Source organism: Paenibacillus sp. J22R56 (genome assembly GCF_056269375.1).
In genome coordinates, this window is the sequence record NZ_JBWDNV010000001.1 from 461,372 (window position 1) to 519,042 (window position 57,671).

Here is a 57,671-nt window from a genome sequence, read left to right on the forward strand (position 1 = left end):
AAGCGTGACTTAAAGCTGATCGATGATCAGTTGCAAAAATATTTCAGCGATATTTATGAGAACGCCGTAAAAATCGCCGAGTCCTTCGATACGTATCGAGAGCTCATGGGCAACTTACGAGAAGCTTATCAGTCGAGTATCTCCGCCAGAGCGAATGAAATCATGCGCGTGTTCACCGCCATGACGACAATCTTCATGCCACTGACCTTTATTACCGGGATCTACGGGATGAACTTTGACTTCATACCAGGCATGCATGTGCACGGCGGATCGATTATCTTACTTGGTATTATGCTTGCACTCGGAGCAGGTATGTTGGTTGTGTTTAGGAAGAAAAAATGGTTGTAAGTGGGGAGCCCCCGTGGTTGGGGCGGCTTTTTTTGTGCGCTGATATGCTGGTGCGGGTGCGGGTCGGTATGCTCCGGGGACGGGAGAGATCTCCTTTCAGCCGCTGTTGTCTACACTTTGCCTGAACAATATCCACAGGTTGCAAAGTGTAGACAAAGGCGGGCGTTACACTCTTCCATGGAGATCTCCCCCTTACCCCTGCGCCCCTCCCCAACCTCCCTGCCCTCCGCGCAGCAGCCAGCGGCCGAATCCCTTCGGGCGGCTGCGGGTGCGGGGCAAAAGGGAACAGGCTCAGGTGCTATCGCACGAGCCTGGGCACATAGTGCCCTTCTTTGGCCTGTGGCCAAACTAGCGCAGATCAAAGAAAAAAAAGGCCCTACAGTAGGGCCCTAGAAGGTCCCTTGCGCGGAAGTAGCACCGGAAGAACTAACTAGTTACTTGAATAACGATAGAGCTCATACGATCGAGAATGTGATAAGTTAGTCTTGACTCCACGCCACAATTAGACCGCATTCAGAGAGAGCTACCTCTTCACCCCATTACTCACCTCACAGCCTTGTAAGATGCACCAATCCTCACTATTAGTGAGGACAAACTCACTAATTCATCCCCGAATGTCGGATATTTTCGAATTAGTGAGGCTTTACGCCTTATTGCTACGTTAAGCCTCACTAACAGTGAGGCTAAGCTCATTGTTGGGCCAAAGAGCCCCCATGAGATCACATTTAGCGCGAACAGCCTCATTATTTAGTGAGGTTCCATCGCTAATCACGCTATGTTGAGATTTTCTGCTTATCCACTAACACCTACTGCCTAATTTCTCACCTAACAGCCGTATAAGCTGCACCAATCCTCACTCTTAGTGAGGCAATACGTACTAATTCAGCACCGAATGACGGCTATTTTCGAATTAGCGAGGTTTGGCACCTTATTGCTACGTTCAGCCTCACAAACAGTGAGGCTAGGCTCATTGTTGGGCCAAAGAGCCCCCATAAGATCGCATTTAGCGCGAACAGCCTCATTATTTAGTGAGGTTCCATCACTAATTCGCCTCACAAAGTCGAACAAAAACAACCATCGCATAAGCGATGGCTGTTTTCTCTAGTTAATTATGCTTCGTCGTACAGATTCGCCGACAGGTAACGTTCCCCTGTGTCGGGGAGAAGGACGATGATGTTTTTGCCTTTGTTTTCTGCCCGGCTAGCCAGTTCGGTGGCTGCGAATGCTGCGGCGCCGGAGGAGATACCGACCAGCAAGCCTTCGCTGCGTGCCAATTGGCGGGAGGTGCGGTAGGCGTCTTCATTTTTGACCTTGATGATCTCGTCAACGACTTCAGCGTTATAGTTATCCGGAACAAAGCCAGCGCCGATGCCTTGAATCAGATGGACGCCTCTTTCACCGCCCGATAATACAGGCGAGTTAAAGGGCTCTACTGCAACAATCTTGACGTTTGGATTTAGCTCCTTCAATCTCTCGCCTACGCCTGAGATTGTACCGCCTGTACCTACACCAGCTACAAAAATATCGACTTTCCCATCCGTATCTCGCCAAATTTCTTCCGCCGTTGTCCGTTTATGAACTTCCGGATTCGCCGGATTGCTGAATTGCATCGGTATGTAGGCGTTTGGAATTTTAGCTGCCAGCTCATCTGCTTTCCGGATCGCTCCTGACATTCCTTCGGATGCAGGGGTTAGAACAAGCTCAGCGCCAAGCGCTTCAAGCAGCTTCCGGCGTTCAATACTGAACGACTCCGGCAAAATAATGATTAAGCGGTAACCTAAGGCTGCTGCAGCAAAAGCCAGTGCAATACCGGTATTGCCACTCGTTGGCTCGATAATAACAGAGCCTTCCACGAGCTTCCCTTTTTCCTCGGCATCCTTAATCATCGCAAGTCCAATCCGGTCTTTGACGCTGCCGGCCGGATTGAAATACTCCAGCTTCGCAATAACTTTCGCAAGTGACTCATGACGCTTATTGTAATGAGTAAGCTCGAGCAATGGTGTATTGCCGATCAACTCCGTCAAATTGCTATAAATGTTTGGCATAACTTTTCGCACCTTTCTTCCTGGATCTCCATTTCATTATATCATTTACGAGATCAAACTGAAGCATGCTCAAGCTGTTAGATCCTCTTCCGCTTCACGCGCACCCTTTTCCAGGTTGACCTTCCACAATAGAGCAATTCCGATAAGGAAAAAGGCCACTAAAGATAAAATGGCTACCCGGCTGGAGCCGGTAATTGTGCCAACAACTGAAAACACAAGTGGTCCTGCGAAGGAAGAAAACTTGCTCGAAAGGGACAAAAATCCGAAAAACTCACCTGATCGCGTCGGCGGCACTAGATCAGCATAGATGGAACGGGCCACCGATTGGCTTCCGCCCTGGACAAATCCCACCATAATGGCAAGCGCATAGAAATGTAGAGCACTCGTCATAAAGAAGCCAAGCCCCACAATTACGACATAGATCATCAACGCGTAATATAACATCTTCTTGGAGCCAAAGCGTCCGGCAAGCTTGCCGAACAAGATCGTACAAGGCCAACCAACAAACTGAGTAATGAGCAAAGCAATAATCAAATCACTTGTCTCAATTCCAATACCTGCACCATAAATGGTCGCCATGACAATAACCGTATTAATTCCATCATTAAAAAACCAGAACGCTAACATATATTTGAGCAGCTCCGGGTACTTCTTCAGCATCGAGAAGGTCTGTCTGATCCGGACAAAGCCTGCACGAACGACTTCTCCTGGCCCGCTCTGCCCATGGTCCTTCCTTGACTCCTTCACCCAGCGGAGAATCGGAATGGAGAAAAGCAACCACCAAATCCCTACCGTAATAAAGACCATTTGGGTGGCGAATGTTTTGCTCGGAAATCCTAACATTTCCCATTTTTCAATCATGATGACGTTTACAAGCAGCAGCAGTCCTCCGCCTGCATAACCATAAGCATAGCCTTGAGCGCTCACCCGATCCCTTTGTCCTTGTGGCACGCCGTCCGCCAGCATCGAATCATAGAACGTATTGCCCCCGGAGTAACCAATAGAGCCAATCACCATGAGAATCGAGGCCAGCAGCCAATCCCCATCTCCAGCAAACGCCATAAATACGCAGGATAAGACGCCTGTCATCATAAATATTGATAAAAACCTCAGCTTGGAACCCGTGTAATCGGCAATTGCGCCAAGAATCGGCGATAAAATGGCAACCAGAAGCATCGCTATGCTTTGGGTATAACCCCAATACGTTTCCGCTCTGTTGCCCGCAAGGTGGATCGCCGCTACATCGGAATAATACACGGGCAACACCGCTGCCATCATCGTTGTAGCGAAGGCTGAATTCGCCCAATCATACATTTTCCATCCGCGTAATGCTTTCTGATCCAGCACAAACGCCTCCCATATGGTAATGGCTATACTTCAGCAATAGTTCGACGGTACCCTGTTTATTCCTCTTTTAAGAATTTTTGAAGCTTGGCTGCTTTTTTGCTGTAATCCTCCATTTGCTTTATAATATTAAGTGATCATGTTCGAGGGGGAATTGAATTGAATATTAGCCAGCTTGAAACGCTCCTCACCATATCGAAAACGATGAGCTTCCGAAAAGCCGGCGAACTGCTGAATTTAACTCAGCCTGCCGTCTCAGCTCAAATTAAGACGCTCGAGGAAGAATTCAAGACGGTTCTAATCGATCGCAACCAGCCAGTCACCCTGACCGACCATGGAAAAGTTTTCCTGGAGCATGCAGAGCGGATTTTATCGGTTGTCGAGGAATTGAAGCAGAAACTGTCAGACTTGAATGCGACACCTCAGGGCCATATTATATTAGGAACAACCTCATCGATGGCCATTCAGATTTTGCCCCGGGTGTTGTCCTATTTCCAAGATCAGTACCCGCTGATCAAAACAACAATTCATACGATGCCTTCCTCTCAGGTTATGGCTAGTGTGGAGAACGGCTCGGTAGACATTGGCATTTCGTACATAGCTGAAAAGAATCCAAATGTGAACTCCTCTATTCTTTATTACGATTCGTTTGTCCTCGTTGCTTCTCCGGCTCATCCTTTGAGCCAAGTAACGCATACTACCATAGATATGCTGAAGGATATGCCTTTCATCATGCTTGCTCCTGATACGTTAGGCCGCAGATTCCTGGATCAGATCTTCAAGAAAAATAACATCCAGCCGAATATTATTATGGAACTGTCCAGCAGTGAGGAAGTCAAACGGATGGTTGAGATTAACCTCGGCGTTGCCGTCGTATCCAAGCTATCCATTGCAAACGAATTAAAGTTAGGCTCACTTAAAATCATCAAAGTCGCAGAGCTTGAACCTTATCATCCGGTCGCGGTTGTCTACAAATCCGGCAGATACTTAAATATTGCGATGCAGCAATTTTTAAGTGACTTGAAGGGTATGCCGGAGCAATCATTTCTTGGCAGCGAGTAAGATGCAATGCTTACGAAGTAAGAATCACTATAAATGGCCAATATCCTGGCCATTTGGGCAGCAATTCTTTAAGCTCATGCTTACGAAGTAAGAATCACTACAAATGGCCAATATCCTGGCCATTTGGGCAGCAATTCTTTTGAGGAGGAACTCATTATGAAATTCGATTTGCACACCCATCATGAACGTTGCGGTCACGCGAACGGTACGATCGAAGATTATATTATTGCTGCGCTTGATGCCGACCTTCAAGTCATTGGCATCTCAGACCATTCGCCTTATTTCGGAAGCGAGCAAGACCAGCCTTTTCCCGGCATTGCCATGGCTCGCAGCGATTTCTCCAGCTATGTTGATGAAGTCCTTCGATTGAAGGAAAAGTATAAAGGCCGTATTGAAGTACTGCTTGGGATGGAATCGGATTTCTTCCCGAAGCATGCAGAAACTTACCGTTCGGCTTACCAGGGTGTACCTTTCGATTATTTGATTGGTTCAGTCCATCAGGTAAGCGGTGTCAGCATTTTTAACCGTAACCGCTGGAAGGGCTTATCCGAGGAAAAGACAATTGCGGAGAAAGTATCGTATTATGATCTCATTCAGCAGTCTGCCCGCAGTGGAATGTTCGATATCTTAGGACATATTGATGCAATGAAGGGCTACTTCCCTGCTTTCTCTGATATTCCTGCTGATGAAGCGATTGATGATACTTTACGTGTAATTGCGAAGCATGATATCGCTATTGAGATCAATACATCAGGCAGCACCAAAGATGTAGGTGGATGGTATCCTTCCGATGCAATTTTGGAGAGAGCTCTTCATTTTGGGGTTAACGTCACTTTTGGATCGGATGCCCACAAACCAAGCCGAGTTGGCGATGAATTCGAGCTTGTACGCAAACGTCTAAAGGAAATTGGCTTCTCCCAGTGGGTCTTCTACCGCAAACGCCAGCAAATTATTGTTCCACTATAAAATAAAAGAGTAAAAATAAATAAAAAGGCTTCGCCTTGAGCGCAATGTCATTAAGTTAAGCTAACTTAATGACATTGCGCTTGAGCGAAGCTTTTTTTATTATACAGACAAAAAAAGTGGACCTGTGCGATCACAGGTCCAAAATTGATATATTAAAAGGGGGTCTTGTTTATTATAATAGCCTAATAATATGTTTGTACCGTAACAGAACTATTTCATTTGTGTAACAAATTCGGGCAGGAGATGACATCAATGTGGCTTGCAACTGCAGTCGGCAGCGCCGTGCTGTTTGGACTGGCAGGCTGGTGGATGAAAGTAAGCCAAATGCGCCGGGGACATGTATCGGTTATGCTGTTCGGGCTTTATGTGTCCGGTACAGCTGGTTTTGGCATCCATGCAGCAATTGAAGGAACTATCGATCAATTAAGTGATTATCGGGTATGGATCGCGGGGATTATCATTGGAGCAGGCTCTGCCCTAGGCAACGCTTTGTTCATGAAGGCTTTGGACTATGGCCCAGCGAGCTTAACTTCCCCTTTAACGAATATGAATATTGTGCTTGTTGTAGCACTAGGCACCCTTTATTACGGAGAATCTTTACGGGCAACAGAATCGCTGGGCATTTTACTGTTACTGGTTGCCGTTGTCTTAATCTCCTACAAAAAACAATCACAATCTACAGCCATACAGTCCCGCTGGTACCTATATGTAATTGCAGCTGTTCTCTTCTTCACCTTCCGTAATGGAGGATTAAAGATCACAGAGGAGCTCGGCTTATCCAGTGCACCAATTCTTTTTATCGGATATGCCCTATCCCTTATATGGTTCGCCTTTCCAGTTAGAAAAGCTACAGACCGCGCAGCATTCCGGACCGGCTTAAAGCTTGGCTTGCTCGCAGGCTTGTTCTCTTATGGCGGACTCCAGCTGTATGCGGTCGCGTTAGCAACTGGCCCCGCTAACCTGGCTGCACCCATCTTTGCGACGAACAGCCTTGTTGTTGCAGCAGGTTCTATACTTATCTACAAAGAGAGGCTCAACCGCGCCCAATGGGCGGCATTCCTCCTGACCATTGCCGGACTAATCATCATTCGGATCTAATTGTATCAAAGCACAAAAGCACCGCCAGAGTCTGCTGATTGCAGAACCTAGCGGTGCTTTTCACTTATCGATTATTTCAGTAAAGCATCAATTGAGATATCACCTGCGCCAACAAAGGCTACTCCAAGGGCAACCGCGATCAATACCAGATTGTATTCATAACCATTCTGTGTAACCCAGAGACCGTTCGCGCCATGAACCTTCACAATCGCCATAATCATTGGGATGATCAGTAAAGCAGCGCCAACTTCGATCCACAATCCAGCTCCGAACAACAAGCCGCCAACAACCTCTGTCAGACCTGCACCTGCTGCCATCAGGACACCTGGTTTAAGCCCTAAAGATTCCATCCATCCTCCGGTACCTTTGAGTCCATACCCGCCAAACCAGCCAAACAGCTTCTGTGCACCATGACCTATCATCAATAAACCAATAGCTACCCGTATAATCAATAATCCTGTATCTAACATTTTAACTCTCTCCCTTTATCTATTCTTCTCTTTTAGTGAGCGGCCGCTCTTGATGCACTCATCATAATGTATGTTACTTACTTTAGTCAAGTGAATATAAATAAAATAGTTAATATCCAAATTTGGCTATTTCAACGAACTTACTTTTCCATAGAACATATGCTACAATGAAGGTAGAAAAAGGGGTGATCGCGTTGGATTATTCAACTATGTGCCCAAAGTATGAAGCTGCGGCCGACATTTTAGGTAAGAAATGGACAGGGCTTATTATTCGGGTCATGCTTGGCGGACCTAAACGGTTCAAGGAAATTAAAGAGCAGATTCCCGAGATGAGTGACAAGATGTTAACGGATCGGATGAAGGAATTAGAAAGTCAGAATATCATCAAACGAACGGTCTATCCTGAAATGCCTGTTCGAATCGAATATGAACTAACGCCGAAGGGCCGCGAGCTCCAGCCTGTTATCGAATCGATACAAAACTGGGGCGAGCATTGGATGTAAGGATTTTACTCAAAAAAAGCTGTGCCAGACAGGATTATCACTCCCCTGTCTGGCACAGCTTTTTTGCTTTGGTTGACATTCCTCGGCAACTATTTTACTATATTGATAATAGTTATCATTATCAAATATAGGATAAGAAAAAGCCCCCCGCTATTCGGAGGGCATTGTTCTTATCCAAGCCATTTTTTGAACAGATGTTTGGTTGTATCACGGTTGATTGCTGCGATCGAAGTTGTAAGTGGAATACCTTTCGGGCAAGAGCGCACGCAGTTTTGCGAGTTACCGCAGCCTTCGATACCACCGTCTTCCATCAGCGTCTCCAGACGTTCAGCCTTGTTCATTTCACCAGTAGGGTGAACGTTGAACAAGCGCACTTGGGAGATCGCTTGCGGGCCGATAAAGCTGTTCCGATCATTAACGTTCGGGCAAGCTTCCATACAAACGCCGCAAGTCATACATTTGGACAATTCGTAAGCCCATTGACGTTTCGACTCGGCGAGACGTGGTCCAGGACCCAGATCATACGTACCGTCGATTGGAATCCATGCTTTAACCCGTTTGAGCGCGTTGAACATGCGCTCGCGGTTAATAACAAGGTCACGTACGACAGGGAATGTACGCATAGGCTCAAGGCGTACTGGCTGTTCGAGCTGATCGATCAGCGCGCTGCACGCTTGGCGAGGCTTGCCGTTGATAACCATCGAGCAGGCACCACATACTTCCTCAAGACAGTTCGATTCCCAACATACAGGAGCCGTGTTGCCGCCGTCCGATTTTCTCGGATTACGTTGAATCTCCATCAGGCCGCTGATAACGTTCATGTTAGCGCGGTAAGGGATCTCAAACTCTTCTGTATACGGCTGGGAGTCTGGTCCATCTTGACGGGTAATAACGAACTTTACGGTTTTTGTTGCTGTCGTTTGAGCCATTGTTATTCTCCTTTCTTCTTGTTGGCTGTATAGTCGCGTTTACGCGGTTTGATAAGTGAAGTATCAACTTCTTCGTACGAAATTTGTGGACCTTCTGGCGTCCAGGTTGCTTTCGTTGTTTTCAGGAAGTCTTCGTCATTACGATCCGGGAAGTCTGGCTTGTAATGCGCGCCGCGGCTTTCGTCACGGAGCAAAGCACCAAGTGTCATCGCTTCGGACAGTTCAAGCATGTTCCACAGCTGACGTGTGAAGGCAACGCTTGAGTTGTTCCATTGCGCCGTATCGTTAATGTTAATGTTCTGGTAACGCTGCTTCAGCTCTTTGATCTTGTCGATCGTTAGCTTCAGCTTATCATTGAAACGAACTACGGTCATGTTGTTCGTCATCCATTCGCCAAGCTCTTTGTGAAGGACATAAGCATTTTCCGTACCGTTCATGCTTAGGATCTTGTTGTATTTATCAGTTTGACGTTTTTTCTCACTATCAAATACCGAAGAGGCAACATCCTCAGAAGACTTCTTAAGGCCATTAATGTACTCGACTGCTTTTGGTCCTGCAACCATACCGCCAAAGATAGCAGACAAGAGCGAGTTCGCACCAAGACGGTTCGCACCATGGTAATTGTAATCACATTCGCCAGCTGCGAAGAGACCTGGGATGTTCGTCATTTGGTTGTAGTCAACCCACATGCCGCCCATCGAATAGTGAACTGCAGGGAAGATCTTCATCGGAATTTTACGCGGGTCGTCGCCCATAAATTTCTCGTAAATTTCGATGATACCGCCGAGCTTAACATCAAGCTCCTTCGGATCTTTATGCGACAGGTCAAGGTATACCATGTTCTCGCCGTTGATACCAAGCTTGTCATCAACGCAGACGCTGAAGATCTCACGTGTTGCGATATCACGCGGAACAAGGTTGCCGTAAGCAGGATATTTCTCTTCAAGGAAGTACCAAGGCTTACCGTCTTTATAAGTCCAGATCCGGCCGCCTTCACCACGAGCAGATTCAGACATCAGACGAAGTTTATCGTCGCCTGGAATTGCCGTTGGATGAATTTGAATAAATTCGCCGTTAGCGTAATGTACGCCTTGCTGGTAAGCCGCACTTGCTGCAGTACCAGTATTAATAACGGAGTTTGTTGTTTTACCAAAGATGATACCAGGACCGCCGGATGCGAGAATAACTGCGTCGCCAACGAAAGTATGTACTTCCATCGAGCGCAGGCTTTGCGCTGAAACACCACGACAGATGCCTTCATCATCCAATACAGCGCCAAGGAATTCCCAGTGCTCGTATTTCGTTACGAGACCAGCTGCTTCCCAGCGGCGAACTTGCTCGTCCAGTGCGTACAGCAGCTGTTGGCCAGTTGTTGCACCTGCAAAGGCTGTACGGTGATATTGCGTACCGCCGAAACGACGGAAGTCAAGCAGACCCTCTGGTGTACGGCTGAACATTACGCCCATACGGTCCATCAAGTGAATAATGCCAGGTGCAGCTTCACACATTGCTTTTACCGGAGGCTGGTTCGCGAGGAAGTCGCCGCCGTAGACGGTATCGTCAAAGTGCTCCCAAGGGGAGTCGCCTTCACCTTTTGTATTAACAGCGCCGTTAATGCCGCCTTGCGCGCAAACGGAATGGGAACGTTTAACCGGCACGACGGAGAATAAATCCACATGCACGCCCGCTTCCGCCGCTTTTACGGTTGCCATAAGGCCGGCAAGTCCGCCACCAACGACGATAATTTTATTTTTAGCCATAACGTTTCGCTCCTTGTCTAAATACTACTAACCGATATTGGTCAATGCCAATGCGGCACTTGCTGCTTCTTTGAACTCGTCACCTGTGAAAGCGATAAGGGACAGAATGAACAGCGCAGATACCAGTACAAAGATGACCATGCAAATGTTCGCCGAAACTTTTTGTGCCTTCGGCGATACTGTAATCCCCCAGCTAACAAGGAATGCCCAAAGGCCATTGCTGAAGTGGAATACCGCAGCCAGAATACCAATGAGATACAAGATAAACAAAGCAGGGCTTGTTGCGATATCATGCATCGTCGAGCCAAGCTCTTCATGTGTCACATTGCCCAGTGCGACTTGCACACGAGTTTCAAACACATGCCAGAAGATAAAGATGAAGGTAATAACCCCCGTAATACGCTGCATCGTGAACGCCCAGTTGCGGCCGTATTGGAACCGTCCCGAGTTGAGGTTCGACTGATAAGCCATGTATAGGCCATAAATACCGTGGAACAAGATCGGCAGGTAAATACCGAAAATTTCGAGCAGCGTTACAATAGGCAGATCATTAATGAAGCTTACTGCCTTAGTGAAGCCTTCCGGCCCACGTTCATACGCCTGAAAATTGGCGAGCGCATGCACGATGATAAACCCACCGAGCGGAATCACCCCTAGAAGAGAGTGCAGCTTGCGCCAGTAGTACGAATTTCCGTTCATTAATACTTCTCCTTTCCAGTACTCCATCACATTTTACTGTTGACAAACCATTCTACATTTTACCCCCGGTACTTACGTCCGTCAACAAAAGTCGACACCAGGTGTGAAAAGATTCACTCCACGTCATTGTGAAGACTTTCCTCTAAAGCTACCCCTTTAATCCTACTCCTTTTGGACTTATAATGGAATTGCATATTTATTATAATTTATTATAACAATTTCGCATAAGCGACCGGAGTGACGATAATGATCGAAGAATTCAATATGTTCGCAGCAATTGTTGAACATTCCAGCATGAATAAAGCGGCAGCCCTTCTAAATTTGTCTCAGCCAGCCCTATCTCGCAAAATTGCCAAACTGGAGGAGGAGATTGGAGCCAAGCTGTTCGAGCGGGTTGGTAAACGGCTTGAACTGACACGAGTTGGTCAGTTGACGTACGAATATGCAGTGAACCTGCGCAGGCTGCATCGCCGTTATATGGATTCCGTTTCCGAATATACGGCTGCAGGGCGGACTTCCATTACTATTGGGGCCAGTCTTACAACCCTTCAGACTACATTACCCGATTTCATTAAGACGCTAAACGCCAGTCATCCGGAATTTGACATCAAAGCGGTAACCGGCAAAACACATGAGATCGTTAGTCTAGTCCGGGACAATAAAGCAGATATCGCGATCATCGCTTCGATGATTGAGGATTCCCAGCTTCATTGTGTTCCACTATTCGATGATCACTTGCTGCTCGTCATTCCAACTAGTGTTTCCATTACCAGTCAGGAGCTTACAATTGAAGATTTGAACGGACTACCCATGATTCTATTCTCCAAAGGAACGTGGTACCGCAGGCTGACAGACGAAGTATTCGCCAAATACCATCTTCAGCCTGATGTCCGTATGGAGATTGACTCCTTCGAAGCAATTGTCCGTCTTCTTCATACTTGCCGCGCGGCTACTCTGCTCCCGCAATCTTATATGCGCAAGCAACTGCTAGCCGACAACGAACTCATCGTCGTCCCTATCCGTGAGCTAGAAGAAACCAAGCGAACAACTTGCCTGATCCACAACGACCCTTCCGATCTCCACCCTGCTGTCCGCAGGTGGATTGCTGAGCTCGGCCAGTAATCTGGTTTTGCTTCTTTGTCTTGTCCTTCTCTCTTCCCCGCAGGGGAGGACAGTGTTGTCCGCGCTTTTTAGCGCGCCCTTCACTGTCCTTCTTTACATTCCCGCGCAGGGGGGATGGAGGGACGGGGCATGGTTGGGTGCGGGGCTCGGTGGGTAAGGGGTATCTCTGAAGGAGCGGAGCGTTCGCCTTTGTCCTTCCTTTGCTACACCTATGTAAACCAATTCAGAGCAAAGGAAGGACAACAGCGGCCGTAAGAGATCCCCCGTCCCACCAGAGCCATCCCGCCCCATTCATCCCCGTCCATCCCATCCCCAGCGACCAGCGACAGTCGGAATAAAAAAGGACAGAGAACGCTAACTGCGCCCACTATCCTTATCATCACCTGATAATCGTTTCTTCAAACTGTTCAATCTGCTCGTTTGTCCCGATGACAACCATCACGTCTTTTTCAGTCACAACATCCGTCGCTGTAGGAGCTATTATAATACCGGTAGGCTTATTAATCGCAACGATGCTGCAGCCGAATCTGGCACGCAGATTCAAATCATTCAGAGATTTGTTATTCAGGCAATTCGGAACCGAAAGCTCAGCAATTGTATATTCCTTCGACAGCTCGATATAATCAAGCAGATTTGGACTTACAAGCTGATGAGCCACCCGGATACCCATGTCCCGCTCCGGATAAACGACGCGGTCGACTCCGATTTTCTCGAGTACACGTCCATGCAGCTCACTCATCGCTTTGGCGACAACCCGCTTCACGCCAAGATCCTTCAGTAAAATAGTCGTCAGAATACTGGCCTGAATATCATCGCCAATCGCGACAACCCCGCAGTCAAAATTACGAACGCCTAATGATCGTAAAGTTTCCTCATCCGTGCAATCCGCAGACACCGTATAAGTCAGCACATTGCTCATTTCTTGGACAGCTTCCTCATCCCGGTCGATTCCGAGCACCTCATAGCCTAATTTGATAAGCTCTCTTCCGAGACTGGAGCCAAATCGCCCAAGCCCTACGATCACAAACTGATTGTTTTTCATTCTTTCTTTCTATTCCCCTATCCAATCGTAATTTTGCCTTCCGGATACCTGTACAGCTCTTTCTCTGATTTTGGTCCAAGCGCATACGCAAGCGTAAGCGGTCCAAGCCTGCCTGCGAACATAGTTAACGCGATAACTATCTTGCCGAAATCCGTCAGCTCCGGAGTAATGCCGACCGTTAAGCCGACCGTACCAAAGGCTGATGTTGTCTCAAATAAAATTTTTAGAAACTGCTGATCTTCTGTTGTCGACAGCAGCATCGTAACAAAGATAACCAGCGTGAGCGACAGCATTGTAATCGTCAGTGCCTTAAAGATCCGGTCCTTACCAAGCCGATAATGGAACAAAACAATATCTTCCCGGCCTCGGATCATAGCAATAACCGCACCAATCATCGTCGTAAAGGTAGTCGTCTTAATCCCGCCCCCGGTTGATCCAGGAGAGGCACCGATAAACATCAGAATAATGGTGAAGAAAACTGTAGCCTGCCGCAGCTGTGTATAGTCTAAAGTATTAGCCCCTGCCGTTCTTGGCGTAACCGATTGAAAGAAGGAAGCCAGTATTTTACCTCCCCAATCCAATGAACCAAGCGTCTTGCTATTCGAAAATTCAAAGATAAAGATAACGATAGCGCCAACAGCAATTAGAGTCCCGGTCATGGATAGAACAACTTTACTATGAAGGGAGAGCCGCTTGTTTTTACGGTACTCCAGTAAATCTGCCATAACGACAAAACCAAGTCCGCCCAAAATAATAAGCAGCATCGACACCAGATTAACGAGCGGATCACTTGCGTACATCGTCAAACTGCGGAAGTTGCCGAATATATCAAAGCCTGCATTGTTAAAGAATGAGATCGCATGGAAAAAGCCAAACCAAACGGCTTTGCCAAACGGCATATCGAAGGCAAAGCGAATCGCGAACAGGATGGCGCCAACAAGCTCAATTGTAAGAGAATAAATAATGACCCTGCGGATTAATCTAACAATGCCTTCCATACTTGTCTGATTCATCGCTTCCTGCAAAATCAACCGTTCCTTGAGTGAAATCCGCTTGCGCAGTACAAGTGCAATAAGCGTGGCCATTGTCATAAAACCAAGACCGCCGATCTGAATTAAGGAAAGTATAATTACTTTGCCGATGGTAGAGAAGTATGTACCTGTATCTACCACTATTAAGCCGGTTACACATGTCGCCGAGGTTGCTGTGAATAGTGCATCAATAAAAGGAAGTCTCGAACCGTCACTTGAGGCAAACGGCATCGTGAGCAGAAAGGCACCTATCACAATAATGGCGGCAAAGCCAAATACAAGAATTCGCGGCGGCGGCCATTTCAATATATTGAAATAATGGGACATGTGTCACTCCTTTATATCGGACATTTCCAAAATTGGGCATAAAAAAAAGCACGGGAACCCCAATGCTATATGAGTCCTGTTCCACCCAGCCTACGAGGTTAGCTGACGGATTCGGGCCTGGAAAGGCAGCCCTATTCAAGCAAAATGCTCAAAATTCACCCCATGCTGACGGATTGCTCCGGCCAGCGTTTTGGTTCCCCCGTTTTCATGACGAAATTCGGCTGTTGCTATTCAATTAATATGACGTTATCGATTATACGCCCAAATGACAGATGCGATCAAAATGGGCTTAGGCGATAATTAAGCGGTATTCGTTCAAAAACGGTCAATCACATGGAGCAAATGGTCACTTGCTGGCTGCAAGTCCTTATTTCACAGCTTACCGTTAGCATCCTCTCCTTTCGCCTCTATTGGATAATTCAGGCTAATAATGATAAGGTTACATTAGATAAGTATCGTCTGAATTCGAAATGGAGGTTATGTATGATCCCTACCATCGCTCCCCATGAATGGAGACGTTTCCTGTGGGCTGCTGTTGCAGGTGCAATTATTTTTATCTTTACACAAATTGGCCCAATTGCTGGCGACCAGCTATTCTCCAACTCAACAACCCCAAAGGTCATTTCTAAAAGTGAAGCAGCCCAGACAGCAGAAGCCTTCGTCAATAAGCAATTTCATGAAGCTGCTGTATCGTCCCATACGATTTATCAAACCGATAGTTTGGCAAACGGTTATTTTTCTAAAGAAGACTTACTTAAGACGTATGAGGACCATTATGACACCAAGTTCCCGACGGATACCTTCCAGGTTAATCTTGATCTTGAAGACGGCAGCAACGCCATTGTATACGTTCATATGACAAGCGGCAGTGTTACAGGTTGGCATTGGCTTGGTGCCTCTCCAACTGATAATGGAAAGATTCTGCAGACAGCTGCGAAAGCTTTTGCCATTACCAAAGGCTTCCGTTCAGAAGAACTAAAGAGCTTGTACATCAATGATGACGGCGATGTTGTCCTGCATCCAACAGGATATAAGCTTGGAGATGCAACGCTCGAGCTTATTATCGGTGTAGGCTTGATTGATGATAAAGCGGTTATTACAAGATATAAGCCAGCTTTCCAGGCTCCTGCTAACTACATAACGTATGTAGATGGTCAGAAAGACATTGGCAGTATTTTATCCATCGTCAGTCTGGCCTATATGTGCTTTATATCACTGGTTCTTTCTATTATTTATGCGATTCTGTACCGCCGGCACACTACATTTAAAAGAGGCGTTTTTATCAGCTTTGTGTTCATCGTGTTCTATATTTATAACAATTTGAACGTGCTGGACGGCATTATGGCTTCCTTGGGAGAACAGATCCGCTCAGACGCAGAGATGAATGCGACTATCATCATTACTGTCGTCCTGCTTATTCCAGTAGGACTAGCCGTTTATTTCGCACTCGTTGCCGGTGACGGAATGTGGCGGTCGCAAAAACGTCCATTATGGCCAGGCTTCCGCGAGCGGGGTTATGGGGACCATGTATGGCGCAGCGTAGGACTATCCTATCTCTTTGCGTCTGTCATATTGGGTTGTCAGGCTATTATTATGATTGCAATGGAGTTTCTTGCCGGATCATGGGCGACCAGCGATGCTACTCAATCGCCATTTAATACGAATATGCTGTGGCTCATGCCAATGATGGCTTGGTGTGCGGCGATCTCCGAAGAAGCGATATTCCGGTTGTTCGGGATTGCCTTATTTAAGAAGTGGTTCAAAAACACATTTGTGGCCACCCTTATTCCTACAACCATGTGGGCGCTTGGTCATGTCGGCTACCCGATCTTCCCGTTCTATACTCGGATCGTAGAGCTCGTTATTCTAGGAACGGTATTTTGCTTGATCTTCCTCAAATATGGCTTTATTACAGCCGTTTTCACTCATGCTATACTGGACAGCTTGCTTATGAGCTTCGAGCTCATTGGTGTAGGAGGAGCTGTAAATATTACAGCTGCTTTGATCTATATGGTTCTTCCGGTCATTGTCGCCTGGACTATAAGGTTCTGGCATAACCGTAGACACATACGAGCCTGACCTCGTAAAGAAGCTAAAAAGGGATGTATCCTTCAACGATACATCCCTTTTGCTGTCCGAAAAGCCTATTTAATAGAAAGGGTAACGTTTGTCCAAGAGCAATTCTATTCACATTAATATACTCTATTAAAACCATTATGGAGGTGATAGGATTGTCAACAAAAATCAGCGGTTACAGCGGTAATAAACAAAGCTCGAGTCAGAAATGCAATGACAATGGCAAAAAATCGAGCGGCAGTAAACACAAATCATCTGGTAAAAAGAAATCAAGCGGTAACAAGCACAAATCTTCCGGCAAGAAGAATTGCTGCTTTGAACACAAATCCTCAAACAAATGTTGTGAACACAAATCGAATAGCTGCAAGTGTGGTCACAAATCATCCGGCTGCTCTGATAATTCAGCGATTCCAAGCAACCGAGGAGACAAATCAAGCGGAAAGAGCAACTCTGAGCATGCGCACAGTATCCTTTGCAAGCTGTCGCTCGGACAAGTTATTCATCGTGTGACACTGGATAACGGTAAGGATCTTGACAGGGTAAAATGGGCAGGCTTCCAAAACGGAAATGCTACATTCTCTGCAGTGAGCTACAAAACGCCTTATATTGTCTATGTTCCACTTAACAAAATTACAAGCATCGCTCTGTAATGAGATGGTCAAGGGACTATTTCATCCGTTTGTCCACTCCTGTACAAGAGTAACTCTAGCAACCTTCATATACTCTAGTATTACGTTCATGAGGAGTGATAGAATTGCCTAATAACCAAAGCTCAGGTGGTAATCAAAGCCCTGGTGGCAACCAAAGTCCTGGCAACCAAAGTCCTGGAAACCAAAGCCCTGGTAATCAAAGCCCTGGCAACCAAAGCCCTGGCAACCAAAGCCCTGGCAACCAAAGCCCTGGCAACCAAAGCCCTGGTAACCAAAGCCCTGGTAACCAAAGCCCTGGTAACCAAAGCCCTGGCGGTAATCAAAGTCCTGGCGGTAGAAGTGCAGGCGCTAACAAAGCTGCAGCTAAGAAAGCAGGAGGCGACAAAGGCGGTAAAGGCAAATCTGGGGGCAATAAAGCTGGAGCAGATAAAGCTGCAGGCGGTAAATCCGGAGGCGACAAGGGCGGTAAAGGCAAATCTGGGGGCAATAAAGCTGGAGCGGATAAGGCTGAAGGCGGTAAATCCGGAGGCGACAAAGGCGGTAAAGGCAAATCTGGGGGCAATAAAGCTGGAGCAGATAAAGCTGCAGGCGGTAAATCCGGAGGCGACAAAGGCGGTAAAGGCAAGTCCGGGGGCAATAAAGCTGGAGCGGATAAAGCTGCAGGCGGTAAATCCGGAGGCGACAAAGGCGGTAAAGGCAAGTCCGGGGGCAATAAAGCTGGAGCGGATAAAGCTGAAGGTAGTAAATCTGTTGGCGGTAAAGGCGGTAACAGTAAATCCGGTGGCAAAGGCAATAAAAACGGCAAAGGTAAATAAGTAAAAAAGAAAAGGAAATGTAGGGTACCCTACATTTCCTTTTCTGCTAATATCGCAAAAGAATTGAGGTTACCCTACATTTCTTTTCCTGCTAATATGAAAAAGAAATGAGGTTACCCTACATTTCCTTTTCTTTTTCGCTCTCATTTAAAGCTTCGAGTATTTGTGAAGCCAGCTTTTCGCCGATCGATAGCGGTTTGAAGTCTTCAATCGTGGCTTCCTTAATTTTTTTGATTGAACCAAAATGCTTAAGCAGAAGCTTACGCCGTTTCTCTCCAATACCTGGAATCGAATCCAGTTTGGAAGCGATCATCGATTTTCCACGTTGTTCACGGTGGAAGGAGATCGCGAATCGGTGAACCTCATCTTGAATCCGCTGGAGCAGATAAAACTCCTGGCTGTCCCGCGGCAAAGGCACCACTTCTGGCGGATCGCCGGTCATCAGCTGAGCTGTCTTATGCTTCGCATCCTTAACTAGACCACATACCGGAATATCTAGTCCGAGCTCATTTTGCAAGATATCAAGAGCCGCTGATATTTGCCCCTTCCCTCCGTCGACTACAATCAAATCTGGAGGCGTCAATTGATCTTTAAGTACTCGCTCATACCGACGACGGACAACTTCACGCATAGTCTCGTAATCGTCTGCCCCAACAACAGTCTTCACTTTATATTTACGGTATTCCTTCTTATCCGGCTTGCCGTCAGTAAAGACGACCATCGCCGAGACCGGATTTGTACCTTGAATATTCGAGTTATCGAAAGCTTCAATTCGCCGTACATCAGACAGGCCAAGCCACTCTGCCAGTTTTTCTGATGCCCGAATGCTTCTCTCCTCATCCCGCTCAATAAGGCGGAATTTATCAGCAAGTGCAATCTTCGCATTGTCGATGGCCATGGTAACGGCTTCGCTTTTCCGCCCTCGCTGCGGCAGTAATACCTTCACCTTCAGCCAGTTATGCAGCATTGTTGCGAACTCGTCCGGAACATTGGCGGATTCATCTGTACTTTCCTCATCCCCAAGCGGCAAGGGCAGCAAGATCTGCTTCGGCAGCGCCGGGTTATCGCTGTAATACTGTGTGACAAACGTCATGAAGTCATCATATTCTTCCCCATAATACGGGAAGGATGTACCGCGGCGTTCAATCATTTTTCCTTGTCGCATATACAGAATTTGAACACACATCCAGCCTTTCTCCACCGCATAGCCAAATATATCGCGATCGAGAGCATCATTCATCGTAATCTTCTGCTTCTCAATCACGGCATCGATACTTATAATCTGATCTCGGTATTCCTTAGCCCGCTCGAAGTCCAGCTCTTCCGCCGCAGCTTCCATTTTGCGCTGAAGATCAGCCTTTACCACATCATGACCGCCATTAAGGAATTTTGTAATCTCCTGAACCATCGAGTCATATTGCCCTTGCTCCACTTCGAATTCACATGGGGCAATGCATTGGCCGATATGATAATACAAGCACACTTTATCCGGCAAGGTACCACATTTGCGCAGCGGATACAGCCGGTCAAGAAGCTTCTTCGTTTGTTGAGCAGCAAAGGCATTTGGATACGGACCAAAGTACTTCCCCTTGTCCTTCACAACACGGCGAGTCACTTCAAGACGCGGATGAGTCTCATTCGTGATCTTAATATATGGAAAAGTCTTATCGTCCTTAAGAAGCACATTATACCGCGGATGATATTGCTTTATCAGGTTACACTCCAAGATTAGTGCTTCCATATTACTTGAGGTAATAATATAGTCAAAGTCCCGAATTTCGGATACGAGGCGTTGTGTCTTGCCATTATGACTGCCATTGAAGTAGGATCGAACACGATTCTTCAGCACCTTTGCTTTACCTACATAGATAATGGTGCCTTCCCCATTCTTCATTAAATAACAGCCTGGTTGATCTGGAAGCAGCGCTAATTTGTTGCGGATTAGCTCTTCGGCTTCTTCCCGGCTGATGGCTGTATTCTGTTGTTGCTGATCCATATTGTTCCTCCTAAAAGAATTGCCACACAGATGGCCGAACTCTGGCCAGTTCGTGGTGATTCTTACTTCGAAAGCATAAGAAAAGAATGAATGGCCGAACTCTGGCTAGTTTGTGGTGATTCTTACTTCGAAAACATAAGCTTGGGGCTGCTTTTGCATTCTTTTATTTTAACATATCGAACGCATGTTTCGCCTTATATTTGTCAATCAATTGCTTTACAATTATTCGTAAAGTTGGGTATACTATTAAAAGCTGAATGGTCTTCAAGGGAGGCGTAATCATATGGAAAATGTACGTGATCCGCGCGAACATGTGAACGAAGAACCGCGCCACGACTTGATGGACGTTATGATGGGCTTTGGCGGTATGCTCGGTTTTATGACCGTACTATTCGCTGTAGCTGTCATCGTGAAATTCATCATCTCTTAACACAAAAAAAGCTCCGTATCGGATTCCCGATACGGAGCTTTTTTTGTGTTATTATTGAGCAACTGCACGCAGCTGATCGCCATTTGCTACCTTTTGCTCTGTTGAAGCTTGTTTATGCGGCGGTTGATCATAACGCGTACGCTCCGTACGATCAATTTGAACAATGCGTCCATCATGTACGGTAATATTGACAGAACCATATTGCAATCCGTTCACTTGTTCAAGAATACGATCCAACCACACTTGATCTACTTCCAAAGGTTTTGCCATTATTAACCCCTCCATAATCAACCGATTTACTCGGTATTAATATTAAAAAAAATTAGTCCAGTATTTCATGTGATGATCTTTGATTTGTTTTCCATTCGAACAAGGCCTTGACGATCAATGTCAGAACCGCCAGCATAACGAGCAAGGATGCCACCGCAAAGGATGCAGAAAACTGATATTCGTTATAGAGAATCTCAATATGAAGAGGCAGCGTATTCGTCTCTCCCCGGATATGACCGGATACGACGGATACAGCACCAAACTCCCCCATCGCGCGGGCGTTACTTAAGATTATGCCGTACAGCAAACCCCATTTGATATTCGGCAGCGTAATGCGCCAGAAGATTTGCCACCCTTTTGCTCCTAGGCTTGCAGCCGCTTCTTCCTCCTGCACTCCTTGTGCCTGCATAAGAGGAATCAATTCGCGTGCAACAAATGGAACAGTCACGAAGACCGTTGCTAGAACAATACCTGGTAATGCAAATACGATTTGAATATCATGCTTGTCGAGCCATGGACCAAAGAAGCCTTGTGCACCAAACAACAAAATATAAATCATCCCTGAAATAACAGGCGATACAGCAAATGGCAGATCGATTAAAGTGATTAGAAGGTTCTTCCCTTTGAAACGGAATTTGCTGATTGCCCATGCTGCTGCGATGCCAAACACGGCATTAAGAGGTACCGCAATAAGAGCAACAAACAAGGTCAAGCGCAAGGCAGATAAAGCATCCGGGTCGGTAATCGCCGCCCTGTATACGTCAAAGCCCTTCTTGAAAGCTTCAATAAATACGGACACTAGTGGCATCACAACCGCAAGCCCGAGAAATACAAGGGCAATACTAATTAATAACCATTTTACGCCAGCCGATTCTGTAATATGTTTTGGCCTTTTGGATGCTTCCTGAGACAAGTGCGCGGTAACTGCTCCAGCCATCTCTAATCCTCCCCTATTCCGCTGCTGTACGGCGGCTAATGCGCCATTGCATGAAATTGATAAGCAGTAACAGCAAGAAGGATATTATGAGCATCACCAAAGCAATTGCTGTAGCGCCTTTGTAATCAAATTGCTCAAGCTTCGACATGATCAGGAGCGGGGCAATTTCCGTTCTCATCGGCATATTGCCGGAGATGAAGACAACTGAACCATATTCCCCGATTCCCCGGGCGAAGGCCAACGTGAACCCGGTTAACAACGCTGGCAGCAACTCCGGAAAAATCACTTTCCAAAAAGTACGCCACCGATAAGCACCTAACATCACTGCCGCTTCTTCCGTATCTTTCTCGAAGTCTTGCAGGACAGGCTGTACGGTCCGTACGACAAACGGTATACCAATAAAAATTAAAGCAATCGTAATGCCAAGCTGCGTGTAAGCGACCTTCAGTCCAAGCGGCTCAAGGATCGAGCCAACCCAACCATTAGGTGCGTAGATCGCTGTCAGCGCGATACCTGCTACCGCCGTCGGGAGAGCAAACGGCAAATCGACGAGGCTGTCGATTAACTTTTTCCCGGGGAAACGATAACGAACAAGCACCCACGCAACAAGCAGCCCGAAGACGAGATTCGTTATCGCAGCGAAAAAGGAAGTCGTAAAACTGATTCGATAGGCTGCGATTACCCGAGGGTTCGTAATGACTGCCCAGAACTCGCTCCAGCTCAGGCCGGTTGTTTTCACAAACACACCGGCGAGAGGGATAAGAACGATCAAGCTCAGGTAAGCAATGGTGAAGCCCATCGACAGGCCAAAGCCTGGCAAAACATTTTTAGACTTTTTTGCTTTGGAACCTTTCATGTGAAGTCAGCTCCGTTCATCAGTGGTCATCTTCATTAATCTTACGAGCCTGGCGTGTAAATTTTGTCGAAAATACCGCCATCATTAAAGTGCTTCTCTTGAGCAGTTTTCCAGCCGCCAAAGTCGTCGATCGTAATCAGTTCAAGGTCTTTGAATTGATCTTTGTATTTCGCAGCGATTGTTTCGTTAATTGGACGGTAGTAGTTTTGTGCAGCAATCTCTTGCCCTTCATCCGAGTACAAATATTTCAGGTAACCTTCTGCTACTTCTCTTGTACCACGGTCATCAGCTACTTTATCAACAACTGCAACTGGAGGCTCTGCCAGGATGCTGAGCGAAGGATACACGATGTCGAATTTGTCTGGACCAAGTTCTTTAACAGACAAGTAGGCTTCATTTTCCCAAGCAAGCAGAACGTCGCCGATTCCTTTTTCTACGAATGTCGTTGTAGCGCCGCGAGCTCCGGAATCAAGAACAGGTACATGCTTATACAGCTCTTTTACGAAATCTTGTGCTTTTGCTTCGTCATTGCCGTTTTGTTTCAGAGCATAACCCCAAGCTGCGAGATAGTTCCAACGCGCGCCGCCAGAGGTTTTTGGATTTGGTGTAATGACTTCAACACCGTCTTTTACAAGGTCGCTCCAATCGTTAATGCCTTTTGGATTGCCTTTACGAACGAGGAAAACGATTGTTGAGGTATATGGAGCACTGTTATGTTCGAATTTCGTCTGCCAATCGGCATTAATAAGTCCTGGTTCTACAAGAGCATCAATATCATAACCAAGTGCCAAAGTAACAACGTCTGCTTTCAGACCGTCGATTACCGCACGCGCTTGTGCACCGGAACCGGCATGAGATTGCTTAATAGTAACTTCTTGGCCAGTTGTATCTTTCCAATATTTTGCGAACGCTTTGTTGTAGTTCTCATATAATTCACGAGTTGGGTCATACGAAACGTTAAGTAATTCCACTGGTGGTTTTGGTTTATCTGTAGGAGCTTCAGAAGCTGTACCGGCATTGTTTGTTGCGGCTGCTTCTTTATTTCCATTGTTATTTGAGTTGGAATTGGAGTTAGAGTTGGCGCCGCATGCTGCAAGCACCAGGGTAAACGTAAGGATAAGTACAAGCGAACGGACAATAGCTAATCTCTTCATAGTCAACACACCCCTATTTTTATTGACAGAAGAATAATGTTAGCATCCGGTGGTCCGGGTAGTCTGTATTATTCCTACCTGTTTAGTTGGTTATGGATGAATCTTACCAGCCGCCCAATTATCTGTCAATAGAAATTGGAAAATATTTATTGATTGTATAAGCTAAGCTTATGCTCCGTTCAAAATAAAAAGGCCGGGCGTTAGCCCAGCCTTCCATCGTTAACGATTTAAGTTGCACTCAGCGGAAAATGACAGGCAATCTGTCTCCCGCCATTAATTTCGCGAAGTAATGGCTCCTCTACACTACACTTCGCTTGTGCTGCAGGACAACGCGGATGGAAACGGCAGCCCGAGGGCGGATTAGCCGGTGAAGGCACATCCCCTTGCAGCACAATTCTCTCCCGCCTGCGTGCTGGATCCGGCCGCGGTATCGCGGATAATAATGCTGCCGTATACGGATGAAGCGGCTCGGCGAACAGCTCTTCTGTAGGCGCAACCTCAACGATTTTCCCTAGGTACATCACACCAACCCGGTCGGAAATATGTCTTACTACATTAAGACCATGCGCGATAAATAGGAAGGTCAATCCCAGTTCTCGCTGCAGCTTCATCAGCAGGTTTATGACCTGTGACTGAACGGATACGTCAAGGGCAGATACCGCTTCATCTGCTACGATGAACTCGGGATTTAAGGCAATAGCTCTTGCAATTCCGATCCGCTGACGTTGCCCGCCGGAGAACTCTTGCGGATAGCGGTTTCTGCGTGTCGCATCTAGCCCAACCAGCTCCATCAGCTCCACGACACGGCTGTCGATCTCCCTCTCCGTCATCCGCTCATGCAGTCGCAGCGGCTCTCCAATGATATCCTTTACAAGAAAGCGCGGATTAAGTGAACCAAACGGATCCTGGAAAATAATCTGCATCTGCTTGCGCAGTCGGCGCAGCTCTTGCCCGCTCAGCTTTTGTACATCAGTGCCGTTGAAGTTGACCTCACCTTCCGTTGCCTGATGAAGATTAAGTACAACCCGGCCAAGCGTTGATTTGCCGCAGCCCGACTCGCCAACGAGCCCAAACGTCTCCCCCCTACGGATCGACAGGGTTATATCATCTACCGCTTTAACCTGGCCAACGACCCGGTTCAGAAGCCCCGATCGAATCGGAAAATATTTTTTTACTCCACGAAGCTCAAGTAGATATTCCGCTTTCATTTCGACTCACCTCTGCTCCGATTCATTTTGCCATGCTGCTGCCCCGCCATCCTCCATATACATCCAGCATGAAGCTTGATGCTCTTCACCTACCGTGAATGATGGAGGTGATTTCTCCCGGCAAATAACCTTCGCGTAGGGGCAGCGTGGATGGAAGCGGCAGCCTACTGGAAGCTGACTAAGCCCCGGAATATTGCCGCGTATCGTATACAATTCATCACCACGTGATCCCTCAAGACCTGGAACCGACTTCAGAAGACCTACCGTATAAGGGTGGCTGGGGCGTGAGAATATTTCACTTACGCTGCCTTCTTCTACAATAATACCGGCATACATGACCGCAATACGGTCAGCCATCTCGGCCGCAACACCCATATCATGGGTAATGAGCAGAATGGACATGCCAATCTCCTTCTGCAAGCTGCGAAGCAGATCAAGAATTTGGGCCTGCACCGTTACATCAAGCGCAGTTGTAGGTTCATCTGCAATGAGCAGTACTGGATCGCAGGCTAAAGCAATCGCAATGACCACACGCTGGCACATCCCGCCGGACAACTCATGCGGGTACTGTCTGGCGCGAATCTCAGGAGCCGGAATACCAACAAGCCGCAGCATATCTACAGCCATTTTGCGTGCTTCCTTCTTACTCTTCTTCTGATGAAGAACGATACTTTCTGCGATTTGATCTCCAACGGTATAGACTGGATTTAAAGATGACATCGGATCTTGGAAAATCATCGCGATCTTATTCCCGCGAATGCGGATCATATCATCCTGGCTTCGTTTCGCCAAATCTTCGCCTTGAAACTTGATACTGCCTTCCAGGATTGCACCACCGTTATAATCAATCAGGCGCATGATCGCGAGGGAAGTTACGCTTTTACCGCTCCCTGACTCCCCTACCAGGCAAACGGTCTGCCCTTTGTCGAGTGAGAGCGACACATGCTCGGTAGCCTTTACCGTTCCGCCTACCGTCAGAAAGCCGGCTGTTAGATTTTCGATTTCAAGAAGCTTTTCCGCCATCTGTCGATCCTCCTCTCGGACATTTTCTGCCGCGGGTTCAATGAATCCTGAATGCCGTCACCAATAAAATTCACGGCAAGCACAACTAGAAGGATGCAGACACCTGGATAAACGGATTGCATGGGATCAATCAGCATAAATTCACGTGCATTCGTCAGCATAAGTCCCCAGCTTGTATCTGGGGCTTTTATCCCTAAACCCAGATAAGACAATGCTGATTCGCTGAGAATAGCGGCTCCTACCATTAGCGTAGCGTTTACGATAATAGGAAAGCTGGCGTTACGGAGCAAGTGCCTAAATATAATGCCAAAGTTCGAAACCCCAATCGCTCTTGCCGCCTCCACATACTGCATCTCTCGAAGCTGCAGGAAGGTGCCTCGCACAAGTCGGGCCACACTCATCCAACTCGTTAGAATAAGAACGCTAATCATATAACGGAACTCTGTACCAAAGATAGCGAGCACAAGAATATTCAGGAACAATAATGGAATCGAATTCATCACGTCTACAAGCCGCATGAAACAGGTATCAATAAATCCTCCAAAATATCCGGATATGGACCCTATCAAGGTTCCAATGATAACTGATCCGGCCGCAACGGAAAATCCGACGGTCAAGGAGATTCGTGCGCTGTACAGCAGTCTTGCAAATATGTCACGGCCTACTTCGTCTGTCCCGAGTAGATGTCCATCGGTACCTGCTTTCAAATTGGCGAACATCAAATCAATTTTTGCCGGATCATATTTGGTAAGCCACGGAGCGAACGCCCCACAGAAGACAAAAACCAGTAGAACGACAAGACCACTCATTGCGTATGGATTACGGCGGAACTTGGACCATGCTGTACGCCAAGGCCCTGGGGGACGTTTGAGCGGCTTGACCGCCTGCACGTCAACCGGCGGGATAATGGCAGAGGTTTGCATATTGGCTTCGCTCATGCCGATCTCCCCCCTCTCTTACCAAGCTGTACACGTGGATCAACAACCGCATAGAGCAGATCGGCGATCAGATTGCCAACAATAACAATAACAGCTGTTAAAAGAGTAATAGCCATAAGAACGGAATACTCGCGTGCAACCGCCATCTGAACGAATAAACGTCCCATTCCCGGCCAATTGAATACACTTTCGGTTAATGCCGCACCCGCAACAAGCAGCGGCAGGTCAAGCGCAACTATCGTAATGACAGGAATTAGAGCGTTACGGAGAGCATGCTTGTAGATAACTTTACCTTCCCGCACCCCTTTTGCCCGAGCGGTACGGATATAATCCTTATCAAGCACTTCCATCATGCTGGAGCGCGAATATTTCACATATGCTGCCAGGAAACTTAGCGTTAACACAGAGACGGGTAAGATAAGATGCATCATCAAGTCGCCAAGCTGACCTTCTTGATCCATCGTGTACATATCAGCGAGTGGCAGCCAATCCAGCTTTATCGAGAAGATCTGCTGTAGGATGATCCCGAACCAGAAGGTTGGCATCGCAAATCCAATATACGAAATAAAAGAGGCCGTCTGATCGGAGAGGCTATACTCCTTCGTGCTGTTGTAGATACCCCATGGAATAGCAATGATGAGGGTCAACAGCCATGCTACACCCATCAGAACAAATGTGTTTTCTACGGTTGGCCAAATCACCTGGCCGATCGGTAAATGATTCTTGAACGTATATCCCAAATCACCTTGCAGCAAATTGCCTAACCAATGTAAATATTGCATAGGAAGCGGCTGATCCAGCCCCATATTATGTGCTTGTACCTTCAGGGCCTCCGGCGATAAGCCCGGCGCCAGCATCATTTGAAAAGGTCCTCCCGGAGCAGCATGGATAAGTCCGAAGGTAACGAGCGTAATCAGGAACAGCACCAAGACGGACTGAAGCGTTCGGCGAATAAAAAACTCGGTCATATCCCATCCTCCTAAAAAGAATTGTCACTGCTTTTTGTGGCAATTCTTACTTCGAAAGCATCAACCTAAGAATTGTCACTGCTTTTTGTGGCAATTCTTACTTCGTTAGCCTCAACTTAAAGGTTTACAAGGAAGAAGAGGGCCATGCCCTCTTCTCTTGTAAACGATCGATTGTACGCTGCTTATTCGGCCAGCCACCATTTGATCATGTGGTAGAAGTATCCTGTTTGATGAGTTGGCTCTGGAGCATCTTCTGGAGCATACTTCACTTTTGGTCCGATACCTTGCGGATTACCGTATTGATAGAGGAATACATAAGGCAGATCTGTGGAAATCTCAGTTGCGATTTGACCGTAAATCTCTTTACGAGCGGCTTGATCTACAACGGAGTATCCGTCCACCCATAGCTTGTCGAGTTTTTCGTTCTTATACCATCCGCTGTTTTGACCTGCTGGCGGGAAGTATTTCGATGAGAAGATGCTTTCGCCGTCAGGATCCGGATTGCTAAGCGACCAACCAAGGAGAATGGCAGGGTATTTACCCGGCGTAATATTCTGATCAATCCAGGTTGCGAAGTCAATCGCTGTTGGCTTCACTTCAATACCAACGTCTTTCAGGTTTTGCTGAATAATTTGGGATACGGCTTCACGGCGGCTGTTACCGGCGTTGTATTGCAGCTCGAAGGAGAAGCGGTGGCCATCTTTTTCGAGAATGCCGTCTTTGCCCGGTACCCATCCATCTTCGGCAAGCAAGGCTTTCGCTTTCTCGGCGTCATATGCGTAGTTAACTGCTTTGTCGCCTGGGTCTGACCAGGAGCCTGGCAGGAATGGCGCGTTCATCAGGGCACCTGTACCTTTCAGGACATTATCGACCATGCCTTGGCGGTTCAGTGCATAAGCGATAGCTTGACGGCTCTTTTGCGTATTGAATGGAATGAATTTATCAGGGAAGTTGTTTGCATCAAAGTTGAAGCTGATATATTCGTAAGTTGAAGTTGCCCCTTTGATCACATTAATCTTGTCATTTTTCTCTACCGCTTCAAGCTGTGTAATCGGAATCGCAAGCGATGTATCAACATCTCCCTTGATCAGCGCTTGAACCTCGGTATTTTGATCCGCGTAAATTTTGTACACGACTTTTTGAATGTTAGGCTTCACTTCACCCCAGTAATTCGGATCCGCTTCGAGGCTTACGTATTGGCCTGTCTTCCATTCCGACCATTTCCAAGGACCACTTGTAACGGTCTTGGCAGGATCCTTACCATATGGATTTGCCTGCAAATCTTCAGGCTTAACATCCTTCAAGATATGGCTAGGAACTGGATTCAACATCAGGGAATATTGGAATGGCGCATACACTTGCTTCAGTGTAATTTTGACCGAGTAATCATCGATTTTCTCTACACTGCCAACCTTATCATAAAGGCTGATACCTGGTGCACCTGTTTTTGGGTTAATAACTGTATTAAGGGTAAAGACCAAATCTTCTGCAGTGATTGGCTGACCGTCACTCCATTTGGCCGTATTTTTCATTTTCACTGTGTACGTTTTGCCGTCTTCCGAAACTTCTGGAAGCTCAGCAGCGAGTGACCATGGTTGTACAACCAGGTTGCCGTCGCGGTCCAGGTCATACAGCTGGGCGAATAACAAATACTGCATATCGCCGGATGCCGTATCATTTACGAAAATAGGATTGACCGATACGATGTCGGAGAATGTACTTACTGTTAATGTACCGCCTACTTTAGGCGTATTTGGATCTTCAGATGGTTCTGCAGAAGGGGATGCTGACTCGTCTGCTGTTGTCGCTGTTGGTGATGGAGAATTGGTACTGTTACCATTGTTATTACTAGAACAGCCTGCGATTACGATAGCCAAAATACTTAATAGAAATAAAAACTTCATGGGTTTCTTTCGAGTAATCATCCTATCTCCTCCTCTAATTAGCACGTGATTTTATCAGTCCGTTTGGTGCCTGAATGATCCGTTGCTTTTCTATTTGTTCAAATCTTTTAATTTTTCTGAATATTTGTAATATAAGTATTGCTTTCCATTTACATAGCGTTCATAATCTCAAATGACAGCATTATTCTGTATTCCTATAAACTGATTCTATCTTCCACCGTTGCATATCTTTAGCTTTATATTTCCAATTATGTAACATTTTCTCACCTCCCCTAAGGAGAGTATACTACAAGTTATTAACGCGGTAAATAGTTAAAGTTTTTTCACAAAAAGAGGCTGCACATGTGAACAAATGTGCAGCCTCTTTCTCTTATTTACGGCCTCGCTTATTCTCACCCGTTACCATAACGACCTCGACATAAGGCTTGATCCGATTCATTAAACGCTCACCTTTATACTGTTCATCTCCATCTTTGCTTGTAAAACTAAAGTGTTTCTCCAGTGCATCAAGCTCATAATTGGAGGTGTATAGCGTTGGCTTACGGTTCATCCGGTAATTGAGTATAGATCCAAGCACATGATCTCGAACCCATGGATTCAAGTTCTCTGCACCAATATCATCAAATATAAGAAGATCGGTTTCCTTCATAATCTCTACCGTCTCCCGCAGTTTCCCAGGCTCATGCATCATAGACTTCAAGTCTTCTACGAATTCCGGCATATAGACAATCGCTCCGGAGTAACCTGCCTTAGCAAGCTCATGCAGGAGGTAGCACATCAAGAACGTCTTGCCTGTACCGAATTTGCCAGCAAGATACAAGCCTTCCTTCTGCAGTCCTTCTTCCTTCGTCTTATCAATATAAGCTAATATTTGATAGGCCGCTTCCGTCCGTTTGGCATCTTTAAACAAAATTTCATCCGCCGAATAACCGTTGTTAAGTGCCACTTCATCCACATAGAAGCTGCGGATCCGATTCTTGATCTGATCTTCGCTGCGCCTCGCCATAAACTTCTTGCAAGACACCTTCCGGTCTATCAATTGGACTTGATCACTTACAGTCTCGCAGGATAACAGCGTATAATGTCCTTCGAAATCATTCGGGCAATTGTCCAGACCCGGACAGTTCGAGCAGCTGCGATATTCCTTCACATATTGATAGACGCGATTCATATTCATACGAACCGCTCTCTCATCCAGCTCAGGGTGCTTGATGAACAGACGCTCAACAAGAGGGTCCGCCATTAGCTCCCCAAGCCTTTGATCTGCTTGATCGTTTAACGACTTTCCGCCAGGCCATGATTTCAACATTTCACCAAGCGATTCCATTCTCATTCACCCCGCCTTTTGTTTGTTTTATCCCTTGCCATCCAGCTTTCTTGCCAGCCTGCGCATCTGCTCCAGCTTCTCTGGCGAAATAGCTGCATCATCCTTGCCTTCGTCCTGCACAATCGGAATAGACGGCTTGCGCGAGATTCCTCCGCGTGCACCATTACGGGTATTGCCTTTTGCTCCAGTCTGCCCAGATGCTGCTCTGGCACTCCGGCGCTCCTTGTCCGCTTCAACTTCAGCTTGCTCCCTCACGTAGAGCACAGCTTTCTCGAAAGTATCCACCTGTTTAACGAGCATATTGGACACAACGGCTTCCACGAAAGTTTTTGTTACACGCTGCGCGTCGTTCATACCAATAACATAATGAATAAGAACATTAATGACAGGTGCCGGAAGCTTGTAATTGAGGTCAATCCGCTCAAAGGATCTTTCTATCCAATCAGGTACCGCTCCTGGGAAAAACCGCTGTAAGAACCGAGTATGAGGCTCATTCCGCATAAGCATATTGTATTGCTGCACATCACATCTACCAGCTAACTGGCTTGGTACAAGTAAATAATATTCTTCCTGCACGCCAAACTCAACGAGTTCTTCCTCAGACTCATTAGCTTGTTCCGTTGCTGCCTGAACACGGGCGAGGGTACGCTGACGATCGCCTTCACGTTTCTTGTCCTGACGATACAGCTGATTCGCACGAAGCTGTATCTCATCTACAATCAGCTCACCGTTTGAAGCGAAGATTCCGTCCTCATCCAATAAACGGCATATGTCCGCTACGGATAGATTGTATTTATATGCGACATAATTGACTTGGGCAAGCTGCTCGTTATTGCCGCGCATACGTTCTACGAAACTCCGGTTCGCAGAGTTACGAGGGAATCTTAGAATAATCTCACCATAAGGAATACCTGCTGTCTCAAGCTGGGCTCTTGGCGCCGCCTGACGTGTAGGCGCAACCTCAGTCAGTGCCTGCTCAAGCTCTTGGTCAATCGAATGCGTATTAAGCTGGAACAGCTCATAGAACGGAACGGAAATGTTTTCTTTCGACAGCTGACTGTTCACGAGCTCATCCGGCTCTTGCGCACCAAATGACTCACGAAGCGAAATAACCGCGTATTTGCCGATCTTGTCCCGAAGCAGCAGCGTCAAATGCTGGTTGCGAAAAAATTCACTCGGCGACATAGGCTGTGATAGTTCATACTCATACATAATATCTGCCTGATCCGGCACGCCGACCCGCGATGTCTGCAAGAGGCCAACCGCCTCAAGCCGCGAAGCCTGGTCAATCAAGTATTTTCTGCTTTTTTCATTCATCTCAAGTCCAAGTCCAAGGAACAGCTTACGTTGTGTCTCAATGGTAGAATAGCCCGAGGTGCCTTCTGCAATCCCGTGGTAAAGCTGTTGGTACAAAGCAATAGAAAAAGCGCCTATCATCGGCTGATAAATAAGCGACAACATTTTATAGTCCAAGCTGCTTAGCGAAAAATCTCGGAAAATGTAATAACGATGATTTTCTGTATATTGCAGTAGATTACCGATGCGCAATTGCATCTCTCCATCTCATAACGTACTTTCTATCATTTTAACATAAAAAGAAGAGGTGGGGACGAATACAAAAATAGAAATATGAGGGGTTCCCACCAAATAAAAAACGGCCTCGTGCCCTTTACAGGGATAACGATAACCGTTTGTGAAATTTAAAACATCTTATATCCGCCGCGACGCAGCGCGCGAATCGCCCATCCGCTGACATACGCCCCTGCCAAAGCACCAAGAACAGGAATTACGTCGACATATGTAAACTCCGTGAAATTATCGACAAACGAAACAGTATCATCCCAAGTCTGCCAAATATAAACCGGCAGCAGTACAATGATAAACGCATAAATGGGAAACCAGGTTGTTTTGAGAAGCATGTTAAGTATAAAGCCGATGCCGAACATCATAACTAGGAACAGCACCGTAGCTACAATTAATTGAAGCATGTCCTCTTCTCCTTTGGAAAGTCTCGCTCTTCAGTTTAAATAATGGAAATAAGGAAGTCAATTAGAAGCAGCTATTTGTCACAAGTCCGACATTTGCTCTAGCGGAATTGTTTACGATACAATGTTAAAAGCAATGCGACGAGAGGAGATTTTAACCATGAGTGAAGTAGCCATTACATTAGAAGGCTGGTATGCCCTGCATGATTTCCGTTCGATGGACTGGGCGGCATGGCGGCTTGCAAGCGATAAAGAACGGAGCCAAGCACTGGACGAGCTCCAATCCTTCCTGACGGAATGGAACAGTGTGGACGAAAACAAACAAGGAAGTACTGCGGTGTATTCGATCGTTGGCCAAAAAGCTGACTTCGTCTTCATGCACCTTCGCGAAACGCTTGAAGAGCTGAATGAAATCGAAACAGCATTCAACAAAACACTATTCGCTGAATTCACACAACCTGCCCATTCCTATGTGAGTGTTGTTGAGCTAAGCAACTACGTGAATTCGCCAGGCAGCGATCCATTGCAAAATCCGGAGATTGTTGCGCGCCTGAAGCCATCCCTTCCGAAAGCAAGACATATTTGCTTCTACCCAATGAACAAACGCCGTTCTGGCAATGATAACTGGTACATGCTCAGCATGGATGACCGCCGCACGATGATGCGCAGTCATGGCATGATTGGACGCAAGTATGCAGGCAAAGTAAAACAAATCATCACCGGTTCCGTTGGTTTCGACGACTGGGAATGGGGCGTTACACTGTTTGCTGATGATGCGCTTCAGTTCAAGAAGCTGGTATACGAAATGCGCTTTGATGAAGTTAGTGCGCGTTTTGGTGACTTCGGTGATTTCTTCGTTGGTAATTTGCTTGACTCGGAGAAGTTTGTTGCAATGCTGAAGCTGTAGGTTAAACGGGAGGACTGCGCATTTGAATGTTCTTCCGATCGCTGTTGTTCTCAAAGTTATCCGAATTAAATTAGATAAGGTTAAACTTTGAGAACAAAGGCGAGCACTACGTTTCTCCAGAATCATTCAACCTGCTCCATCCTCGTTTAACCTGTTTTATAGACAAGTGACGCCACAGGGTAACTCCTGTGGCGTTTTTTTTAGGTGTAGACATCATAAGACATGTACTTTGTCTTAGTATTTATCAAGTTAGCTGATTTATGTAGTCCAGGATGAGTGCCTGCAGAACGGATGAATTCCTTCGTCAGGTCAATGACTTCTGGATCAAGCAAAGCTTGAGACAAACTTACAAAGCGTGTATTGGATATTTCATTTTGATCGAATGGCTTCAGTTCTCCTGATAGAACTTCCATTTCAAACACAATGTAAATCCCGGTCTCAACTGTATCACCTACTTGTCTGACTCCGTTACGGATACCTATAATTTTTGTCGGGACAGCCGTTAAACCGGTCTCCTCCTGCACTTCTCGAATAACCGTCTCCTCCAAGGATTCGCCCGCTTCCACGAACCCGCCTGGAATCATCCATAACCCTTTGTTAGCTCCATAATTCACTTGGACCAGTAATACCTCTCCGTCTTTGCATACGAGTCCCCCAGCAGAAATAGAAAAGGAATGAGTCAAGACAACAACCCCCATGTGACCATTATTTGTTAATAGACTAATTCAGCAGCAATTATAAGTGAAATATATGAAATGAATAATCTTTATCACTTTAAACAATAACACCTATCGCCCTTCATATGCGGAGGCTCTTGCTAGCAATACAACAAGTGTGCGGCTAACGATCTCTAATACGCTTGTTCGATTCTAACGAACCTACATCACGCTATTCACTCGAAATGGAGGGGTTTGTAATTTTAACGAATCCTAGTAACGTTATTCCCTGCTTTCACGCCTCATTTTGCAAGCAACTAGCCAAATAGCGTTACCAGGATTCGTTAGATTAGAAAAGAGGTCATTTTTCGATAAATAAGGTTACTACGATTCGTTAGCTGAATTACGGAGTAAGTTCAGCTAGGGAGCGGAAGAAAGAATCGGGGGGATTATTCAATAAAAAAAGGCATTCGCCGTAGCGAAAGCCTTTTGCTTATTAGTCGTCGTCCTCGTCCAACAGGCCGAGACGTTTCTGTTCCAGATAAAGCTCTGTCGCGCGGTCGCGCTCGCGACCTTTTTCCTTCAGCCGTTCAATCGCTGGCTGGATGAGAAGGTCTACTTCTTTTTGTACCGTATACGATAAATCATGACGCATCTGCGATTCGAGGAACGAGCCGACTTCCATCAAAGCATTGTAGCGGTCGAGTTCGTCCCGTGTTAATAATCCGCGGACTTGAACGCTGCAGTGACGCATTATAGGAATTTCCCTTTGCGCAGCACAAGCGGAATACCGCCGATAATAAACAGGTAACGCAGATCGATCAGTTTTTTCAGCCAAGCAGCCGTACGGCCTTTGTACTTCTTGCCGAATGCGAGACCAATTGCCTCACCTTTACCAAGCGATGCAACCGTACCTTTGTTGCTGAACGTGAAGCTCTTCAGCGGTTGGTTACGGATAGACGCGATCAGGTTGTGTGCACAAACAACACCTTGCTGCATCGCAATTTGTGCTGTTGGAGGGTAAGGACGGCCTTCTGGATTAAACATCAAGGAATTGTCGCCAACCACATAAATGTTCTCATGTCCAGGAGCACGCAGATTCTCATCTACTTTCACACGTCCACGCATCGTTTCAAAACCAGCATCTTCAATCAAACGATTGCCGCGGATACCACCGGTCCAAATAACCGTCTGCGATTTGATCTCTTCGCCTTCACCCACAACGACGCCATCTGGCGTGCATTCTTTAATTGCTGTTCCAATACGGAACGTTACGCCCTTCTTCGTCAATATGTCCATCGCGTATTCGACGAGTTCAGGGTCAAAGCCTGGCAGAGCGGTTGGTGCTGCTTCAATATTATAAATTTTCACGAGTGCTGGATCGACATCAAACTGCTTGCACAGTTCTGGAATACGATCAGACAATTCGCCAACAAATTCGATACCAGTAAAGCCTGCACCGCCAACAATGAAAGTAAGGTAGTCGGTACGATGCGGTTCACGTTTGAAGCGTGCAAATTGATATTCAATATGCTCACGGATCAAACGAACAGAGTTGATACTACGAATATTCATCGCGTACTCGCCAAGACCAGGAATACCAAACGTTTCCGGCTCGCCGCCAAGACCGATGACCAAATAATCATACGATAATGTTCCATCCTCAAGGATAACCTTTTTATCCTGCGGGCGAATTTGTACGACTGTTGATTTCACGAAGTCGATCTTGAATTCGTCAATCAGCTTCGAAATGCTGACACGCGCATTCTCAGGATTATCCGTACCAGCAGCTGGCATATGCAAATGTGTTGTAATATAGTGGTAATCGTGCTTATTCACTAGTGTGACGTCAGCCTCGTTATAATTAAGTTCTTTTTGCAACCGCAGCGCAGTAAGCACACCGCCGTAGCCAGCTCCTAAGATGACAATTTTGGGTATGTTGCTCATCGTATGATCCCATCCATTCCTTAGCTTGTTTATGTGTCTTTGTTTGTGAAAAATTACACAATCCGTGCTGGATCTATATTTTTCAACCAGCGAATTGTGTCATTTATTGGTCCGATTATCGCTCCGACATCTCTTTAGCCAGCTTTTTCTTCTATATCGACTGGTCCAAATTCGGCGCCATACATACAATACATCAGAAATATTACATAGTTTTCACTTAAACTTCAAGAGCAAAATATACGAAAAACTTTAGAGCAGCATACAAATTAATATTTCCTTCTTTGAAATAGCAGGCATATAATAGGAAGCAGATCATCAAAACTTTGGAGGTGCTTTCCATGTCATCCTTTGAATCGCCCGAAAACCTTGTAGATATTATCATTATTGGTGGTGGACCTGCCGGACTATTCGCGGCCTTTTATGGCGGTATGCGCCAGGCTTCTGTGAAAATCATTGAAAGTATGCCTCAGCTTGGTGGACAGCTGGCTGCTCTTTATCCCGAGAAGTACATATATGACGTAGCTGGATTTCCAAAAGTTACAGCCCAAGAGCTAGTTGATCGATTAATTGAGCAGGTTGGTTTATTTCAGCCTGAAGTATTATTAGAGGAGAAAGTTGTATCTGTAAATAAAAAGAACGAACGTTTATTTGAAGTCATAACCAATAAAGCTGTACATTATGCAAAAGCTGTTATTATTACCGCTGGTGTTGGTGCTTTTGAGCCCCGCAAACTGGAACTGCCTGATGCTGTACAATACGAGAAGAGCAACCTGCACTACTTCGTTGGTGATCTTAGCAGATTCAAAGGACAAAAGGTGCTGCTCACAGGAGGCGGGGATTCTGCCGTTGACTGGGCACTGATGCTTGAGCCTATTGCTGAGAGTGTGACGCTCGTACATCGCCGGGATAAATTCCGCGCGCATGAGCATAGTGTAGAAAACCTGATGAACTCAAAAGTTAATGTGGTGACACCTAAAGAAATTACAGCACTCCATGGCGATGGCCGCATTAATAGTGTGACTATTACCGATGTTAAGTCCAAGGAACAAATCGAGATCGAAGTGGACTCCGTCATCGTAAACTACGGCTTTGTCTCCTCCCTTGGTCCAATTGCAGAATGGGGCATTGAAATTCAAGGCGGCTCCATTGTTGTAGATACACGAATGGAGACAAGTGTCAGCGGGATTTTCGCTGCTGGAGATATTACGACGTACCCTGGCAAGCTCAAGCTGATTGCCGTTGGCTTCGGTGAAGCTCCTACCGCTATAAATAACGCAAAAGTATATATCGACCCAGAAGCGAAGCTGTCACCTGGGCATAGCAGTAATATGAAGCTGTAAAAGTAAATCCATTGTGGTAAAACAAAAATAACAAGGGTATCCTAACGTTGGCGTTTCATTCAAGTGCAAGCAGTTGCACGAAGCCAAGGAGGATACCCTTATGTTTTGTCCTGTATGCAATGGCATGCAGCCGCTGGAGGCAGCCTGCGCCAATTGTGGTCAAGCGATGGAAGATTGGGGCCGAATGACGGATTGGATTGGTCCTTACGCACCTTATGTGCCACTAGAGACGGAAACGGAATGGATAAGTCAATCGGCCGAAGAAATAAACTGCATGCATGTTACGTACTGCCCGTCCTGTTCACAGACAATAGAGGCAGCTGTCACCGAATGGTGAACAATCTCATTAGTTGAAGTTTGATGCGCCAGTCTTGGTTAATTGTCTGCGTTTCATCTCGAGCAGCAGCATTCGAATAAAGTCATCTTCTAGATTGTACTGAATGGCGGCAAGGTAGGTGTCTTCCAGCAGCTCGTCTGAGAGCAGCTCCATATATGGACACTTCCTTTCTTCCTATAGTTTCCTAAATCTGTACACATCGTATCATGCTCTTTTCCCTTCAACAATGACCCTGCTTATACACATCCCCTTGTGGACAGGCTGTGCATGATATGTGAATACGCGTCGAAAAATGAGGGTTTAGCACAGTGGATGATGTGGATACTTTTATACACAGCCTTTTTTTTCCAAACTTTGATAAAAAACTTTAATCGAAAATCGTTACCCCATAAATGGAATATATTGATAATAGATGACATAGGATTGTAGATTCAAAGCCTATTGTGGCCTTGTATTTACCTCGAAAATCCAGATCTTGCCGTTCACATCAATGCCATAATCGAAACCAAGCTGAGCAATACCCGGGAACCGCTCCTCCAGCATACTGGTCGACAGGACTGTCAGGTCACGCATCTGCTGCTTCTTGACTTCGACCAGCGATGCTGACAAGGATCTGCGAATACCTGCCGCTGCCGTCACCATCGTTCCTCCTTGGCATAAATTCGTAACAAATAAGCCTGGTTTAGCAATTCTCCCAACCATCGATCGATATTCCCACCCGGCTTCTGTCTTCACATACTTCACACGATAATCAATCGGACGGCCGCCGACCTTGGCCAGACGAATCCCCTTCTGAATCAGATAAGGACGCCCTTTCCGTTTTTTGTCGAGCCCCGATTTTAGAGCATCGAAATTTGTAAAATGACTGGTTGTCGATGAGGAAGTAAAACTGAAGCCTCCGCTTGTCTTCGTCACTTTAATCACACCATGTCCGCCAGTGCCTACGAGCGGCTTAATAACGACCATTTGATGCTTGTTAAGCATGCTTCGCAAATTGCTGGCACTATACCTCTTTGTCGGAGGGATATGCGGAGCAATCGACGGATTAGCAAGCAGCGCTGCTTGCTTGGCCCATTTGTCTGGAACCGGTCTGCCAAGTTGATCCTCCATGCTATCAATCTCCTTTCGATATTAATAGCATATGAAAGATTGAAGGTTGTCTCTTGGGTGGATAACCAAGACTTGCGGCTTTGCGACAAAAAAAGAGCCCAGTTCCGCAGAACTGTGCTCCCTCAAATTAGTCTTCAGTTTGCTTATTCATAGCTGCCTTCAGTGCATCCGCAAGACTATTCGATAACGATACGTTATCGCTGTACTGATCAATCATCTTCTTCTGCTGATGTTTATTAACTCGTCCGCCTTGCTTATCACCTAGCATCTCGATGACATTACAAGGCCTGCACTGCGCGTATTTGCCTGCCTTGCCGTTATGGATCTCCATCTTCTTATGGCATTGCGGACAACGCTTATTCGAGAGCGCTGGCTCCGCCTGACGACGATAGCTGCATTCCCGGTCCGAGCAGACAAACGATTTGCCGCGTTTGCCCTTCACTTCCATAAGAAGCTTCCCACATTCCGGACAACGAGAATGGGTCAGATTATGAGGCTTATATTCCTTCGTTTCATTTTTCACGGCGTTAACCCATTTATTGGCCTGCTCACGAATACCCGCCATAAACTTAGCGGCCTCCCCTTTGCCAAGTGCGATCCGCTCAAGCTCCCGCTCCCATTCAGCCGTTAGATCTGGGCTTCGCAGCTCGTCCACAACGAGTTCGATTAACTGCTTGCCTTTACCTGTTGGAATGAGACGGTTTTGCGTTCGCTCGATCGTCTCTGTAGACAGAAGCTTCTCAATAATATCTGCGCGAGTGGCTGGCGTGCCTAGTCCATGCTTCTCCATCTTCGAGAGCAGTGATGCTTCGGTGTACCGGGCAGGAGGCATCGTTCGCAGCTCCTTCAAGCGGCTCTGCTTGACCGGAACAGCTTGCCCCTGTACAAGCGCAGGCAGCAACTGCTCTGGCGTTCTCTTGTCCTCACTGCGCTCATCCTCATCTTCATCATCCGATGCGAATCGCGAATCATTGACTGCGTAAAGCTCCTTCCAGCCGATGTCCTTCTGGATCTTCCCTTTCGCATACAACTTATCTGCACCAACGGTTAACGTTACACTTGTTTCATCGTATTTATACGGCGGGTAGAACAAGGAAATAAATCGGCGGACGATGAGATCGTAAAGCTTCCTCTCATCATTGCTTAATGCCGACAGATTCACATATTCATCCGTTGGAATAATGGCGTGATGGTCACTCACTTTACTGTCATCAACAAACCGTTTCGTAACGGCCAGCTGTCCGCGCAGCAGCTTCCGGGCAAGAGGCGCATATGGTCCAACCGCAACGCTTTCAAGCCGTCCTTTTAAGGTTGGAACGATGTCGCTCGACAAATAACGAGAATCGGTACGTGGATAAGTCACGAGCTTATGCTGCTCGTACAGCTTCTGCAAGACATTAGATGTCATTTTCGCCGAAAAACCAAGACGCTTATTCGCTTCCCGCTGCAGCTCGGTTAGATCAAATGCTTGCGGATGTGGCTCTAATTTCTCAACGGTGCGCAGCTTGTCTACTTTCGCCTTCTGTCCTTGCAGGCGCGCAACAATTGCATCCGCTTCCTCGCGGCTCCACAATCTGCCGTCATCGGAATCATTCTGACGCCATGCTGCCTGAAAGTCTCCAAACTCAGCTGAAACCGTCCAGAAAGGCTGCGATTGGAACTGGTTAATCTCCTTCTCCCGATCCATCAGAGCGCCAAGCGTTGGCGTCTGAACACGTCCTGCAGCCAGCTGGGCATTATATTTCACGGTAAGTGCCCGTGTAACATTCAGACCGATCAGCCAATCCGCTTCCGCGCGGCACACAGCCGAGGCATACAGGTTATTGTAGTGTTGCCCCGGCTTCAAGGCCTTGAAGCCGTCTTTAATGGCTTTGTCCGTCTGGGACGAGATCCAGAGCCGCTTAAATGGCTTGCGCCAATGAACAAGCTCCATAATCCATCTCGCAACAAGCTCCCCTTCCCGTCCAGCATCGGTAGCAATAATTAGCTCACCGATATCAGAACGCTTGCAGAGCTGAGCAACCGCCTTATATTGATGCGATGTCTCGCGCATCACCTTCAGGTTCATCTTATTTGGCAAGAGCGGCAAATCCTCGAGGTTCCATGTCTTGTATTTCGGATCATAATCCTCCGGCTCTGCTAAGGTTACCAGATGTCCTAATGCCCAGGTCACCACATATGATGGACCTTCCATATAGCTTTTATGTTTGCTGCTGCAGCCAAGAACACGTGCAATTTCCTTCGCTACGCTTGGCTTTTCTGCAAGCACTAATGATTTCATTTCCTTATCCCTCTCTCCATTACATCCCGTGTCAATAAACCAAAGTATACTAGAAAAACGATGGAGAGACCATTGCCCGCCGCTTACAGCGCCTTATTTTACCCGGCAATTACCGGTATGATATAGTAGTTTCACAATCCATCATCTTAATGAATGGTAACAAGGAGTGTGCCCTCGTGAAAGCTCGTTTTATTCCTATTATTACTGTTGTCCTCCTCCTGCTCTTCCTCGTCAACTGGTATATTGGCTGGAACGTTTGGGAGTATCTGTCCACCATTACGGGACTGGATAACGCCCTTCCATTTGGTATCATTGTCGGCATTATCTCCATCTCATATATTATCGGCAGGTTTGGACAGCACCTGTCATCACCTTTCCGTCAAATCGCTTATGGGTTTAAGTATATCGGCTCTTATTGGTTCGCCGTTATGCAGTACAGCTTATTGATTCTTCCAGTGGCAGATCTTATTATATGGCTGCTTACCTTAATGTCTGTAGATTACGATACAGCCTTTGTAACCGTTGGAACAGCTGCCTTTGTCTTACTCGCAGCCATCCTGATCCGCGGCACTTGGAATGCCTGGACGCCTATCATTCGCCCTTACCGCCTGACTATCCCTAAAAAAGCCGGTTCCTTCGATAAACTTCGTATCGGAGTAGCCTCTGATATTCATCTTGGAACCGTAGTTGGCAATCGGCATTTGGAACGACTGGTTCGTCATATGGAAGAAATGAAGCCGGATCTCATTCTGCTGCCTGGAGATGTCATTGACGACAGTATTCATCCGTTCATCCATCGAAATATGGCCGCTACGATGGGCAAGCTGAAAGCCCCTCTTGGCATTTATGCCGTGCTTGGCAATCATGAATACATTGGAGGCCATATTAAACAGTTTGTCGCTGAGATGAATAGCATCGGCATTCAAGTCCTCCAAGACGAAACGATTCTTATTCAAGACAGCTTCTACGTCATTGGACGGAAAGATTTATCGGCTAAACACAGCGATCCAGAAGGACGTTTGCCTATCAGTGAGCTGATTACAAACCTAGATACTGATAAGCCGCTTATCCTGATGGATCATCAGCCATCTGATCTGGAGCAAGCGTCGTTAAACGGGATCGACCTTTCATTATCCGGTCATACCCACCGCGGGCAGATGGCTCCTAATCATCTTATTACACGCCGCATTTTTGAACTGGATTGGGGCTACAAGCTAAAAGGCAGCCTGCATGCGATTGTCTCTTCGGGCTTCGGCTTATGGGGACCACCAATCCGATTGGGAAGCCGTTCCGAGATTATTCAAATCGACCTTGTGTTCGAAACCAAATAAAGATCACTAGCGTATACAAGTGCATCTGATTAACCGCTAGGAGGTACGTATGGCAGATTCCCTGTTCGACCGTTTAACCGATGCCAAGGAACGTAAATATGAACTTGAGAAAGCGCAGCGCAGGCAGCAGCAATACCGTTCCAGATTAAATGAGCTGGAGCGGCAGATCATTCGGCTTGAGCTTGATCTTGAAACGGAGCAGGCGGATGTAGATAAGCTTACTCGGATGTCCTTGACGAACTTATTTCATACGATTCTACGCAGCAAAGACGAACAGCTTGAATTAGAGCGGCAGCAGGCGCTTGCAGCTGCCCTCAAGCTTCAGGAAGCACAGCAGGAACGCGATAAGCTGAAGGAAGAGATCTTTCAAGCCGGAGTTATCATTACGGATAATATCCAAGCCGAGCAGGATTATAAGAAGCTGATGAATGAACAGGAACTTGCTTTGAAGAACCAGCCCGAAACTGCTGCTGTGCTGACCGTTATGGAGAATGAAATTGCGGAGCAGACCGTTGTTGTACGAGAATTGAACGAAGCATTTACGGCGGGCAGGCGGGTACTTGCATCACTGGAGCCCGCCATCGAAAGTCTTGATAAAGCAATTAACTGGGGCAATTGGGATTTATGGGCCAATGGCGGCATGGTTAGCACTCACATTAAGCATGGTCATATCGATGATGCCAAGCAATCCATTGCAACGGCCAACCATCAATTGAAATCCTTCAAGGATGAGCTGGCTGACTTGAAGCAAAACCTAAATATTCATATAGATATCAGCAGCCTGCTGAAGTTCGGAGATTATTGGTTCGACGGCCTCATAACCGATTGGATCGTCCAGAAACGAATTAATGAAGCGCAAGACAGAACCAGTGAAGCAACTCGTCAAGTAAGAACTGTCGTGAAGACATTGCAGGCGGAATACACATCAGCAGAATCAATCCTAAATGGTATGAAGACCAAACGTACCGCATGGCTTGAACAACAGCAAACAATATAATAACAGAGAACAGCCAGCGCATTAAGCGCTGGCTGTTCCTCTATTTAATCCTTTGGAATAACTCATGCTGGCGAGCAGGAAGTAGATCGTCTGCATCACCACGAAGATCCCGATGATGACCAGGGAATACAGCCATACACTTGAACCCATCAGTCCATCCAACGCCTTCATAGCAAATAATGCATGGATGGTTCCAATGAGACAAGGAAGGTAGAAGATAATAGCGATCTGTGTCACTGTTATTTTCCGTATCTCCTGTCTAGTCATTCCGATTCGTTTCAACGCGTTAAACTGCGCTTGATCCTCCTGCAATTCCGTGAACATCTTAAAGTAAATCAAACTGCCTGATGCAATAAAGAACAGCAAACTGATAAACAAGCCAATAAACAGAGTCAGTGAGCTTGTATCTTTCATATTTGCATAGTTGTCAGGTCGGGACCGATTGATTTGATCGATAAAATCATCAGATACTTCGAGCTTATTAAGCGCTGGACCTGCATGTTCCCAATTTTTCAACTCATAGCCGTACCATACGAGCTGATTATCCTCCGGTACACCAGCGGTAATCCGATCATAATCAGCATCCCCCAAAATGACCGTCATATAATTCAAATTGGTCTGGTTCATAATACTTTCCGAAGGTTCAGCAGCTGCAGCATAATCAATGGGTTGCCCCTGAACACTGCCCGTAATCCTTTCAATTGGCGGCGAAAAAGAACCTGGCATAGCTGCTGTCCCCGGCTTTAAATGAAGCTGCTTTTTCCCTTTATCCTTCGCCAAACGGTTATAGTCAGACTCAGAAATAATCATTGTCGCAGGACTATACTCCATATCATTACCGTTGCTGCGTGTCAGTTTAATATTAGTTGCCGCGATACCGGTGACAATCTTCTCATCCGTAACCGGGAAGCCCTCGGCACGCAGTTGCTCTTTCATCGCATCCAAATTAATAACGTCATGACTATGAATTCCTTTCTCCATTACAGCTACTGTGTAGGGATAGAAATCATAAATCTGCTGTTTGGAGCTGATCTGCAACAAATAAAATGTACCTGATGCTGTTAAGATAACAGCACTCATAATCGAGACCATAAACAAGATCCGCGCATTATCCTTTAGCTTATACCCTAGCTGGGCAAGCACAATCATATTCGTTCGATTGTAGAAGAAGGAATGTCGTTTCTGTAAGAAACGGATAAGCAGCACGCTGAACTGCGTAAACAGAAAGTAACTCCCAATTGTAACTGTAACGAGAATAAGCAATGCCATATAGAAGAAGTTAAACGAATCTAACATAAGCGCCATCGTATAGCCCGAGCCAAGCGACACAAGTGCCAGTGCCACAAGCCATGGGGAAAAGATAAGCTGGCCCTTAGGCTTACGGCCTGCCTTAAATAGATCGATCAACTCTGATCTGCCAATTCGCAGCGACGTAAGTATGGCAATTGCCAAAAATAAGATAAAGAAACCAAAGCCCGTAATCCCAATTGCCTTCAGCGGTACAGCAAACGGAATAGGATCTGTTACTTTCAGGAAGACCGACAACGCCATAAAGAACAACTTACTAAACAACATGCCAAGCCCGATGCCTGCACCAATCGACAAAAGAGCAATAGCGATGCTTTCATAGATAACCAGCTTGCGAAGCTGAGCCTTTGTCATACCGAATAACGACAACAGGCCAAACTCTTGCTTACGCGTTTTCAGAAAGGCCGAATTGGAATACAACACAAACAGGAAAGAGAAGATACCAATAATGTAAAGGCAGAACATCATCCCTCTTCTTATTTTCGAAGCCTGCAAAATATGTCCGCTAACGACATCAGGGTGATAAATAAATGCCGAATACATATAGAAGATGAGTACAGAGAAGACACAGCTTAGGAAAAAGGCGCTGTAGGAACGCCAATTCCCCTTCATGTTGCTAAGCGCGAGCGAACGGAACGTCATCAAAATTACCTCCCAATACACTCAAAGCATCAAGAATCTGTTGGAAAAAGGCCTGACGGTTTGTACCTCTGCGAATTTCGGAGAACAGCTTGCCGTCTTTAATGAAGACGATTCTCTCGCAATAGCTTGCAGAGAACGGATCATGCGTTACCATAAGAACCGTTGCGCCTAGTCTCTCATTCATATCCTTCAGTGCATCCATAACATCCTTTGCTGCTTTCGAATCCAGGTTACCTGTCAGTTCGTCTGCCAATACTAGTGCAGGCTGATGAATGATTGCCCGGGCAATAGCAGCACGCTGCTTCTGTCCGCCCGATACTTCATAAGTCCGCTTATCCAGTATGCTGTCAATGTTCAACATGATCGCAAGCGGCTTCAGCTTTTCCTCGATTTTTCGAGGTGACACACCTTCCAGTACTAATGGTAAAATAATATTTTCTTTAATGGTCATCGTATCAAGAAGGTTAAAATCTTGAAACACGAATCCAAGCTCTCTACGCCGGAAAAGAGCCAGCTTCTTGTCGCTCAGCTTGGCAGGCTGTACCCCGTTAATCTCAAGCTCACCTGATGTCGGCCGATCAATGGTTGCCAGCAAATTCAGAAGTGTGGTCTTGCCGCTGCCGGAAGGTCCCATTACCCCAACAAATTCTCCCGCTTTTATATTCAGATCAATATCCTCAAGCGCCCGGTAGGACAGATTCCCCTTTGAATGATAGATCTTTCCAATCCCTTTTGTTTGCAATACGCTCATCGTAATAATCCTCCTCAAATGAATGGCCACACAAAAGATAGGGCATCTACCGTTTGTGGTGATTCATGCTTCGAAAGCATGGGCTCAAAACTCGTAAATGTTCGATTTATTTGATTATGGACTCAGTATAGCGCCCAAACCGGCTATGTACCCATCGATTTACCTTTCATTGGAGGCGTCAAACCTTACGATTTTGTCATGTTTCGTCATTTAATGAATCCGGTGGATACCTTCGGGACGGAAAATAACCATCGCCGTTGTACCCGCTCCGACCTCTGATTCAACAAACAGTTCATGGCCAAGGAGGCCGCATACCTGCTTCGTCAAATATAAGCCCATACCTGTTGATTCTTCGACGGATCGGCCATTCTCCCCCGTAAAGAAAGGATCAAAGATGCGTGGCAAATCATGTTCCGCTATTCCAATTCCTTCATCTATGACAGACAGCTTAGTGGCTTTGTCATCCAATATCGGCTCGATCCGGATGATCAGCTTTTTCGAGCCTTGTTTTCGCTTTGAATATTTAATTGCATTGCCAATCAGTTGATTCAAAATAAACGTCAGCCATTTCTCATCCGTCTCGACCATAGCTTCCCCCTCAATCCGAGGAAAGATGGTATGTCTAATACATAGCTGCTTATGTGCATTAATGACGCTTCGCGCCGCTTCATGCAGCGGGATCAAACGGAGATGCAAATCAAATTCGATCTTATCGAGCCTTGCCGTATGCAGCATCATATCAAGTCCTCTTGTCATTCTCCCTGTTTCCTCACGAATGCTTTGGAACCGCTCTACATCTTCGTCTTCCTTATTACGCTCCTGCAGCGTTTCCTGTACCAGCAAGTCAATAACCGATACCGGTGTCTTCATATGATGCACCCATTGCAGGACAAAATGATTATGCTGCTCCTGCTGCCTTCGGTAATGACTGAGTTCCGTCAAATAAGCACCATATTGCGCTTCAAGCAGCCGCTGAACTGCGAGCTGTTCCCTCGTCACGCCTGCTTTTACAACCATGGAGGCTTTGAGCTCTGTTGATCGGTCAATCGCATCATGCAGTTGTTTATAATAGGTACGCTGCCTCAGAAAGTCGATCGTTAAGCCTACAATTAGCAAGAAGATGGTAAGTTCAGCAAAATAATAGACCAAACCGGAATCCGCCTTGTCTTCATACCGCAATTTATCGAGAAGGAACATCGCACAACCAAGACCAGTACCTAATAAATAAGTAACAATTAATACTTTTCGATCCCAAAGGTAAGATCGGATCATACCCTTGCCTCCCGAAGTGCTTCCCCATTCAGCCGATAGCCTTGTCCACGGACAGTCTCTATCGCTTTCATAATTCCGATCTCCTCCAGCTTCTTGCGAAGTCTTGTTACGTTAACGGTTAACGTATTGTCATCCACAAACTGAACATCATCCCATAACGCTTCAAGCAGATGCTCCCTCGTCACAATCTCATCCGGTCTTTTCATAAATGCTTCAGCCAGCAGACGTTCGTTCTTCGTGAGTTCCGTACGAAGTCCACCCCATTCGAGCTCATTACGGCTTAAATTCAAGCGAAGGCTGTACAAGTCCAGCTCCCCGCCACTCGCTGAAGAAGCAGTCGCTGCCGCATATTCTCCATAGGCACGACGAAGTGCTCCTTTCACCTTTGCAAGAAGCAGATCCAAATGAATGGGCTTCGGCAGATAATCATCTCCACCATTTTCGATAGCCATTACCTGATCCATCTCCCCTTCTCGGGCTGAGATGAATAGAATCGGAACATTAGATCTTGTCCGAATTTGTCTGCACCAGTAAAAGCCGTCGAAATACGGCAAATTGATATCGAGCAAAACAAGATGGGGCTCATAGGCAGTAAACTCCCCCAGTAAATCTTTAAAGTTAACGGCTCTAGCTGCCTCAAACCCGTACTTTTCCATCGTAGATTTGAGAATCATGCCGATTTTGTCGTCATCCTCGATAATAAATATCCGATACATCTATTAATCCTCCTCTAATACATAAGGCACTTTCCATACTGGATACATCTATAAAATACAATCATGTCATTTTAGAATAGCAATTTCATCTTTTTCAATCAACTTAACAAAATCATTACAATTTCTAAATAATGGGATAATAAACCGCTGTTACACTAACTTAGGAAATCGAAATAGTTCCGACGCGGCTTGCGGGGGAAAAATCAAGGGCCTATCATACATACCGGCGAAGGGCCGTCGGACCTATGAACTTATTCGAAAATAAGAAAGGTGACGAACAACAAATGAAAAAAGCAGTAGTCATTTCCGTGCTCGCAACAGCACTTGGAGCAGCAGCTGTTACTCCTGTAATGGCACAATCGGCAACACAATCGGTACAAGCTGTACAAATCGGTTCGACAACAATCTCCATCAACGGCACAGCCGTAGCGATCCGCACGATTGATGCTTCTGGTGTAACGCTCGCCTCCGTACGCGACCTGGCAAAGGCTCTTGAGGCTTCGCTGAATGTAGCTGGCAGCACAATTACCGTTCAACTCAACCACAATGTTGTTTCACTCAATGACGCGGTTACTGTTAACGGAACAGCTTTTGTTGAACCAGTAAGCTTCTTGAGCACACTGGGCGTTGGCTACTCGCAGGGCAATATCACAACGATCAAACTCCTTCAGGATGTGGATCAAGTGACTTGGGTGAATGCTTCCAAGCTGATCGTATCGAAATCTGGCGATACAGGCCGCGAGGATTACCTGGTTGATGCTGCGACTGGTAAAAATGAATTACTGCTTACTTCGTCTGACACGTCCGAACTGATTGTTTCCCCCGACGGTTCGAAAGCCGCTTATTCCGAAGAGGATGGCACCGTTAATATCATTGATCTGAGCACAAAGCAATCGACTAAAGTAAGCACTGATACATCCATTAAGAACGAAATGCAATTCTCAGCTGACGGAAGCTCGATCTTCTTCTTCCAAGGCGACAAAAACACCGTTATCTGCAAGTTAAGCCTGGCTGACGGCAGCGTAACAAAAATTTTGGAAGACAAAGTCGACTACAAAGCTAACCTGTCTGTATCTGCTGACGGAACAAAAGTCGCTTACTTCCAAATCAAACAGCCAGTTGTAAAAAATGACGCTACAGATGTAAGCAAGGACGATGTAACCATCGATCCAACAGGTACAGAAACGCAAGCTTACTTCTATGACTCCGCAAAAGCGGACAATAAACCGGTTCAACTGACAACTGACAAGAACGACAAAGCATTCCTGGAGCTGTCCGCTGATGGTTCGAAAGCTTACTTCGTAAGCATCAACGACGATACTGTAGGAAGCGTCGCTTCGGTAAATACAGCTTCTGTTGAAGCAGCTAGCGTCTACAGTGCTGAAGATGTATATCAACTGAATCAAGCTGGCGGCAAGCTGGTCCTGCTGACAGCAAAAGGCGATGCAAACAGCATCAGCGCTCTTGATCCTGCAACAGGTACTGCAAGCAAGCTGTACAGCGTGTCGGATGGCGTATCCGAGCTTATCGTTTCTGGTAACGGTGATATCGCAGCAATCAGCAACGGTCAAGTGGCTGTTCCTGTAAACGGCAAATTCACAACAATTACTCGCTAATACACAAATCATAAACGGATGCTTACGAAGCATGAATCATCAAAAAAGGCCAGAATTAGGCCATTTGTGTGACAATTCATTAGTACATGCTTACGAAGCATGAATCATCAAAAAGGCCAGAATTAGGCCATTTGTGTGACAATTCATTTTAGGAGGATTACAAAATAATGAAACTGAACTGGTTAAAAGTGGCTACCGTAGCCGCACTTATCGCAACAATTGGTCTTGGATCCGTCCAAGCTCCTACCAAAACAGAAGCAGCTAGCAAGCTGTCCGGCAAAATCGTAATTAATGGCTCTTCCGCCCTTCTTCCGCTTACTCTTCAAGCGTCCAACGAATTCAAAAAACTGAATCCGAAGGTTAAAATCTCCGCATCAGGAGCAGGCTCCATTACTGGTCCTCAATCGGTACGCAAAGGTATCGCTGATATTGGTGCGGTTGACTGGGATGCTACAAAAGCAGTACCTGGCTTCGAAGCATTCACAGGTCAAGTAGCTAACAAAGTAGCAGTTACTCCTTTCGCTGCAGTAGTAAACAAAAGCGTTACTGCAACAAGCCTGACAACAAAGCAGCTGCAAGACATCTTCTCCGGTAAAGTAACGAACTGGAAAGAGGTTGGCGGCAAAGATGCTGACATTATCGTTGTTAACCGTGCTTTCGGCTCCGGTACTCGCGTTAACTTCCAACAAAAAGCGCTGAACGGTACAGACTTTATGACCAAAGGCAGCAACTACAAAGAAGTTAAAACAAGCGGCGATATGAAAACAGCAGTTGAATCAACTCCTGGCGCTATCGGATACCTCGACTTCGCTTACATCACTACGAAAATGACTGGCGTAAGCATTAATGGTGTTGCTCCAACTGTAGACAACGTAATCAACGGCAAATACAAAGTTTGGGGCTACGGCTACTACATGACTAAAGGCCAACCTACAGGCGTTGTTAAAGAATTCATCAAATATGTACAAAGCGCTAAGTTCCAAAACGGTTCGCTTAAAAAGCTTAAGTTCATCCCGCTTTCCGCAATGAAATAATCCAAGTTAATCGAATATAGGTAACAGCGGCCGTCTTTCGCGAAGCGACAGGCGGCTGCTTGCTACCGAAGGAGCCGATTGTAATTATGATAGATACCTCATCTACTGCGGGCCAGATCGATCTGGGCGGCAGTCTTTTGACGGGAAGCGGCAAGCCGTTTGACCGCAAGAAGCGGCTGTTTGTAATGAACCGCCTGTTCCGTTATGTTTGTATTGCTGCAGCTGCTTTTGTGTGTCTGATTCTATTCCTCATCCTGCTGCTCATGTTCCGCACAGGCGTGCTGACATTTGGTGAGGTATCCTTCTCCGAATTTTTCCTTTCTACGGAATGGAGTCCGGAAACCGAGCAGTATGGTGGGCTGTTATTCATTTTTGGTACATTTGCCCTTACTTTATTAACCTTGATCATCTCAGTCCCGCTCTCGCTCATGATCGCGGTCTTTCTGTCGACCTTCGTTCCGAATTGGCTGAAAAATATGCTGCGTCCAGTCATGGACCTGCTTGTCGGCATTCCGTCCGTCGTTTACGGTTACTTGGGTTTGACTGTCCTTATCCCCCTGATTCGAGATGTTACCGGTACAGGTATGGGTGACGGCCTGCTCGCAGCGTCCCTTGTACTGACCATCATGGTTCTGCCAACAATCAGCCGGATCAGTGATGACTCGATCACAGCAGTACCAAAAAAATATAGCGATGCGTCCTACGCCCTTGGCGCTACCCGTTTCCAAACCGTGTGGAAGGTGCTTGTCCCTTCTGCTCGCAGCGGTATTATGTATGCCGTTATTCTGGGGATGGCACGTGCGATTGGCGAAACAATGGCGGTTGTTATGGTTATCGGCAACACTCCGCAAATCGCAGACAGCCTGCTTAAACCTACCTCCGTTTTGACCAGCAACATTGTCATGCAAATCGCGAATGTTCCTTTTGATTCCACCTGGAACTACGCACTTTATCTGATGGGCTTCCTGCTGCTTGCTATCTCTCTCTTGATGATCGTTGGCGTACGTTGGCTGCAAGGGAAAGGAGTACAGCAATGAGTAATGTAAATACAGCTGCGAACGCTAATCCGTTCCGTGGCAAACGAGGAATAAACAGCTTCAACAACCGTGTATTTACCATAGCGGTATGGACCCTTGGAATTGTTGTCATCTTATTTATCCTTGGGCTTCTCTTCTTAATTCTAAAAGATGGCTTGCCAAAGCTCTCCTGGAGCTTCCTGTTTGGACTGCCTAGTGAAATTGACGAGGGCGGCGGTATTGGGCCTGCATTGCTGAACTCTTTCTATATCCTGTTCCTATCTCTGCTCATCTCTATTCCGCTTGGTATGGCTGCCGGCATTTATCTCGCCGAGTTCGCGCCGGTCAATAAGCTGATTTCCTTCGTCCGAATATGCGTAGAAGGATTAGCTTCGGTTCCATCCATTATCTTCGGCTTGTTTGGGATTGCACTCTTCGTTGAGACATTCCAGCTAGGCCTGACGATTCTAGGCGGTGCAGTCAGCCTAGCCTTTCTGAACCTGCCTGTTCTGACCCGTGTCACCGAGGAATCCATCCGTGCTGTGCCGAAGGAACTGAAGAACGCTTCCTTTGCGCTTGGGGCTACACACTTACAGACGATTGTTCGGGTGCTTATCCCTGCAGCAATGAACGGGATTATTACGGGCATCTGTCTCGTAGCCGGCCGCGCCTTTGGTGAAAGTGCCGTTATTATTCTGACAGCCGGCGTGACAACCTCCGGAGAAATGTGGGACTTCAGCTTGTTCTCGTCGGGTGAGACACTTGCTGTCCATCTCTGGTATGTACAGTCCGAAGCTATTGTTCCGGATGCCCAGGAAATCGCCCAGAAGTCGGCGGCGGTACTCGTGTTCTTCGTTCTGTTGATCAACTTGGTGTTCCGTATTCCTCTTTGGTTAAATTCTCGTAAAATGCAGAGGTCGTAGGAAGTTGGTTTCCTTCACTGCGCAAGTAAATGCTCTTTCGACCGCTGTTGTATTCGGATTACTTGGAACAATTTATTAAGGTTATTATCCGAATACAAAGGCGGGCGCTTCGCTTCTCAAGAGCATTCACTTACTCCGTTCCGCAGCCGACTTCTTTATTAAAACAAAAACCGGCGTCCATTAAATGGGACGCCGGTTAGAATTGTTTATAGACAGGTTGTATTTGCAACCTGTCTAACCTATGTCGCAAAAGGCTGGCTGAGCCAGCCTTTTGCGAATGCCTTTTGTTTGACTTCACCATGCGGGCGGAGCAAGGGAATGTTCTGGAGAAACGGAGTGCTCGCTTTTGTTACCGGAATCGTACCTTGTACGATAAATTCACTGATTCCGGTAACAACGGCGATTGGAACCCTTGCGCAGTCTGCATACTGGCGAAAAAAGAAAAAGCTGAGCACAGGCGCGCTCAGCAGTCACTATCCGGCTTACCAGCCGCAGCAGCGGTACGGAAGCTCGAGCCGCAGCCGCAAGTTGCTGTTGCGTTCGGGTTCTCGATTGTGAAGCCGCCGCCCATTGCCGACTCTTTCCAGTCGATAACAAGACCGAACAGGTATTTCAAGCTGTCATCGTCAACAACAACTTTGAGGTCTGCGACCTCCAATGACTTATCGTTCTCATGCTCTTCATCGTCGAAGCCCATGCCGTAGGAGAAGCCTGTGCAGCCGCCTTCCTTCACGCCGATGCGCAGGAACAACCCAGGAGTTCCTTCCTCCTCGAGCATTTCTTTTATTTTGTCAGATGCCGATTCACTAATAGTGATCATGCTTCGTACCTCCTCTATATAAATGTAATAAATGTATCGTTGTAGTTACAGTATACTCTTCTTCCCCTGGTTCCTCAAGAGACCAATGCCTGCCGCTCTTGATGAATATTCAAGACTTTAGGTGTTGCCCCATGTAACGTACAGGTTTATAATAATGGATAGCTTTCTTTATCGGATGAGCAAGTTATTTTTTTCACAAGGTATCGCTCGAGCTTGATCCATTCCTTGCTCTGATAACAAGGACGATATCGACAGCATGCCACATTGTAGTATTACAGAATTATTTTAAAGATGAAGGAGGTTGCCAAGATGAACATCGCCATCCCATCTGATAATAAGCAAATGCAGGAAATTATCGAGAAGGTGCGTAATGGAGAACGTCTTACACTTGAGGACGGTGTATTCCTCTACAAATCGGACGATCTGCTTACGATCGGGCAACTCGCAAATGAAGTTAATCTTCGTAAGAACGGTAAGAAAGTTTATTTTATCGAGAACATGAGCTTGTACTTTACGAACGTTTGTGAAGCGCATTGTGCTTTCTGTAACTTCCGTAGAGACGAAGGCGCTCCTGGATCCTACACGCTGTCCGGTCAGGAAATGATCGAATACGTGGAGCAGCACTTCCACCCTGGTGTACGAGAATTCCATATTGTCGGCGGTCATAACCCACATGTTCCGTTCCAATATTATGTCGATTCCCTGAAGGCATTAAATGAGCGCTTCCCAGAAGTAACGCTCAAAGCCTATACAGCTGCGGAAATCGACTTTTTCTCGCGTATTAGCGGCTTAAGCTACAAGGAAGTATTGGAAGAACTGATGAAAGTTGGTCTCAAATCACTTACGGGCGGCGGAGCAGAAATATTATCTGACCATTACCGTAAAAAAATGCGCGTTGATAAAGCTGATGTGAGCCAATATTTAGAGGTACACCGCACGGCTCATAATCTTGGACTGCGCACACATACAACGATGCTGTACGGTTCGATTGAATCACATGAGGATCGTGTTCGTCACATGATGCAGATCCGCGAGCTTCAGGATGAAACAAACGGCTTCCAGGTCTTTATTCCATTGTCGATGCAGCCAATTAATCCTAAAGCCGGCATTCGCCGTCGTAATTCTGCCTTTGAGGATTTGAAGACCATTGCAATCAGCCGTCTGATGCTCGATAACATCCAGCATATTAAAGCTTACTTCATTAACATCGGTACTCAGCTGACTCAGGTTGCACTGACGATGGGTGCATCCGATGCTCACGGTACAATTGTTAAAGAAAAAATCAGTCATGCGGCTGGCGCACTTACGCCAGAAGGTATTACGCGTGAAGATCTGTTGTGGCTCATTAGAGGAGCCGGACGTATTCCTGTGGAGAGAGATACGTTCTACAACGAAATTAAAGTCTATGAGTAATGATGTGAAGAGACGCACATATTAGGCACAAACAACAAAGCAATCATCATTTGGAGTTGGGTAGGGAAATCATATGAGAAAATTCGTAATTTTGGGCGGCGGTTACGGCGGTCAGGCAATTGCTGCAGATGTTATAGAGAAGCAGCTGCCAATCGACGTAGAGGTCATTCTCGTTGACCGTATGCCTTATCAAGGCCTTAAAACGGAGTATTACGCACTTGCAGCAGGTACGGTATCGGATCTCGATATCCGTGTAAAGTTCCCGCAAGATCCACGACTTACAACTCGCTATGGAGAAGTGTTGGACATCGATCTTGAGAATAAGCTTGTTCATCTGGAAGGTCAGGATCCAATCGATTACGAATGGCTGGTTGTTGGACTTGGCTGTACGGATAATTATCATGGCATTGAAGGTGCTGAAGAGTTCTCGACAAGTATTCAAACACTCTCGAATGCACGTAAAACATACCAGCTGCTAAACGACATTAAGCCTTACGGCCAAGTGTCCATTATCGGAGGCGGATTGAGCGGCGTAGAGGTTGCTGCCGAGCTGCGCGAAGCCCGCTCTGACCTGAACATTCGCATCATCGACCGCGGACCAAGCGTTATGTCCGCTTTTCCTGGATCACTTCAGAAGTTTGTTGCTTCCTGGTTCAGAGAGCATAATGTTGAGATGCTAAGCCATATTTCCTTGTGTCGTCTTGAGCAAGGTGCTTTGCATGATTCCAACACGGATCAAACGATCCTGACAGACGTGACGGTATGGACAGCTGGCATTCAGCCAGTTGAGATTGTTCAACGCATGAATCTGCCGAAGGACAAACAAGGCCGACTTATTGTGAATGAATACCATCAATTGCCAGACTATAACGATGTCTTTATTTGCGGTGACTGTGCATCCCTGCCATTCTCACCAAGCGGTCAAGCGGCTGGTGCACAAGGCAAGCAAATCGCCGAGGTCATGCATGCCATTTGGAGTAATAAGACGCCTAAGCTTGGCAAACTCAAGCTGAAGGGTGTAATGGGTTCCCTTGGTAAGAAAAGCGGCTTTGGCCTCATGGGCAGCACGCCAATGATGGGGAAAATTCCGCGTTTGATCAAGAGCGGTATACTCTGGAAATCAAAACGCCATTTCGGTTAGAATTATTGCTTAATGCTGATGGTATCTCGAATACGAATGGTCAGATCATCTACGGAGTCTGCTGCAACAATCAAGCCGTTTACTAACGCGAATGGTTTCAAGTAACATTCTCCGCAATTGCCAAGACATCCGTATTCGACCACTTTCAGCTGTTCATTTTTTTCCAGCTGCTTCATGATTTGTTCTGTACCATGATGCATATTGCCATTACAGAACTCAATAAGTGGTTTAGACATTTTTCGAATCACCTGGCCTTAGCGGTTGATATCCATTTTCAATCCTTGCACTTTGTACTATAATAGGGGAGAAAGGAGATGATTGCAATGAGTGAACAAGCACAAGATACAATGTACGATGAAGTATTGGACGTACTGGATAAATTGCGTCCGTTCCTGCAACGTGACGGTGGCGACGTAGAATTGGTGGACGTAGAGGACGGTATCGTTAAACTTCGTCTGATGGGTGCATGCGGAAGCTGCCCAAGTTCCACAATTACACTGAAAGCCGGCATCGAGCGCGCTTTGCTCGAAGAGGTTGAAGGCGTACAGGAAGTTGTTCAAGTATTCTAAGCTTAGCCTTAATGCAAAAAGAGTCTTGCCCGCTACAAGCAGGCAAGACTCTTTTTTTGTTATCTTATAACCCAATAATATTAGAACGAATGGCGTCAAAGCCGCCGGTCACATTAATAATGCTGCCTGTCAGGAAATCGGATTTGGATTGACATAAGAATCCGATCACTCTTGCTACATCCTCACCGGTTCCAGGTCTCCCAATCGGGGATTCCAGGTCCCGAAGTGCTGCGGCATCATCAATCGTCATCTCTTTATTCA

Annotated in this window: 56 protein-coding genes and 1 riboswitch (2 of these 57 running past the window's edge); of the genes, 22 read left to right on the top strand and 34 right to left on the bottom strand. The window is 46.4% G+C overall.

Features of this window, described 5'->3' with window-relative positions:
* On the top strand, window positions 1-348 hold the 3' portion of the coding sequence (gene corA / locus AC0YNT_RS01920; RefSeq protein ID WP_167280448.1) for a magnesium/cobalt transporter CorA. It extends 588 nt beyond the left edge of the window; 348 of the gene's 936 nt are visible here — the last part of the coding sequence; its start codon lies beyond the left edge, outside the window; it ends in the stop codon at window positions 346-348.
* Between the two features lie 1,109 nt (window positions 349-1,457).
* Here the strand turns inward: corA and cysK are convergent.
* Both cysK and AC0YNT_RS01930 read right to left on the bottom strand, forming a co-directional pair.
* Complete coding sequence (gene cysK / locus AC0YNT_RS01925; protein ID WP_475803089.1) at window positions 1,458-2,393, bottom strand: cysteine synthase A; 936 nt, start codon at window positions 2,391-2,393, stop codon at window positions 1,458-1,460.
* 69 nt (window positions 2,394-2,462) lie between these two features.
* Window positions 2,463-3,737 carry an MFS transporter gene (locus tag AC0YNT_RS01930; protein ID WP_475803407.1) on the bottom strand — a complete coding sequence of 425 codons (1,275 nt, stop codon included), beginning with the start codon at window positions 3,735-3,737 and terminating at the stop codon, window positions 2,463-2,465.
* A 159-nt stretch (window positions 3,738-3,896) separates the two neighbouring features.
* Between AC0YNT_RS01930 and AC0YNT_RS01935 the strand changes: the two genes are divergently transcribed.
* The 3 genes from AC0YNT_RS01935 to AC0YNT_RS01945 all read left to right on the top strand — a co-directional run bounded on the left by AC0YNT_RS01935 (window position 3,897) and on the right by AC0YNT_RS01945 (window position 6,863).
* Entirely contained in the window at window positions 3,897-4,799 is a 903-nt protein-coding gene (locus AC0YNT_RS01935; RefSeq protein WP_441890960.1) for a LysR family transcriptional regulator, read from the top strand.
* Between the two features lie 156 nt (window positions 4,800-4,955).
* Entirely contained in the window at window positions 4,956-5,765 is an 810-nt protein-coding gene (locus AC0YNT_RS01940; protein ID WP_167280451.1) for a histidinol-phosphatase, read from the top strand.
* Between the two features lie 252 nt (window positions 5,766-6,017).
* Window positions 6,018-6,863 (top strand): EamA family transporter, encoded by an 846-nt coding sequence (locus AC0YNT_RS01945; protein WP_475803090.1) that lies wholly within the window; start codon window positions 6,018-6,020, stop codon window positions 6,861-6,863.
* 71 nt (window positions 6,864-6,934) lie between these two features.
* On the opposite strand, the gene AC0YNT_RS01950 is transcribed toward AC0YNT_RS01945, so the two are convergent.
* Window positions 6,935-7,333: a DoxX family protein gene (locus AC0YNT_RS01950; RefSeq protein WP_475803091.1), complete on the bottom strand. Its 399-nt coding sequence runs from the start codon at window positions 7,331-7,333 to the stop codon at window positions 6,935-6,937.
* Between the two features lie 194 nt (window positions 7,334-7,527).
* Between AC0YNT_RS01950 and AC0YNT_RS01955 the strand changes: the two genes are divergently transcribed.
* Window positions 7,528-7,836 carry a winged helix-turn-helix transcriptional regulator gene (locus AC0YNT_RS01955; protein ID WP_279590381.1) on the top strand — a complete coding sequence of 103 codons (309 nt, stop codon included), beginning with the start codon at window positions 7,528-7,530 and terminating at the stop codon, window positions 7,834-7,836.
* Between the two features lie 170 nt (window positions 7,837-8,006).
* Here the strand turns inward: AC0YNT_RS01955 and sdhB are convergent, their stop codons facing one another.
* From sdhB to AC0YNT_RS01970, 3 genes are read right to left on the bottom strand one after another with little or no spacing between them, the layout of a single operon-like run.
* Window positions 8,007-8,765 carry a succinate dehydrogenase iron-sulfur subunit gene (sdhB, locus tag AC0YNT_RS01960; protein ID WP_167280454.1) on the bottom strand — a complete coding sequence of 253 codons (759 nt, stop codon included), beginning with the start codon at window positions 8,763-8,765 and terminating at the stop codon, window positions 8,007-8,009.
* A 2-nt stretch (window positions 8,766-8,767) separates the two neighbouring features.
* Complete coding sequence (gene sdhA, locus AC0YNT_RS01965; RefSeq protein ID WP_475803092.1) at window positions 8,768-10,525, bottom strand: succinate dehydrogenase flavoprotein subunit; 1,758 nt, start codon at window positions 10,523-10,525, stop codon at window positions 8,768-8,770.
* 27 nt (window positions 10,526-10,552) lie between these two features.
* The gene (locus AC0YNT_RS01970) at window positions 10,553-11,224 is read right to left on the bottom strand and encodes a succinate dehydrogenase cytochrome b558 subunit (protein ID WP_475803093.1); all 672 of its coding nucleotides are present in this window, start codon (window positions 11,222-11,224) and stop codon (window positions 10,553-10,555) included.
* Window positions 11,225-11,470: 246 nt separating this feature from the next.
* Between AC0YNT_RS01970 and AC0YNT_RS01975 the strand changes: the two genes are divergently transcribed.
* Window positions 11,471-12,346, top strand: coding sequence for a LysR family transcriptional regulator (locus tag AC0YNT_RS01975; protein ID WP_441890946.1), 876 nt, complete (start codon window positions 11,471-11,473; stop codon window positions 12,344-12,346).
* Between the two features lie 379 nt (window positions 12,347-12,725).
* Here AC0YNT_RS01975 and AC0YNT_RS01980 read toward each other — a convergent pair whose 3' ends face one another.
* Window positions 12,726-13,388, bottom strand: a complete 663-nt coding sequence (locus tag AC0YNT_RS01980) for a potassium channel family protein (RefSeq protein WP_167280458.1) — start codon at window positions 13,386-13,388, stop codon at window positions 12,726-12,728.
* 17 nt (window positions 13,389-13,405) lie between these two features.
* Window positions 13,406-14,746: a TrkH family potassium uptake protein gene (locus tag AC0YNT_RS01985; RefSeq protein WP_475803094.1), complete on the bottom strand. Its 1,341-nt coding sequence runs from the start codon at window positions 14,744-14,746 to the stop codon at window positions 13,406-13,408.
* 72 nt (window positions 14,747-14,818) lie between these two features.
* A riboswitch (cyclic di-AMP (ydaO/yuaA leader) is annotated at window positions 14,819-14,979 on the bottom strand.
* A gap of 250 nt (window positions 14,980-15,229) precedes the next feature.
* Between AC0YNT_RS01985 and AC0YNT_RS01990 the strand changes: the two genes are divergently transcribed.
* From AC0YNT_RS01990 to AC0YNT_RS02000, 3 genes are all read left to right on the top strand, one after another.
* A complete protein-coding gene (locus AC0YNT_RS01990) occupies window positions 15,230-16,825 on the top strand; it encodes a CPBP family intramembrane glutamic endopeptidase (RefSeq protein ID WP_475803095.1) in 1,596 nt (531 codons plus the stop codon).
* A 152-nt stretch (window positions 16,826-16,977) separates the two neighbouring features.
* A complete protein-coding gene (locus AC0YNT_RS01995; RefSeq protein WP_475803096.1) occupies window positions 16,978-17,472 on the top strand; it encodes a hypothetical protein in 495 nt (164 codons plus the stop codon).
* A 104-nt stretch (window positions 17,473-17,576) separates the two neighbouring features.
* Window positions 17,577-18,287, top strand: coding sequence for a hypothetical protein (locus AC0YNT_RS02000; protein ID WP_475803097.1), 711 nt, complete (start codon window positions 17,577-17,579; stop codon window positions 18,285-18,287).
* A gap of 118 nt (window positions 18,288-18,405) precedes the next feature.
* On the opposite strand, the gene uvrC is transcribed toward AC0YNT_RS02000, so the two are convergent.
* Window positions 18,406-20,283, bottom strand: coding sequence for an excinuclease ABC subunit UvrC (gene uvrC / locus AC0YNT_RS02005; RefSeq protein ID WP_475803098.1), 1,878 nt, complete (start codon window positions 20,281-20,283; stop codon window positions 18,406-18,408).
* 283 nt (window positions 20,284-20,566) lie between these two features.
* On the opposite strand from uvrC, the gene AC0YNT_RS02010 reads away from it, so the two are divergent.
* Window positions 20,567-20,713: a YqzM family protein gene (locus AC0YNT_RS02010; protein ID WP_441890936.1), complete on the top strand. Its 147-nt coding sequence runs from the start codon at window positions 20,567-20,569 to the stop codon at window positions 20,711-20,713.
* Between the two features lie 51 nt (window positions 20,714-20,764).
* On the opposite strand, the gene AC0YNT_RS02015 is transcribed toward AC0YNT_RS02010, so the two are convergent.
* The 12 genes from AC0YNT_RS02015 to AC0YNT_RS02070 form a co-directional block, all read right to left on the bottom strand.
* Window positions 20,765-20,983: a YezD family protein gene (locus AC0YNT_RS02015; protein WP_475803099.1), complete on the bottom strand. Its 219-nt coding sequence runs from the start codon at window positions 20,981-20,983 to the stop codon at window positions 20,765-20,767.
* Between the two features lie 52 nt (window positions 20,984-21,035).
* Window positions 21,036-21,920 carry a sulfate ABC transporter permease subunit CysW gene (gene cysW / locus AC0YNT_RS02020; RefSeq protein ID WP_167280466.1) on the bottom strand — a complete coding sequence of 295 codons (885 nt, stop codon included), beginning with the start codon at window positions 21,918-21,920 and terminating at the stop codon, window positions 21,036-21,038.
* A gap of 13 nt (window positions 21,921-21,933) precedes the next feature.
* The gene (cysT, locus tag AC0YNT_RS02025) at window positions 21,934-22,776 is read right to left on the bottom strand and encodes a sulfate ABC transporter permease subunit CysT (protein ID WP_167280467.1); all 843 of its coding nucleotides are present in this window, start codon (window positions 22,774-22,776) and stop codon (window positions 21,934-21,936) included.
* 41 nt (window positions 22,777-22,817) lie between these two features.
* A complete protein-coding gene (locus AC0YNT_RS02030) occupies window positions 22,818-23,930 on the bottom strand; it encodes a sulfate ABC transporter substrate-binding protein (protein WP_475803100.1) in 1,113 nt (370 codons plus the stop codon).
* Window positions 23,931-24,157: 227 nt separating this feature from the next.
* Window positions 24,158-25,138 carry an ABC transporter ATP-binding protein gene (locus tag AC0YNT_RS02035; protein ID WP_475803101.1) on the bottom strand — a complete coding sequence of 327 codons (981 nt, stop codon included), beginning with the start codon at window positions 25,136-25,138 and terminating at the stop codon, window positions 24,158-24,160.
* A 6-nt stretch (window positions 25,139-25,144) separates the two neighbouring features.
* Window positions 25,145-26,161, bottom strand: coding sequence for an ABC transporter ATP-binding protein (locus AC0YNT_RS02040; protein ID WP_475803102.1), 1,017 nt, complete (start codon window positions 26,159-26,161; stop codon window positions 25,145-25,147).
* Window positions 26,128-27,099, bottom strand: a complete 972-nt coding sequence (locus tag AC0YNT_RS02045) for an ABC transporter permease (RefSeq protein ID WP_475803103.1) — start codon at window positions 27,097-27,099, stop codon at window positions 26,128-26,130. Before AC0YNT_RS02045 ends, AC0YNT_RS02040 begins: the two co-directional genes overlap by 34 nt.
* Complete coding sequence (locus AC0YNT_RS02050) at window positions 27,096-28,067, bottom strand: ABC transporter permease (RefSeq protein WP_475803104.1); 972 nt, start codon at window positions 28,065-28,067, stop codon at window positions 27,096-27,098. The genes AC0YNT_RS02045 and AC0YNT_RS02050 overlap by 4 nt, the downstream gene beginning before the upstream one ends.
* A 182-nt stretch (window positions 28,068-28,249) precedes the next feature.
* Entirely contained in the window at window positions 28,250-29,992 is a 1,743-nt protein-coding gene (locus AC0YNT_RS02055; protein WP_475803105.1) for a peptide-binding protein, read from the bottom strand.
* Window positions 29,993-30,341: 349 nt separating this feature from the next.
* A complete protein-coding gene (gene dnaI / locus AC0YNT_RS02060; RefSeq protein ID WP_475803408.1) occupies window positions 30,342-31,298 on the bottom strand; it encodes a primosomal protein DnaI in 957 nt (318 codons plus the stop codon).
* A gap of 27 nt (window positions 31,299-31,325) precedes the next feature.
* Window positions 31,326-32,846 carry a replication initiation and membrane attachment family protein gene (locus AC0YNT_RS02065; RefSeq protein ID WP_475803409.1) on the bottom strand — a complete coding sequence of 507 codons (1,521 nt, stop codon included), beginning with the start codon at window positions 32,844-32,846 and terminating at the stop codon, window positions 31,326-31,328.
* A gap of 152 nt (window positions 32,847-32,998) precedes the next feature.
* A complete protein-coding gene (locus AC0YNT_RS02070; RefSeq protein ID WP_167280474.1) occupies window positions 32,999-33,286 on the bottom strand; it encodes a YuiB family protein in 288 nt (95 codons plus the stop codon).
* Window positions 33,287-33,443: 157 nt separating this feature from the next.
* Here AC0YNT_RS02070 and hemQ point away from each other — a divergent pair, with 157 nt between their 5' ends.
* Complete coding sequence (gene hemQ, locus AC0YNT_RS02075) at window positions 33,444-34,190, top strand: hydrogen peroxide-dependent heme synthase (protein WP_475803106.1); 747 nt, start codon at window positions 33,444-33,446, stop codon at window positions 34,188-34,190.
* 200 nt (window positions 34,191-34,390) lie between these two features.
* On the opposite strand, the gene AC0YNT_RS02080 is transcribed toward hemQ, so the two are convergent.
* The 3 genes from AC0YNT_RS02080 to AC0YNT_RS02090 form a co-directional block, all read right to left on the bottom strand.
* On the bottom strand, window positions 34,391-34,873 hold the full coding sequence (locus tag AC0YNT_RS02080) for an NUDIX domain-containing protein (protein ID WP_475803107.1): 483 nt from the start codon (window positions 34,871-34,873) through the stop codon (window positions 34,391-34,393).
* Between the two features lie 469 nt (window positions 34,874-35,342).
* Window positions 35,343-35,600 (bottom strand): hypothetical protein, encoded by a 258-nt coding sequence (locus AC0YNT_RS02085; protein WP_475803108.1) that lies wholly within the window; start codon window positions 35,598-35,600, stop codon window positions 35,343-35,345.
* Window positions 35,600-36,793, bottom strand: coding sequence for an NAD(P)/FAD-dependent oxidoreductase (locus tag AC0YNT_RS02090; RefSeq protein WP_167280477.1), 1,194 nt, complete (start codon window positions 36,791-36,793; stop codon window positions 35,600-35,602). Before AC0YNT_RS02090 ends, AC0YNT_RS02085 begins: the two co-directional genes overlap by 1 nt.
* Before the next feature lie 338 nt (window positions 36,794-37,131).
* On the opposite strand from AC0YNT_RS02090, the gene AC0YNT_RS02095 reads away from it, so the two are divergent.
* Both AC0YNT_RS02095 and AC0YNT_RS02100 read left to right on the top strand, forming a co-directional pair.
* Entirely contained in the window at window positions 37,132-38,133 is a 1,002-nt protein-coding gene (locus tag AC0YNT_RS02095) for an NAD(P)/FAD-dependent oxidoreductase (RefSeq protein ID WP_475803109.1), read from the top strand.
* Between the two features lie 100 nt (window positions 38,134-38,233).
* Complete coding sequence (locus AC0YNT_RS02100; RefSeq protein ID WP_475803110.1) at window positions 38,234-38,470, top strand: hypothetical protein; 237 nt, start codon at window positions 38,234-38,236, stop codon at window positions 38,468-38,470.
* 9 nt (window positions 38,471-38,479) lie between these two features.
* Here the strand turns inward: AC0YNT_RS02100 and sda are convergent, their stop codons facing one another.
* The 3 genes from sda to AC0YNT_RS02115 form a co-directional block, all read right to left on the bottom strand.
* Window positions 38,480-38,623, bottom strand: a complete 144-nt coding sequence (sda, locus tag AC0YNT_RS02105; protein ID WP_167280480.1) for a sporulation histidine kinase inhibitor Sda — start codon at window positions 38,621-38,623, stop codon at window positions 38,480-38,482.
* Window positions 38,624-38,908: 285 nt separating this feature from the next.
* Window positions 38,909-39,580 carry a YheC/YheD family protein gene (locus AC0YNT_RS02110; RefSeq protein WP_475803111.1) on the bottom strand — a complete coding sequence of 224 codons (672 nt, stop codon included), beginning with the start codon at window positions 39,578-39,580 and terminating at the stop codon, window positions 38,909-38,911.
* A 127-nt stretch (window positions 39,581-39,707) separates the two neighbouring features.
* Window positions 39,708-41,861, bottom strand: coding sequence for a DNA topoisomerase III (locus AC0YNT_RS02115; RefSeq protein ID WP_475803112.1), 2,154 nt, complete (start codon window positions 41,859-41,861; stop codon window positions 39,708-39,710).
* Window positions 41,862-42,037: 176 nt separating this feature from the next.
* Here AC0YNT_RS02115 and AC0YNT_RS02120 point away from each other — a divergent pair, with 176 nt between their 5' ends.
* Together AC0YNT_RS02120 and AC0YNT_RS02125 are read left to right on the top strand one after the other, a co-directional pair.
* Window positions 42,038-43,192: a metallophosphoesterase gene (locus AC0YNT_RS02120; protein ID WP_475803113.1), complete on the top strand. Its 1,155-nt coding sequence runs from the start codon at window positions 42,038-42,040 to the stop codon at window positions 43,190-43,192.
* Window positions 43,193-43,241: 49 nt separating this feature from the next.
* Window positions 43,242-44,189 carry a hypothetical protein gene (locus tag AC0YNT_RS02125; RefSeq protein ID WP_475803114.1) on the top strand — a complete coding sequence of 316 codons (948 nt, stop codon included), beginning with the start codon at window positions 43,242-43,244 and terminating at the stop codon, window positions 44,187-44,189.
* Between the two features lie 21 nt (window positions 44,190-44,210).
* Here the strand turns inward: AC0YNT_RS02125 and AC0YNT_RS02130 are convergent, their stop codons facing one another.
* From AC0YNT_RS02130 to AC0YNT_RS02145, 4 genes are all read right to left on the bottom strand, one after another.
* Window positions 44,211-46,139, bottom strand: a complete 1,929-nt coding sequence (locus AC0YNT_RS02130) for an ABC transporter permease (RefSeq protein WP_475803115.1) — start codon at window positions 46,137-46,139, stop codon at window positions 44,211-44,213.
* A complete protein-coding gene (locus AC0YNT_RS02135) occupies window positions 46,114-46,890 on the bottom strand; it encodes an ABC transporter ATP-binding protein (protein WP_167280486.1) in 777 nt (258 codons plus the stop codon). Before AC0YNT_RS02135 ends, AC0YNT_RS02130 begins: the two co-directional genes overlap by 26 nt.
* A 210-nt stretch (window positions 46,891-47,100) precedes the next feature.
* Window positions 47,101-48,162, bottom strand: coding sequence for a sensor histidine kinase (locus AC0YNT_RS02140; RefSeq protein WP_475803116.1), 1,062 nt, complete (start codon window positions 48,160-48,162; stop codon window positions 47,101-47,103).
* A complete protein-coding gene (locus AC0YNT_RS02145; RefSeq protein ID WP_475803117.1) occupies window positions 48,159-48,878 on the bottom strand; it encodes a winged helix-turn-helix domain-containing protein in 720 nt (239 codons plus the stop codon). Before AC0YNT_RS02145 ends, AC0YNT_RS02140 begins: the two co-directional genes overlap by 4 nt.
* A 284-nt stretch (window positions 48,879-49,162) precedes the next feature.
* On the opposite strand from AC0YNT_RS02145, the gene AC0YNT_RS02150 reads away from it, so the two are divergent.
* The 4 genes from AC0YNT_RS02150 to pstA all read left to right on the top strand — a co-directional run bounded on the left by AC0YNT_RS02150 (window position 49,163) and on the right by pstA (window position 53,467).
* The gene (locus AC0YNT_RS02150; RefSeq protein ID WP_475803118.1) at window positions 49,163-50,494 is read left to right on the top strand and encodes a TolB family protein; all 1,332 of its coding nucleotides are present in this window, start codon (window positions 49,163-49,165) and stop codon (window positions 50,492-50,494) included.
* A 167-nt stretch (window positions 50,495-50,661) separates the two neighbouring features.
* Window positions 50,662-51,528 (top strand): phosphate ABC transporter substrate-binding protein, encoded by an 867-nt coding sequence (locus tag AC0YNT_RS02155; protein ID WP_167280490.1) that lies wholly within the window; start codon window positions 50,662-50,664, stop codon window positions 51,526-51,528.
* A gap of 86 nt (window positions 51,529-51,614) precedes the next feature.
* Entirely contained in the window at window positions 51,615-52,565 is a 951-nt protein-coding gene (pstC, locus tag AC0YNT_RS02160) for a phosphate ABC transporter permease subunit PstC (RefSeq protein WP_475803119.1), read from the top strand.
* A complete protein-coding gene (gene pstA, locus AC0YNT_RS02165) occupies window positions 52,562-53,467 on the top strand; it encodes a phosphate ABC transporter permease PstA (protein WP_475803120.1) in 906 nt (301 codons plus the stop codon). The genes pstC and pstA overlap by 4 nt, the downstream gene beginning before the upstream one ends.
* Window positions 53,468-53,930: 463 nt before the next feature.
* On the opposite strand, the gene erpA is transcribed toward pstA, so the two are convergent.
* Window positions 53,931-54,305 (bottom strand): iron-sulfur cluster insertion protein ErpA, encoded by a 375-nt coding sequence (gene erpA, locus AC0YNT_RS02170; RefSeq protein WP_341805887.1) that lies wholly within the window; start codon window positions 54,303-54,305, stop codon window positions 53,931-53,933.
* Window positions 54,306-54,596: 291 nt separating this feature from the next.
* On the opposite strand from erpA, the gene mqnE reads away from it, so the two are divergent.
* Window positions 54,597-55,700, top strand: coding sequence for an aminofutalosine synthase MqnE (gene mqnE / locus AC0YNT_RS02175; RefSeq protein ID WP_167280495.1), 1,104 nt, complete (start codon window positions 54,597-54,599; stop codon window positions 55,698-55,700).
* A 73-nt stretch (window positions 55,701-55,773) separates the two neighbouring features.
* A complete protein-coding gene (locus AC0YNT_RS02180; RefSeq protein ID WP_475803121.1) occupies window positions 55,774-56,841 on the top strand; it encodes an NAD(P)/FAD-dependent oxidoreductase in 1,068 nt (355 codons plus the stop codon).
* A gap of 2 nt (window positions 56,842-56,843) precedes the next feature.
* On the opposite strand, the gene AC0YNT_RS02185 is transcribed toward AC0YNT_RS02180, so the two are convergent.
* Window positions 56,844-57,077, bottom strand: coding sequence for a YuzB family protein (locus AC0YNT_RS02185; protein WP_475803122.1), 234 nt, complete (start codon window positions 57,075-57,077; stop codon window positions 56,844-56,846).
* Window positions 57,078-57,164: 87 nt separating this feature from the next.
* Between AC0YNT_RS02185 and AC0YNT_RS02190 the strand changes: the two genes are divergently transcribed.
* Window positions 57,165-57,410 (top strand): NifU family protein, encoded by a 246-nt coding sequence (locus AC0YNT_RS02190; protein ID WP_167280498.1) that lies wholly within the window; start codon window positions 57,165-57,167, stop codon window positions 57,408-57,410.
* A 64-nt stretch (window positions 57,411-57,474) separates the two neighbouring features.
* On the opposite strand, the gene AC0YNT_RS02195 is transcribed toward AC0YNT_RS02190, so the two are convergent.
* Window positions 57,475-57,671: the final stretch of an SDR family oxidoreductase gene (locus tag AC0YNT_RS02195; protein ID WP_475803123.1), read on the bottom strand. It continues 583 nt past the right edge of the window; the window shows 197 of its 780 coding nt (coding positions 584-780); its start codon lies off the right edge, out of view; it ends in the stop codon at window positions 57,475-57,477.

Coding starts and splice junctions, on each gene's coding strand:
- AC0YNT_RS02180 (WP_475803121.1), top strand. CDS start 55,774: ATGAGAAAATTCGTAATTTTGGGCGGCGGTTACGGCGGTCAGGCAATT.
- AC0YNT_RS02055 (WP_475803105.1), bottom strand. CDS start 29,992: ATGATTACTCGAAAGAAACCCATGAAGTTTTTATTTCTATTAAGTATT.
- AC0YNT_RS02015 (WP_475803099.1), bottom strand. CDS start 20,983: ATGGCAAAACCTTTGGAAGTAGATCAAGTGTGGTTGGATCGTATTCTT.
- dnaI (WP_475803408.1), bottom strand. CDS start 31,298: ATGGAATCGCTTGGTGAAATGTTGAAATCATGGCCTGGCGGAAAGTCG.
- AC0YNT_RS02090 (WP_167280477.1), bottom strand. CDS start 36,793: ATGAGCAACATACCCAAAATTGTCATCTTAGGAGCTGGCTACGGCGGT.
- AC0YNT_RS02115 (WP_475803112.1), bottom strand. CDS start 41,861: ATGAAATCATTAGTGCTTGCAGAAAAGCCAAGCGTAGCGAAGGAAATT.
- cysK (WP_475803089.1), bottom strand. CDS start 2,393: ATGCCAAACATTTATAGCAATTTGACGGAGTTGATCGGCAATACACCA.
- AC0YNT_RS02135 (WP_167280486.1), bottom strand. CDS start 46,890: ATGAGCGTATTGCAAACAAAAGGGATTGGAAAGATCTATCATTCAAAG.
- AC0YNT_RS02100 (WP_475803110.1), top strand. CDS start 38,234: ATGTTTTGTCCTGTATGCAATGGCATGCAGCCGCTGGAGGCAGCCTGC.
- pstA (WP_475803120.1), top strand. CDS start 52,562: ATGAGTAATGTAAATACAGCTGCGAACGCTAATCCGTTCCGTGGCAAA.
- sdhB (WP_167280454.1), bottom strand. CDS start 8,765: ATGGCTCAAACGACAGCAACAAAAACCGTAAAGTTCGTTATTACCCGT.
- AC0YNT_RS02010 (WP_441890936.1), top strand. CDS start 20,567: ATGGAAAATGTACGTGATCCGCGCGAACATGTGAACGAAGAACCGCGC.
- AC0YNT_RS01950 (WP_475803091.1), bottom strand. CDS start 7,333: ATGTTAGATACAGGATTATTGATTATACGGGTAGCTATTGGTTTATTG.
- AC0YNT_RS02035 (WP_475803101.1), bottom strand. CDS start 25,138: ATGAAAGCGGAATATCTACTTGAGCTTCGTGGAGTAAAAAAATATTTT.
- sda (WP_167280480.1), bottom strand. CDS start 38,623: ATGGAGCTGCTCTCAGACGAGCTGCTGGAAGACACCTACCTTGCCGCC.
- AC0YNT_RS01940 (WP_167280451.1), top strand. CDS start 4,956: ATGAAATTCGATTTGCACACCCATCATGAACGTTGCGGTCACGCGAAC.
- AC0YNT_RS01985 (WP_475803094.1), bottom strand. CDS start 14,746: ATGTCCCATTATTTCAATATATTGAAATGGCCGCCGCCGCGAATTCTT.
- AC0YNT_RS01945 (WP_475803090.1), top strand. CDS start 6,018: ATGTGGCTTGCAACTGCAGTCGGCAGCGCCGTGCTGTTTGGACTGGCA.
- AC0YNT_RS02140 (WP_475803116.1), bottom strand. CDS start 48,162: ATGATCCGATCTTACCTTTGGGATCGAAAAGTATTAATTGTTACTTAT.
- AC0YNT_RS02190 (WP_167280498.1), top strand. CDS start 57,165: ATGAGTGAACAAGCACAAGATACAATGTACGATGAAGTATTGGACGTA.
- AC0YNT_RS02185 (WP_475803122.1), bottom strand. CDS start 57,077: ATGTCTAAACCACTTATTGAGTTCTGTAATGGCAATATGCATCATGGT.
- AC0YNT_RS02050 (WP_475803104.1), bottom strand. CDS start 28,067: ATGACCGAGTTTTTTATTCGCCGAACGCTTCAGTCCGTCTTGGTGCTG.
- AC0YNT_RS02145 (WP_475803117.1), bottom strand. CDS start 48,878: ATGTATCGGATATTTATTATCGAGGATGACGACAAAATCGGCATGATT.
- AC0YNT_RS02030 (WP_475803100.1), bottom strand. CDS start 23,930: ATGAAGAGATTAGCTATTGTCCGTTCGCTTGTACTTATCCTTACGTTT.
- AC0YNT_RS02045 (WP_475803103.1), bottom strand. CDS start 27,099: ATGAGCGAAGCCAATATGCAAACCTCTGCCATTATCCCGCCGGTTGAC.
- cysT (WP_167280467.1), bottom strand. CDS start 22,776: ATGAAAGGTTCCAAAGCAAAAAAGTCTAAAAATGTTTTGCCAGGCTTT.
- pstC (WP_475803119.1), top strand. CDS start 51,615: ATGATAGATACCTCATCTACTGCGGGCCAGATCGATCTGGGCGGCAGT.
- AC0YNT_RS02150 (WP_475803118.1), top strand. CDS start 49,163: ATGAAAAAAGCAGTAGTCATTTCCGTGCTCGCAACAGCACTTGGAGCA.
- AC0YNT_RS01975 (WP_441890946.1), top strand. CDS start 11,471: ATGATCGAAGAATTCAATATGTTCGCAGCAATTGTTGAACATTCCAGC.
- uvrC (WP_475803098.1), bottom strand. CDS start 20,283: ATGGATCAGCAACAACAGAATACAGCCATCAGCCGGGAAGAAGCCGAA.
- hemQ (WP_475803106.1), top strand. CDS start 33,444: ATGAGTGAAGTAGCCATTACATTAGAAGGCTGGTATGCCCTGCATGAT.
- AC0YNT_RS02130 (WP_475803115.1), bottom strand. CDS start 46,139: ATGACGTTCCGTTCGCTCGCGCTTAGCAACATGAAGGGGAATTGGCGT.
- AC0YNT_RS02040 (WP_475803102.1), bottom strand. CDS start 26,161: ATGGCGGAAAAGCTTCTTGAAATCGAAAATCTAACAGCCGGCTTTCTG.
- cysW (WP_167280466.1), bottom strand. CDS start 21,920: ATGGCTGGAGCAGTTACCGCGCACTTGTCTCAGGAAGCATCCAAAAGG.
- AC0YNT_RS02155 (WP_167280490.1), top strand. CDS start 50,662: ATGAAACTGAACTGGTTAAAAGTGGCTACCGTAGCCGCACTTATCGCA.
- sdhA (WP_475803092.1), bottom strand. CDS start 10,525: ATGGCTAAAAATAAAATTATCGTCGTTGGTGGCGGACTTGCCGGCCTT.
- AC0YNT_RS01990 (WP_475803095.1), top strand. CDS start 15,230: ATGATCCCTACCATCGCTCCCCATGAATGGAGACGTTTCCTGTGGGCT.
- AC0YNT_RS02095 (WP_475803109.1), top strand. CDS start 37,132: ATGTCATCCTTTGAATCGCCCGAAAACCTTGTAGATATTATCATTATT.
- AC0YNT_RS01980 (WP_167280458.1), bottom strand. CDS start 13,388: ATGAAAAACAATCAGTTTGTGATCGTAGGGCTTGGGCGATTTGGCTCC.
- AC0YNT_RS01970 (WP_475803093.1), bottom strand. CDS start 11,224: ATGAACGGAAATTCGTACTACTGGCGCAAGCTGCACTCTCTTCTAGGG.
- AC0YNT_RS02085 (WP_475803108.1), bottom strand. CDS start 35,600: ATGCGTCACTGCAGCGTTCAAGTCCGCGGATTATTAACACGGGACGAA.
- mqnE (WP_167280495.1), top strand. CDS start 54,597: ATGAACATCGCCATCCCATCTGATAATAAGCAAATGCAGGAAATTATC.
- AC0YNT_RS02110 (WP_475803111.1), bottom strand. CDS start 39,580: ATGGAGGATCAACTTGGCAGACCGGTTCCAGACAAATGGGCCAAGCAA.
- AC0YNT_RS02125 (WP_475803114.1), top strand. CDS start 43,242: ATGGCAGATTCCCTGTTCGACCGTTTAACCGATGCCAAGGAACGTAAA.
- AC0YNT_RS02070 (WP_167280474.1), bottom strand. CDS start 33,286: ATGCTTCAATTAATTGTAGCTACGGTGCTGTTCCTAGTTATGATGTTC.